This window comes from Agrobacterium leguminum (assembly GCF_005144435.2).
Lineage (GTDB): Bacteria > Pseudomonadota > Alphaproteobacteria > Rhizobiales > Rhizobiaceae > Agrobacterium > Agrobacterium leguminum.
Genome location: NZ_CP120216.1, coordinates 458,799 through 516,053, shown reverse-complemented (window position 1 = coordinate 516,053; position 57,255 = coordinate 458,799). Strand labels below are relative to the sequence as shown.

57 protein-coding genes and 2 pseudogenes (1 of these 59 cut by a window edge) are annotated in these 57,255 nt (G+C 57.9%); 36 read left to right on the top strand and 23 right to left on the bottom strand.

What is annotated here, in order from left to right; all coding sequences use genetic code 11:
• Positions 1-55: 55 nt before the first annotated feature.
• The 3 genes from CFBP4996_RS29100 to CFBP4996_RS29090 are packed head-to-tail and all read left to right on the top strand — an operon-like array spanning position 56 to position 2,185.
• Positions 56-853 (top strand): ATP-binding cassette domain-containing protein, encoded by a 798-nt coding sequence (locus CFBP4996_RS29100; RefSeq protein ID WP_080855371.1) that lies wholly within the window; start codon positions 56-58, stop codon positions 851-853.
• 13 nt (positions 854-866) lie between these two features.
• Positions 867-1,526: an ABC transporter permease gene (locus CFBP4996_RS29095; RefSeq protein ID WP_080855370.1), complete on the top strand. Its 660-nt coding sequence runs from the start codon at positions 867-869 to the stop codon at positions 1,524-1,526.
• Between the two features lie 11 nt (positions 1,527-1,537).
• The gene (locus tag CFBP4996_RS29090; RefSeq protein ID WP_233283486.1) at positions 1,538-2,185 is read left to right on the top strand and encodes an ABC transporter permease; all 648 of its coding nucleotides are present in this window, start codon (positions 1,538-1,540) and stop codon (positions 2,183-2,185) included.
• Positions 2,186-2,592: 407 nt separating this feature from the next.
• Here CFBP4996_RS29090 and CFBP4996_RS29085 read toward each other — a convergent pair whose 3' ends face one another.
• Positions 2,593-3,681 (bottom strand): LacI family DNA-binding transcriptional regulator, encoded by a 1,089-nt coding sequence (locus CFBP4996_RS29085; RefSeq protein WP_233283487.1) that lies wholly within the window; start codon positions 3,679-3,681, stop codon positions 2,593-2,595.
• A 200-nt stretch (positions 3,682-3,881) separates the two neighbouring features.
• Here CFBP4996_RS29085 and CFBP4996_RS29080 point away from each other — a divergent pair, with 200 nt between their 5' ends.
• The 26 genes from CFBP4996_RS29080 to CFBP4996_RS28955 all read left to right on the top strand — a co-directional run bounded on the left by CFBP4996_RS29080 (position 3,882) and on the right by CFBP4996_RS28955 (position 28,162).
• Positions 3,882-5,105: an ABC transporter substrate-binding protein gene (locus CFBP4996_RS29080; RefSeq protein WP_080855369.1), complete on the top strand. Its 1,224-nt coding sequence runs from the start codon at positions 3,882-3,884 to the stop codon at positions 5,103-5,105.
• 81 nt (positions 5,106-5,186) lie between these two features.
• Entirely contained in the window at positions 5,187-6,086 is a 900-nt protein-coding gene (locus CFBP4996_RS29075) for a carbohydrate ABC transporter permease (protein ID WP_080855368.1), read from the top strand.
• A complete protein-coding gene (locus tag CFBP4996_RS29070) occupies positions 6,083-6,967 on the top strand; it encodes a carbohydrate ABC transporter permease (RefSeq protein ID WP_080855367.1) in 885 nt (294 codons plus the stop codon). The genes CFBP4996_RS29075 and CFBP4996_RS29070 overlap by 4 nt, the downstream gene beginning before the upstream one ends.
• 16 nt (positions 6,968-6,983) lie before the next feature.
• Positions 6,984-8,081: an ABC transporter ATP-binding protein gene (locus CFBP4996_RS29065; protein WP_424243869.1), complete on the top strand. Its 1,098-nt coding sequence runs from the start codon at positions 6,984-6,986 to the stop codon at positions 8,079-8,081.
• Between the two features lie 44 nt (positions 8,082-8,125).
• Complete coding sequence (locus CFBP4996_RS29060; RefSeq protein WP_080855431.1) at positions 8,126-8,980, top strand: 3-keto-disaccharide hydrolase; 855 nt, start codon at positions 8,126-8,128, stop codon at positions 8,978-8,980.
• A 3-nt stretch (positions 8,981-8,983) separates the two neighbouring features.
• The gene (locus CFBP4996_RS29055; RefSeq protein WP_080855365.1) at positions 8,984-9,985 is read left to right on the top strand and encodes a Gfo/Idh/MocA family protein; all 1,002 of its coding nucleotides are present in this window, start codon (positions 8,984-8,986) and stop codon (positions 9,983-9,985) included.
• The gene (locus CFBP4996_RS29050; RefSeq protein ID WP_080855364.1) at positions 9,982-10,881 is read left to right on the top strand and encodes a TolB family protein; all 900 of its coding nucleotides are present in this window, start codon (positions 9,982-9,984) and stop codon (positions 10,879-10,881) included. Before CFBP4996_RS29055 ends, CFBP4996_RS29050 begins: the two co-directional genes overlap by 4 nt.
• A gap of 71 nt (positions 10,882-10,952) precedes the next feature.
• Complete coding sequence (locus CFBP4996_RS29045) at positions 10,953-11,420, top strand: heme-degrading domain-containing protein (RefSeq protein ID WP_080855363.1); 468 nt, start codon at positions 10,953-10,955, stop codon at positions 11,418-11,420.
• A gap of 87 nt (positions 11,421-11,507) precedes the next feature.
• Positions 11,508-12,488, top strand: a complete 981-nt coding sequence (locus CFBP4996_RS29040; RefSeq protein ID WP_080855362.1) for a Gfo/Idh/MocA family protein — start codon at positions 11,508-11,510, stop codon at positions 12,486-12,488.
• A 362-nt stretch (positions 12,489-12,850) separates the two neighbouring features.
• On the top strand, positions 12,851-13,789 hold the full coding sequence (locus CFBP4996_RS29035) for an alpha/beta fold hydrolase (protein WP_121490376.1): 939 nt from the start codon (positions 12,851-12,853) through the stop codon (positions 13,787-13,789).
• A 236-nt stretch (positions 13,790-14,025) separates the two neighbouring features.
• Positions 14,026-14,229 (top strand): hypothetical protein, encoded by a 204-nt coding sequence (locus CFBP4996_RS29030; protein WP_137396186.1) that lies wholly within the window; start codon positions 14,026-14,028, stop codon positions 14,227-14,229.
• Between the two features lie 412 nt (positions 14,230-14,641).
• Entirely contained in the window at positions 14,642-15,580 is a 939-nt protein-coding gene (locus CFBP4996_RS29025) for a LysR family transcriptional regulator (protein WP_080855360.1), read from the top strand.
• A 278-nt stretch (positions 15,581-15,858) separates the two neighbouring features.
• Entirely contained in the window at positions 15,859-16,335 is a 477-nt protein-coding gene (locus tag CFBP4996_RS29020) for a VOC family protein (RefSeq protein WP_121490375.1), read from the top strand.
• 571 nt (positions 16,336-16,906) lie between these two features.
• Positions 16,907-17,887: an amidohydrolase family protein gene (locus CFBP4996_RS29015; RefSeq protein WP_080855429.1), complete on the top strand. Its 981-nt coding sequence runs from the start codon at positions 16,907-16,909 to the stop codon at positions 17,885-17,887.
• Between the two features lie 136 nt (positions 17,888-18,023).
• Positions 18,024-18,824, top strand: coding sequence for a dioxygenase (locus tag CFBP4996_RS29010; RefSeq protein WP_080855357.1), 801 nt, complete (start codon positions 18,024-18,026; stop codon positions 18,822-18,824).
• Positions 18,825-18,830: 6 nt separating this feature from the next.
• On the top strand, positions 18,831-19,799 hold the full coding sequence (locus CFBP4996_RS29005) for a LysR family transcriptional regulator (RefSeq protein ID WP_080855356.1): 969 nt from the start codon (positions 18,831-18,833) through the stop codon (positions 19,797-19,799).
• 239 nt (positions 19,800-20,038) lie between these two features.
• Positions 20,039-20,848, top strand: a complete 810-nt coding sequence (locus tag CFBP4996_RS29000; protein WP_080855355.1) for an SDR family NAD(P)-dependent oxidoreductase — start codon at positions 20,039-20,041, stop codon at positions 20,846-20,848.
• A 133-nt stretch (positions 20,849-20,981) separates the two neighbouring features.
• Complete coding sequence (locus tag CFBP4996_RS28995) at positions 20,982-21,857, top strand: DMT family transporter (protein WP_080855354.1); 876 nt, start codon at positions 20,982-20,984, stop codon at positions 21,855-21,857.
• 236 nt (positions 21,858-22,093) lie between these two features.
• Positions 22,094-22,759 carry an EthD domain-containing protein gene (locus tag CFBP4996_RS28990; protein ID WP_137396188.1) on the top strand — a complete coding sequence of 222 codons (666 nt, stop codon included), beginning with the start codon at positions 22,094-22,096 and terminating at the stop codon, positions 22,757-22,759.
• A 50-nt stretch (positions 22,760-22,809) separates the two neighbouring features.
• Positions 22,810-23,475: an amino acid ABC transporter permease gene (locus tag CFBP4996_RS28985; protein WP_080855352.1), complete on the top strand. Its 666-nt coding sequence runs from the start codon at positions 22,810-22,812 to the stop codon at positions 23,473-23,475.
• Between the two features lie 10 nt (positions 23,476-23,485).
• Entirely contained in the window at positions 23,486-24,145 is a 660-nt protein-coding gene (locus tag CFBP4996_RS28980; protein WP_080855351.1) for an amino acid ABC transporter permease, read from the top strand.
• Between the two features lie 62 nt (positions 24,146-24,207).
• Positions 24,208-24,972, top strand: coding sequence for an amino acid ABC transporter ATP-binding protein (locus tag CFBP4996_RS28975; protein ID WP_080855350.1), 765 nt, complete (start codon positions 24,208-24,210; stop codon positions 24,970-24,972).
• A gap of 45 nt (positions 24,973-25,017) precedes the next feature.
• A complete protein-coding gene (locus CFBP4996_RS28970; protein ID WP_080855349.1) occupies positions 25,018-25,758 on the top strand; it encodes an SDR family NAD(P)-dependent oxidoreductase in 741 nt (246 codons plus the stop codon).
• A gap of 161 nt (positions 25,759-25,919) precedes the next feature.
• Positions 25,920-26,762: a transporter substrate-binding domain-containing protein gene (locus CFBP4996_RS28965; RefSeq protein ID WP_080855348.1), complete on the top strand. Its 843-nt coding sequence runs from the start codon at positions 25,920-25,922 to the stop codon at positions 26,760-26,762.
• A 104-nt stretch (positions 26,763-26,866) separates the two neighbouring features.
• Positions 26,867-27,625, top strand: a complete 759-nt coding sequence (locus tag CFBP4996_RS28960; RefSeq protein ID WP_080855347.1) for a sulfite exporter TauE/SafE family protein — start codon at positions 26,867-26,869, stop codon at positions 27,623-27,625.
• Between the two features lie 45 nt (positions 27,626-27,670).
• A complete protein-coding gene (locus CFBP4996_RS28955; RefSeq protein WP_080855346.1) occupies positions 27,671-28,162 on the top strand; it encodes a type II 3-dehydroquinate dehydratase in 492 nt (163 codons plus the stop codon).
• Between the two features lie 435 nt (positions 28,163-28,597).
• Here the strand turns inward: CFBP4996_RS28955 and CFBP4996_RS28950 are convergent, their stop codons facing one another.
• Positions 28,598-30,025, bottom strand: a complete 1,428-nt coding sequence (locus CFBP4996_RS28950; protein ID WP_080855345.1) for an amidase — start codon at positions 30,023-30,025, stop codon at positions 28,598-28,600.
• A 312-nt stretch (positions 30,026-30,337) separates the two neighbouring features.
• Between CFBP4996_RS28950 and CFBP4996_RS28945 the strand changes: the two genes are divergently transcribed.
• From CFBP4996_RS28945 to CFBP4996_RS28930, 4 genes are all read left to right on the top strand, one after another.
• Positions 30,338-31,951, top strand: coding sequence for an ABC transporter substrate-binding protein (locus tag CFBP4996_RS28945; RefSeq protein ID WP_080855344.1), 1,614 nt, complete (start codon positions 30,338-30,340; stop codon positions 31,949-31,951).
• 4 nt (positions 31,952-31,955) lie between these two features.
• Positions 31,956-32,897, top strand: a complete 942-nt coding sequence (locus tag CFBP4996_RS28940) for an ABC transporter permease (protein WP_080855343.1) — start codon at positions 31,956-31,958, stop codon at positions 32,895-32,897.
• A gap of 103 nt (positions 32,898-33,000) precedes the next feature.
• Positions 33,001-33,903 (top strand): ABC transporter permease, encoded by a 903-nt coding sequence (locus tag CFBP4996_RS28935; RefSeq protein WP_121490373.1) that lies wholly within the window; start codon positions 33,001-33,003, stop codon positions 33,901-33,903.
• 21 nt (positions 33,904-33,924) lie between these two features.
• Positions 33,925-35,568 carry a dipeptide ABC transporter ATP-binding protein gene (locus CFBP4996_RS28930; RefSeq protein ID WP_080855341.1) on the top strand — a complete coding sequence of 548 codons (1,644 nt, stop codon included), beginning with the start codon at positions 33,925-33,927 and terminating at the stop codon, positions 35,566-35,568.
• Positions 35,569-35,660: 92 nt separating this feature from the next.
• Here CFBP4996_RS28930 and CFBP4996_RS29610 read toward each other — a convergent pair.
• The 8 genes and pseudogenes from CFBP4996_RS29610 to CFBP4996_RS28895 all read right to left on the bottom strand — a co-directional run.
• A pseudogene (locus CFBP4996_RS29610) lies at positions 35,661-36,102 on the bottom strand (transposase); the annotation flags it as partial.
• A gap of 82 nt (positions 36,103-36,184) precedes the next feature.
• Positions 36,185-36,961: an SDR family oxidoreductase gene (locus tag CFBP4996_RS28925; RefSeq protein WP_080855340.1), complete on the bottom strand. Its 777-nt coding sequence runs from the start codon at positions 36,959-36,961 to the stop codon at positions 36,185-36,187.
• A gap of 32 nt (positions 36,962-36,993) precedes the next feature.
• Positions 36,994-37,953: an amidohydrolase family protein gene (locus tag CFBP4996_RS28920; RefSeq protein ID WP_080855339.1), complete on the bottom strand. Its 960-nt coding sequence runs from the start codon at positions 37,951-37,953 to the stop codon at positions 36,994-36,996.
• Positions 37,954-38,067: 114 nt separating this feature from the next.
• Complete coding sequence (locus tag CFBP4996_RS28915; RefSeq protein WP_080855338.1) at positions 38,068-38,865, bottom strand: SDR family NAD(P)-dependent oxidoreductase; 798 nt, start codon at positions 38,863-38,865, stop codon at positions 38,068-38,070.
• A 47-nt stretch (positions 38,866-38,912) separates the two neighbouring features.
• On the bottom strand, positions 38,913-39,818 hold the full coding sequence (locus CFBP4996_RS28910; RefSeq protein WP_080855337.1) for an intradiol ring-cleavage dioxygenase: 906 nt from the start codon (positions 39,816-39,818) through the stop codon (positions 38,913-38,915).
• Positions 39,819-39,831: 13 nt separating this feature from the next.
• Entirely contained in the window at positions 39,832-40,905 is a 1,074-nt protein-coding gene (locus CFBP4996_RS28905; protein WP_080855336.1) for a maleylacetate reductase, read from the bottom strand.
• A gap of 30 nt (positions 40,906-40,935) precedes the next feature.
• Entirely contained in the window at positions 40,936-41,223 is a 288-nt protein-coding gene (locus tag CFBP4996_RS28900; protein WP_080855335.1) for a YciI family protein, read from the bottom strand.
• A gap of 27 nt (positions 41,224-41,250) precedes the next feature.
• The gene (locus CFBP4996_RS28895) at positions 41,251-41,550 is read right to left on the bottom strand and encodes a Dabb family protein (RefSeq protein WP_080855334.1); all 300 of its coding nucleotides are present in this window, start codon (positions 41,548-41,550) and stop codon (positions 41,251-41,253) included.
• Positions 41,551-41,906: 356 nt separating this feature from the next.
• On the opposite strand from CFBP4996_RS28895, the gene CFBP4996_RS28890 reads away from it, so the two are divergent.
• Positions 41,907-42,670, top strand: a protein-coding gene (locus CFBP4996_RS28890) for an IS5 family transposase (RefSeq protein ID WP_121490372.1) whose coding sequence is annotated in 2 segments (ribosomal slippage) — positions 41,907-42,237 and positions 42,237-42,670 — 765 coding nt in all. Because the reading frame shifts where the segments join, the coding sequence is not laid out codon by codon here.
• Between the two features lie 161 nt (positions 42,671-42,831).
• On the opposite strand, the gene CFBP4996_RS28885 is transcribed toward CFBP4996_RS28890, so the two are convergent.
• The 9 genes and pseudogenes from CFBP4996_RS28885 to CFBP4996_RS28845 form a co-directional block, all read right to left on the bottom strand.
• Positions 42,832-43,005 (bottom strand): hypothetical protein, encoded by a 174-nt coding sequence (locus CFBP4996_RS28885; RefSeq protein WP_121490371.1) that lies wholly within the window; start codon positions 43,003-43,005, stop codon positions 42,832-42,834.
• A gap of 317 nt (positions 43,006-43,322) precedes the next feature.
• Positions 43,323-43,711, bottom strand: a pseudogene (locus tag CFBP4996_RS28880) (DoxX family protein).
• Positions 43,712-43,752: 41 nt separating this feature from the next.
• Positions 43,753-44,886: an NAD(P)-dependent alcohol dehydrogenase gene (locus tag CFBP4996_RS28875; protein ID WP_080855333.1), complete on the bottom strand. Its 1,134-nt coding sequence runs from the start codon at positions 44,884-44,886 to the stop codon at positions 43,753-43,755.
• Between the two features lie 62 nt (positions 44,887-44,948).
• On the bottom strand, positions 44,949-46,427 hold the full coding sequence (locus CFBP4996_RS28870; protein ID WP_080855332.1) for a benzaldehyde dehydrogenase: 1,479 nt from the start codon (positions 46,425-46,427) through the stop codon (positions 44,949-44,951).
• Positions 46,428-46,456: 29 nt separating this feature from the next.
• Positions 46,457-47,461 carry a branched-chain amino acid ABC transporter permease gene (locus tag CFBP4996_RS28865; protein ID WP_080855331.1) on the bottom strand — a complete coding sequence of 335 codons (1,005 nt, stop codon included), beginning with the start codon at positions 47,459-47,461 and terminating at the stop codon, positions 46,457-46,459.
• A complete protein-coding gene (locus CFBP4996_RS28860; RefSeq protein WP_080855330.1) occupies positions 47,461-48,324 on the bottom strand; it encodes a branched-chain amino acid ABC transporter permease in 864 nt (287 codons plus the stop codon). The genes CFBP4996_RS28865 and CFBP4996_RS28860 overlap by 1 nt, the downstream gene beginning before the upstream one ends.
• On the bottom strand, positions 48,311-49,039 hold the full coding sequence (locus CFBP4996_RS28855; protein ID WP_080855329.1) for an ABC transporter ATP-binding protein: 729 nt from the start codon (positions 49,037-49,039) through the stop codon (positions 48,311-48,313). The genes CFBP4996_RS28860 and CFBP4996_RS28855 overlap by 14 nt, the downstream gene beginning before the upstream one ends.
• Complete coding sequence (locus CFBP4996_RS28850; RefSeq protein ID WP_080855328.1) at positions 49,036-49,770, bottom strand: ABC transporter ATP-binding protein; 735 nt, start codon at positions 49,768-49,770, stop codon at positions 49,036-49,038. The genes CFBP4996_RS28855 and CFBP4996_RS28850 overlap by 4 nt, the downstream gene beginning before the upstream one ends.
• A gap of 21 nt (positions 49,771-49,791) precedes the next feature.
• The gene (locus CFBP4996_RS28845; protein WP_080855327.1) at positions 49,792-51,081 is read right to left on the bottom strand and encodes an ABC transporter substrate-binding protein; all 1,290 of its coding nucleotides are present in this window, start codon (positions 51,079-51,081) and stop codon (positions 49,792-49,794) included.
• Positions 51,082-51,279: 198 nt separating this feature from the next.
• Between CFBP4996_RS28845 and CFBP4996_RS28840 the strand changes: the two genes are divergently transcribed.
• Positions 51,280-52,323, top strand: a complete 1,044-nt coding sequence (locus tag CFBP4996_RS28840; protein ID WP_080855326.1) for a PDDEXK family nuclease — start codon at positions 51,280-51,282, stop codon at positions 52,321-52,323.
• 47 nt (positions 52,324-52,370) lie between these two features.
• Here the strand turns inward: CFBP4996_RS28840 and CFBP4996_RS28835 are convergent, their stop codons facing one another.
• The 4 genes from CFBP4996_RS28835 to CFBP4996_RS28815 form a co-directional block, all read right to left on the bottom strand.
• Positions 52,371-53,315: a helix-turn-helix domain-containing protein gene (locus CFBP4996_RS28835; protein ID WP_080855325.1), complete on the bottom strand. Its 945-nt coding sequence runs from the start codon at positions 53,313-53,315 to the stop codon at positions 52,371-52,373.
• Between the two features lie 134 nt (positions 53,316-53,449).
• Entirely contained in the window at positions 53,450-54,094 is a 645-nt protein-coding gene (gene maiA, locus CFBP4996_RS28830) for a maleylacetoacetate isomerase (protein WP_080855324.1), read from the bottom strand.
• Entirely contained in the window at positions 54,091-55,593 is a 1,503-nt protein-coding gene (locus CFBP4996_RS29520; RefSeq protein ID WP_080855323.1) for a fumarylacetoacetate hydrolase family protein, read from the bottom strand. Before CFBP4996_RS29520 ends, maiA begins: the two co-directional genes overlap by 4 nt.
• Positions 55,590-56,687, bottom strand: a complete 1,098-nt coding sequence (locus CFBP4996_RS28815) for a cupin domain-containing protein (protein WP_080855322.1) — start codon at positions 56,685-56,687, stop codon at positions 55,590-55,592. The genes CFBP4996_RS29520 and CFBP4996_RS28815 overlap by 4 nt, the downstream gene beginning before the upstream one ends.
• A gap of 144 nt (positions 56,688-56,831) precedes the next feature.
• On the opposite strand from CFBP4996_RS28815, the gene CFBP4996_RS28810 reads away from it, so the two are divergent.
• Positions 56,832-57,255, top strand: partial view of a MarR family winged helix-turn-helix transcriptional regulator gene (locus CFBP4996_RS28810; protein WP_080855321.1) — the 5' portion only. 56 nt of this gene lie beyond the right edge of the window; 424 of the gene's 480 nt are visible here — the first part of the coding sequence; its start codon is at positions 56,832-56,834; its stop codon lies beyond the right edge, outside the window.

Below are 57,255 nucleotides of genomic sequence, written 5' to 3'. Positions count from 1 at the left end.
GCATTCGGCGTGCCTTGTGCAGGCGGCAGGCCGTTTCCCGCGGAGATATGGAGTGATGCGTGAAGCGATGATGGAACAGGTTCCGGCATATGGCATTCGCGCCGAGCGCATCGAGAAGCGGATCGGCGGCAACGATGTTCTGCGGGGCGTCGACCTCACCGTCCGGCCCGGCGAGATCCTCTCGATCCTCGGCAGCAGCGGCTCTGGCAAGAGCACGCTTCTCCGGTGCCTCAATCTCCTGACGGTTCCCGATCGTGGCGACATCTGGGTGCATGGCGAGAAGCTGGCGATCCGGGCCGCATCGCGCCACGGCGGGCAGGCCGGCATCCTTGATCATCGGCAAGTCCGAAGGGTTCGGGCTTCCATGGGCATGGTGTTCCAGAACTTCAATCTCTGGCCCCACAAGACGGCACTTGAGAATGTCGTGGAAGGTCCGATCCTCGTAAAGGGAGTTCGGCGCAGTGCCGCTGCCGATCTCGGGCGTCACTACCTCGCCAAGGTCGGGCTCTCGGACAGGGCTACCGCCTATCCGCGTCATCTTTCCGGCGGCCAGCAGCAGCGCGTGGCGATCGCCCGTGCGCTTGCGATGGAGCCGCGGGTGCTGCTCTTCGACGAGCCGACCTCGGCGCTGGACCCGGAGCTGGTCGGGGAGGTGTTGCGCGTCATGGGGGCGCTTGCGGGGGAGGGGCGCACCATGGTGATCGTCACCCACGAAATGGCCTTCGCGCGCGAAATCTCGACACGGGCCGCCTTTATGCATCGCGGGTTGATCGAAGAGGAAAGCCCGCCATCGGAATTCTTCTTCTCTCCCGTCTCGAGCCGCCTTCGCGGCTTTCTCGCCTCACATCGATAGAAAGGCTGCGCGCATGAATGGTTTCGTGGTGCAGTTCGTCAACGGACTGAATACGACGGTACTGCTGGCGCTTGTCAGTGGCGCACTTGGCATGGCGCTCGGATTGCTTGCCGCCGCAGGGCGATTGTCGCGATGGAGGGCGGTAAGCCTCGCAGTCGGTTTTTACACGACGATTATTCGCGGGGTGCCCGAGCTCATCATCATCCTGTTGATCTATTTTGGCGGAACGGTCGCCATTAGCGCCTTCTTCGGTCGCTATGTCGAGGTCAACGCGTTTCTCGCCGGGGTCGTTTCTCTTACCGTCGTCTTCGGCGCCTACACGGCGGAAATTTTCCGGGGCGCGGTACTCAGCATACCCACGGGGCAGATCGAGGCCGCCCGCTCGCTCGGGCTGCATCCCTGGCAAACCTGGCTGCTGGTCATCCTTCCGCAAATGCTGCGCATCGCGCTCCCGGCACTTGCGAACCAGTGGATCTCCCTCGTCAAGGAAACGTCGCTGATCTCGATCGTTGGGCTGACGGATATCATGCGGGTTGCCGCCATCGGCGCGGGCTCATTACGGGCGCCGCTGACGTTCTACCTCGCCGCATCGGCGCTCTATCTCACATTGACCAGTCTCGCGCTGGTGATCTTCAATCTCCTCGAACGGCGTTTCGCCGTTCCTGGACGATGAGGCGCCACATCATGGATATCACGCTCCTCCTCGCCAGCACTCTCACGCTTGCCGGCGGCATTCCGCTGACGCTCCTCCTGACATTCGCATCGCTTCTCGCGGGCTTTGTCCTCGCCGTGCCCCTGGCCTTCATGCGCGCGTCGTCCCGAAAGTGGTTTTCTCTGCCTGTGTTCGCCTACACCTATGTGTTTCGCGGCACGCCGTTGCTTGTCCAGCTTTTCATTATCTATTACGGCCTCGGCCAGATCGGCGCCATTCGCTCAAGCGTCCTCTGGATCCTGCTGCGCAATCCCTTCTGGTGCTGCCTGCTGGCTCTTTCCCTGAACGGCGCCGCCTACACGACGGAGATTTTTCGCGGCGGAATCCAGGCCGTGGCCACAGGGATGATCGAGGCAGCACAGGCGGTGGGCATGTCCCCGTTGCAGATCAAGCGCCGGATCATCTTCCCGATTGCCTTCAGAAGCGTTCTTCCCTCCTATGCCAACGAGGTTATCAGCCTCGTGAAAGCGACGTCGCTCGCCAGCACTGTGACTTTGCTGGAGATAACCGGCCTTTCGCGAAAACTGGTCTCGGAAACCTTTGCACCCTACGAGATCTTCATTGCCGCCGGCGTACTCTATCTCGGCCTGACCTTCCTCCTGCGATCCTGCAGCCCATAGAAATCTATCGCGCTGCACCGATCTTCTTCGGGCTCGGCAATTTTCTCTTCCATCTCAATGAAGGCGAGGTGGTGTGGAGTGCGCCCGATGTATGGAAGAGTGTTGTGGCGACATGCCGCTTCGACGCCAGCGCTCGCCTTCAGTCCATCGATCTCCATCCCATTGTCATCGGTGGCGAAGGGTTAGACGCTAACAACTATCATGAGCGGATCGTTCCGGTTCCCGCCCCGGAAAGGCTCGCAACGGAGATAATCGAGGACTTGGCAACCCGGTCGCAGTCACATGGTGTGTCAACCACCCTCGCGGAACGCTGCGGAAAGATATGGGCTGTGGAAGGATAGGGTCGGGTTATACTGGCGGAACGTTGAAGCTCCGTATCCACGTAGAATAACATGATAGGCTGGAACTCAGTCTTCGCTATTGTCCCCGGCGACCCTTTCCTTTGAGACCCACGCTCGCATTCCGGGGCGGGAGGAGCTCTCTCGTAAGATCAACTCCCCCGGCAACAGAGTGATCGTGGGAGGCGGCAAAGGCGGGGCAGCTTCCATCAAAGCAACCAGACGCTCCACCGCAGCTTTTGCCAGTGTTGCACCATCGTTCCTGACGCTGGTCAAGGTCGTATGCGAGAACTCGCCGAATTCGATATTATCATAGCCCACTATCGAAAGTTCTTCGGGAACTGAGATCCCGTTCACATTAGCCCACCGCATCGCACCAAGAGCGAACATATCGGATGCGGCGAATATGGCTGTCAGTCCGAGCTTTCGCTCGGCCAGTGCGCTCATGGCGTCGAAGCCGGCTGCCATGCTGAAGCCGACCGGTTCGAAGATTTGTCGATCGTCCAGAGGCAGGCCATGGACGCGATGGGCATGCCTGAAGCCCTCCAGCTTTAAGGGCTTATCCTTGATTGGCCCCAAGCCACCGATCTTCGTATGGCCAAGGGCGATGAGGTGCGTTGTCGCGTTATAGGAGGCCTGGAACTCGTCAACACCAACCGCGTCGAGCCCCGTGTCGCGAGCGCCGACAAGCATCACGATCGGAAAGTTTCGCTCGCGCAGGCGGCGCAAATGGTCAAGGCTGGTATGATCGACCGGGTAGATCAGCAAGCCGTCGACCATATGCCGCCGGAACATTTCAATCGCTGCGGTTTCCTGTTCCGGCGTACTGCTCGTCGCGAACAGCACGCTGTAACCACGTTCCGACATCTCGCGTTGTAAGGCGGTAGCAACGGCTGTCGGCTGAGGATTGGTCAGATATTCGACCAGCATTCCGACCGTATTTGTGCGTTTCAGGACAAGTGATTTCGCCGAGTTGTTAGGGACATAGTCCAAAGCTTCGGCCGCTTTGACAATGATCTCGCGGGTTGTCTGTGAAATTCGCGTGCTGCCCCTCAACGCAAGCGACACCGTGTTTACCCCGTAACCGGTCTTCGCCGCAATGTCCGCCAAGGTCGGTTTTCGGTCCTCTTTCAACATCATCTCCCTGTTGCCGGCCACGTCATCGTCCATAGCGTAGAAAATTACGCTTGCGAAGACACTGTAGTATCGCTACTACATATTTATGGCGTAACCTTACTACGTTATCGCCTTGGAGGCGACCCTTGGAGGAGGGGACGGGCCAGGGTTCGCCGTGAAGGCGCTGGCCGCCGCAGATCCGGCGCGCCGGGAGGATTCGAAATCCGGGAGGAGGATTAGGGATGCTTCATATCAGGAAAGCCGCCGCTTACGGTCTGACCGTCTTGCTGCTTACGACAGCCGCGCGTGCGGAGGATTTGAGCGTCGAGGTTTATAGCAACTGGGTGTCAGGCGGAGAGTCGGCCGCACTCAACGCTATCGCGGCCGCCTTTGAGGCGAAAGGCGGCAAATGGATCGACAGTGCTGTCCCCGGCGATTCCCTCGCTCCGGCGATCACGCGAATCGTCGCCGGCAATCCCATGGGCGCGGCGAAGTTCAACACCGGCACCGATCTTGATGAGCTTTATAAGGCCGGGCTTCTGTCAGACGTCGATCAAGTGGCCGCGGATCAGAAGTGGCAGGCGCGACTTCCCGACTTTGTCTGGAATGCGATCACTCGCGACGGTCATGTCTATGCCGTGCCGATCAATGCGCAGTCGGAGGTTTGGCTATGGTACTCCAAGCCGGTTTTCCAGAAGTTGGATCTCCAGGAACCGAAGACCTACGACGAGCTTTTTGCGGAGTTGGACAAGATCAAGGCAGCCGGAATCATTCCCTTTGCCGTCGGCGGACAAGCCTGGCAACTGAATATCCTTTTCAACAAGATCCTGGTCGGCGTTGCACCCGAAGCGTATCTCGGGATGCAGACCGCGGATTTCGAGGCGGCGATCGAGTCCGACGGGTTCAAGAAAGCCGCCGAGATATTCGGCCGCCTGCGCGCCTATGACGATGAAGGCAGCCCAGGCCGCCAGTGGAATGTTGCCGCCAATATGGTTGCCACCGGTCAAGCGGCCATGATGGTGATGGGTGATTGGGTCAAGGGCGAGTTCTCGGCGGCGGGGAAGAAGCCAGGTGTCGATTACGGGTGTATGCTCGGCCCACAGAATGATGCGGTGATCCTGTCAGGCGACGCCTTCATCTTCCCGAAGCTCGACGCGCAGCGTCCGGGCCAGCTCCTGCTGGCGTCCGTGATGCTCGATCAAGCCACTCAGGTGGCGTTCAACAAGGCGAAGGGCTCGATGCCGAGCATTCTCGACGCCGATGTCAGTCAGATGGACGAATGCACCCGGAAAGCGATGGCCGTGCTTCAAAATCCGGCCAAGCGCGTTCCCGCCAATTCCTACATCCTCTCGGCCGATCGCCGGCAGGGGATGCAGAATGCGATCACCCAATATTGGAGTAACGAAGGAGCGACGCCGGAGAGCCTGGTGAATGCGATGCTTGAGACGTTCCACTCTACGAACTAGTGCGAGACCGGTTCGGGGCCGCATGCTTGGTCTCGGCCGGCCAATCTCTTTCACAGCTCATTGGATCTGATGGAGCACACCATGGCTCTTCCTGTTTCGCTACGGAAATTACCGGCCGTGATTGCCATGACGCCGACAATCTTCTTTGTCGTCGTCGTGCTTTGCTTCGGCCTCATGTGGACGATCTGGACGTCGTTTACCACGTCCAAACTCTTGCCCAGCAACGATTTTGCCGGCCTTGCCCAATACTCGCGTCTCTTCGCTTCGGATCTCTGGCAGGTTGCCATCGTCAATGTTGCCGTCTTCGGGATTCTCTTTATCGGGGGCTGCCTGCTGCTCGGCTACGTGCTTGCCGTACTGCTCGACCAGGGTATCCGTTTTGAAGACGGGTTCCGGACGATCTTTCTGATGTCAGCCTCGCTGAGCTTCGTGGTGACCGGGATCGTCTGGCAGTGGCTCTTCGACCCGACCCACGGGATACAGGCGGCTGTGCGGCAATGGGGGTTTTCAGGCTTCCGCTTCGACTGGCTGACCCGCGAGCAGACCGCAATCTATGCGCTTGTCGGCGCGGGGATCTGGCAGGCCACGGGTCTTGGCATGGTCATCATGTTGGCCGGGTTGCGCGGCGTGGATCAGGACATCTGGAACGCCACGCGCATCGACGGCGTATCCAAATGGCGTGTCTATGTCTACGTCATCCCCGCGATGATCCGCCCGATGATCGCAACCGCAGCCGTGCTCCTGTCGCTGACGGCGATCAAGATTTACGATCTTGTCGTCGTCATGACGGGCGGCGGGCCCGGTATCTCCACGGAAGTGCCTGCGAAATACGTGATGGACATGTTGTTTCAGCGCTCGAACCTCGGACAGGCGACGGCCGCTGCGACCATGATGCTTCTGGCGACCTCGCTTCTGGTCGGCCTGCCATGGCTGATCGTTCGTCTCCATCAGAAGCGCTCGGAAGAAGGACCTCATGCATGAACAGCGTCATTCCCGAAGGTCGAAAGCCTCGTCGCCTTTCGCCCGAGCGCCTTGCGATCTATTTCTTCCTCAGCGTCTCCGTCATCGTCTTTCTTCTGCCGGTCTATGTGATGATTGTCACATCGCTGAAGCCGATGGACGAGATCCGTACCGGCAACCTCTTTGCCTTACCGAGAGATCCCACTTTCGCGGCTTGGGCCAAGGCATGGTCGGGCGCCTGCACCGGAAGGGTCTGCGAGGGCATCCGGCCCGGCATGCTCAACTCCTTCAAGATCGCCATCCCCGGAACGCTCTTTCCGGTGATCCTCGGCGCGGTGAACGGTTATGCGCTATCGTTCTGGCGGTTTCGCGGAGCCAATCTGGTATTCACGCTGCTCCTGGTGAGCACCTTCGTCCCGATCCACGTCTTCATTTTCCCGCTGGTCCGCATGATGACGGCCGCCGGGCTCTTCGGAACGCTGCAAGGCATTATCCTTATCCATACAGGCTTCACGCTGCCGATCATGACACTTCTCTTCCGTAACTTCTACGCCGCAGTGCCGGAAGAAATGTTCAGTGCGGCGCGGGTCGATGGCGGTGGGTTCTGGTCGATCTTCACCTATGTGCTCCTGCCGATTTCCACGCCGATCGTCATCGTCGCCGTGATCCTGCAATTCACCGGCTCGTGGAACGATTACCTCTTCGGGTTGATTTTCGCCGGCCGCGAGAACCAGCCGATGACGGTGCTGCTGACCTCGATCGTCACCAGTCAGTATGGCGAGAAAGAATACAATGTGAACATGGCGGCCACGATGCTCTCGGCCGCTGTTCCCCTCATCGTTTATTTCGCCTCCGGCCGCTGGTTCGTCCGCGGCATCTCAGATGGCGCTTTGAAAGGATAAGCCCATGAAAAAGAGCATGGAAAAGGGCGAGGCCAAAGGGGTTTCGGTCCGAAAGGTGCGCGTCTCTTACGGCGCCTTGCACGTGATCCGCGAGCTGGATTTCGAGATAGCGCCAGGCGAATTCGTAGTTCTTCTCGGTGCGTCCGGCTGCGGCAAGTCAACGCTGCTCAGCGTCATTGCCGGATTGAGGGAAGTGAGCGGCGGGCAGATCTGGATCGGTGACGAAAACGTAACATGGCACGAACCCAAGGACCGCGACATCGGGATGGTCTTCCAGTCCTATGCGCTCTATCCGCAAATGACGGTGCGGGGAAATCTTTCGTTCGGCCTGCGCATGGCAGGCGCTGAAAAGTCTGTCATCGAGGAACGTGTCAGGGAGGCGGCCGAAATCCTTCAACTGACGAACCTTCTCGATCGCAAACCCCGGCAACTGTCCGGCGGGCAGCGGCAGAGGGTGGCGATCGGGCGGGCTCTGGTGCGCCAAGCCGGCGTTTTCCTCTTCGACGAACCCTTGTCCAACCTTGACGCCAAGCTGCGCACCGAACTGCGCGGCGAGTTGAAGCGGCTCCATAAACAGCTCGGCGCCACTATGATCTTCGTCACCCATGACCAGATCGAAGCCCTGACGCTGGCGGACCGAATTGCTGTGATGGAAGGCGGAGTGATCCGGCAGTTCGGTACCCCGAAAGACATCTATCGCCGGCCGGAAAACCGCTTTGTCGCGGGATTCATCGGATCGCCCGGTATGAACTTCTTCGAGGGTGAGATCGATGTGCACGGAGCCGAAGCGCGTTTCACCGGGCGCGGCTTCGAATTGCCCTTAATTGGCTATGATTTCTCCTCAACGCCAAGGCCTGGCAAAGCAACCCTTGGACTGCGCCCGGAACATGTCGGTACTCGGCCGAACGGGCAAGCTCTGTCTCAGATCACCAGCCCGATCCTGTCGGTCGAGCCGATGGGCGCTGAGACCCTCCTTTGGGGACGCCTCGGTGACGAGGCGCTCTCGATCAGGGTCGACTCGCTGCGGGGTTTCGATGAGGCTTCCCGCATCACTTTTGAAATTGATCCAGCTCTGGTTTCGCTCTTCGACGCACAAAGCGGGCAGCGGCTCTAAGCACCCGCGGTTCACTTCACCCTCCACCCGAAAGGATAATGCCGATGACTGATGCGGATGAGAATGGTTTCGTCCCAATTTTCGATGGCAGCACGCTGAACGGCTGGTTCGCGACGCCGCGTACCTATGGCCAGATGTGGCCGGGCGGCCCGACTGTGCAGGACGCTCATCCGGATGCCTTCCCGGCCGACTACAACGAGCAGGCTGCCCTGCATCCAGCAGTCTGGACGGTCGAGGATGGCGCGATTGTCGGCCGGCAGGACAGTCCCGGCAGCGGCTGGGGCGGCTATCTTGTCTCAGAGAAGACCTATGGCGACTTCGAACTGATCTTCGAGGCCAAGCCTGACTGGCCCGCCGACACCGGGATCATGCTGCGCAAGAAGCCTCACACCTTCCACGGCCTCCAGGTCCTGCTTGACCACCGGCAATCCGGCTCGATCGGTGGCTTTTATGGCAATGGTATCGGCGGCTTTCACGCCGTGCCCTTCGCGCTCGATGTGGTGCTCGACGACGTTGGAAAACCCATCGGCCTCTGCCAGGACGACCCGAAAACCTCAATCGAGCCCTTCACCCGGGCCAAGCGTGATTTGCTGACCGAGTCCTGCTCCGTCGAAGATTTTCTCTCGACCTGGAAATTCGGCGACTGGAACGCCTTTCGCGTTCGGATCGTGGGGGGCAAGCCGAGGGCCTCAGTGTGGATCAATGGATTGCTGATTGCCTCCATCGACCTCGCCACGATCAAGTTTCCGAACTACGACGCCGATGCGGTTGCCGATTTCCTTGGGCCCAAGGGACATATCGCTTTCGAGGTTCATGACAACGACAAGAGGCTGGGCGAGGGACGCTGGGGCCGCACCGCCGCTTGCCGCTGGCGCAATATCCGCATCAAGGAGCTTTGAGCAATGCCAGAGACCGCCGACATCGGCTGGGGCATCATCGGCCCAGGCTGGATTGCCCAACTGTTTGCCGAAGATCTCGCCCGCACCACCGGTGCGCGCTGCGTCGCGGTTGCTTCCCGCGATCTCGGAAGGGCCAAAGCTTTTGCCGAGCGCCACGGCATCGCGACGGCCTATGCTGATTACGCCGCGCTCGCAGCTGATCCACGGGTCGACATCGTCTATATCGCGACGCCGCACAGCCATCATCATGCCCATGCCCGGCTGATGCTGGAAGGGGGCAAGCCGGTGCTCGTCGAAAAACCCTTTGCGATGAACGCATTGCAGGCAGCCGATATCATCCAGCTCGCCCGGACGCGCGGCCTCTTCGTGATGGACGCCATGTGGACGCTCTGCAACCCGCTGTTTCGCAGGCTGGCAGGTGTCATCGCGGCAGGGGACATCGGGGTGCCGCGTGCCTTTGCGGCCTCGATCGGACCAATGGGCGCGACCAGGGGGCATCGCATCGAGGATCCGGATCTGGGTGGCAGCTTTACATTGGAATGCATGGTCTATCCGATGAACATCCTCGCCGGACTTGCTCCAAACCTCATGACGGGAGCGCAAGTCGCCGCATCTGCCCTGCTCACCGAGCGCGGCGTTGACAGCGGTTCGATGATACAGCTGAAGAACGATGATGGTTATGCCACGATGTCGGGGGGCTTCGTGCTGGGCGCGAAAGGCAGCGGTTCGTCAGGTTTCCAGCTGATCGGGGACGAGGGCTGGCTTGCGGTCACCGACAATCTCTTCAATCCAGGGCAGGCACTGATCAGCGCCCGGGGCCGCGAGTTGGAGGAGATCAGCGAGCCTTCCAACAGGGAACGCTACCGCTGGGAAATCGAGGAGGCCGGACGCTGCCTGCGGGCGGGTCGGGGTGAAAGTACTCTGGTGTCGCATGATTTGACGCTGGGAGTGATGCGCTTGTTGGATCAAGCAGTGATCCAGATCAGAGGAGGGCTCCTGCCGTGAAGATTCCACCCCGCGAACTGGCTGGAGGCCAGCGCTGCCAAGTTTGGATTCATGACACGATCACCGGCGAAAACCGCATGATCCTGGAGACGACGGACCTCCTGCTGGAGGCGCCGAACTGGACGCTTCAGGACGATGCGTTGATCCTGAACGGGAAAGGGCTGCTCTGGCGCCTGCCGCTTGACGAACCTCGCCTAAAGGTGATCGACCTGCAGGGGGTACCGCCGTTGAATAACGACCATGTGCTGGACCCGGACGGGGCGCATATCTTCGTTTCGACCTACGACAACTGGCAGCTATACCGTGCATCGCTTTCGGGTGGGAAGGCCGTTCAGATCTCCGGCAAGGAAGGCCCTGACGGACTCTTGCACTTCCTGCATGGCGTTTCGCCTGACGGGCGGCAACTTGCCTTTGTCGGCGTCCAGGCGCGGGCTACCGACGACAGCTTCACCTTCCTGTCGGCCGAGATCTGCACTGTCGGGTCGGATGGACGCGGATTTCGTCAGATCACCTCGGGCGGGGCACCCGCTGATGGGCCGGAATATAGCCCCGACGGTGCCTGGATCTATTGCAACACCGAAGCTTTTTCGGGTCATGCTCAGATCGCGCGCATGAGGCCTGATGGATCTGAGATCGAAAGGCTGACCCACGCACCGACTGTCGACTGGTTCCCGCACTTGTCGCCTGATTGTGAGCTTGCAGCCTATCTCGCCTATCCACCTGGAACCAAGGGACATCCGGCCGACCTCTGGGTCGAGCTGAAACTGGTGCGTGATGGCGATTGGTCCGCCGCCACCACGGTGGCGCGGATATTCGGGGGCCAAGGAACGATCAACGTCAACAGCTGGTCGCCCGACAGCCGCCGATTTGCTTTCGTGGCCTATCCGATGGATTGAACTCATGTCGGGCCGTGCATGTTGGCAGCATGGCCCGACCTTCTCGAACAACAAGCTGGAAGACACCCACGATGAACCACACGCTCGATACGCTTGCCGAAGAGCTGAACGACCTGCAGCTTTTGACGTTCGATTATGATTTCGCCTGGAAGCTTGGTTGCATCATGCAGGCGCAGGCGGCCGCCCGCTCGCTGCCGGCGGCAATCACCGTTGCTCACGGAACCGACGTGGTGTTCGCCCTGCTGATGCCTGGCGCGACTCCCGACAATACGGACTGGGCGGCCCGAAAACGCGCCGTCGCTCATCGATTTCATCGCAGCTCGCTCGCGATGCGATTGGAAGCCGAGCAAGGAGGATATGATTTCAATCGCCGTTTCCGGCTGCCGGAAACCGATTTCGTAGCCAGTGGCGGCGGGTTCCCGCTGATGCTCAAGGGCGGCACGCTGATCGGGACCGTGGGTGTCAGCGGACTTCCCGATGTCGAGGATCATCTGCTTGTGACCAATGCGCTGCGGGAGTTGCTAGGGCTGGATCATTGAGCGGCTTCGGTCGACGCGCGGAAATTCTCAATCTTTGATGCAAGAAGCAGCACGGAATTCAAACGACTCAAAAAGGAGTATCTGGTCATGATGGTAAAATGGGGAATTTTGGCGACGGGTTGGATTGCCGAGTTGTTTACCAAGGACCTGATACAGACCGGTCATGCGGTAGCAGCGGTCGGCTCCCGCGCGCAGGAAAGTGCCGATCGTTTCGCAAAGGCCTTTGGTATCGCAACCGCGCATGGGAGCTATGAAGGGCTGGTGTCCGATCCCAATGTCGATATCGTCTACATTGCCACACCGCATCCTCAGCATGTCTCCGCCGCGAAACTCGCGCTTAACGCCGGGAAGCACATTCTTGTCGAGAAGCCCTTCACTCTCAACGCCGAGCAGGCCTCTGAAATCGTGAACCTTGCTCGCGCCAAAGGTCTGGTTGTCCTGGAGGCGATGTGGACACGTTTCCTTCCGCACATGCGCCGTATCCGTGAGATCATCGCCACCGGCGCTATCGGCGAGGTCCGCTCCATCACCGCCGATCATCGCCAGAAGCTTCCCGACGATCCGACGCACCGGTTAAACGCGTTGGAACTGGGTGGTGGCGCTTTGCTGGACCTGGGCATCTATCCTATCTCCTTCGCTTGGGACATTCTGGGCAAGCCTGCCTCCATAAAGGCGGAAGCGACATTCCGCGACACTGGGGCAGATGCGCAGGTCGCGACGGTCTTTCGCTATCAATCGGGCGCGATTGCAACGACGTTGTCTTCCAGCGACAGCAGGGGGTCAAATCGGGCGAGCGTGGTTGGAACGAAAGGGCGGATCGAGATTGACCGCGTCTGGTATGCGCCAACCACCTTCCGCCTATACGACAATGACGACAACGTTCTTGAAACCTTCGACGGTTCGGTTGCAGCTCGCGGGATGCAGTTTCAGGCTGAAGAGGCTGAGCGCCTGATCACCAGCCAGGTGCTCGAAAGCGAGATCATGCCGCCTTCGCAGTCTGTCGAAATCATGGCCACGTTGGACGCCCTGCGCTTGCAGATTGGACTGCGATACCCTGGTGAGCGCTGAAAATAGCGCTGCTTTGCGTGAGACCGTGCGGATTTCGCGGTGGGAGTCACCGGAAATTGATCGGAGCGGCATCATCGGCCCTTTCTCCTCTTTGTGGTCACAGCATTCTTCGCCGCGTTAAGGGCGCGCTTTCTGAAGCCTGATAGTCTTGTGATCGGCGGCCAACGTTGAGGATAGGTCTCGAGCCTTTTGGAGTAAGGTCTCTGTGTTCCTGCCTCCTACGGCCATAGTCTTCGGATGGAACTGTATTCTGGAGGAACGGTTGTTTTGCTGAGAGGGCGCAGGGGGGACGCGCAGATTGAGTTGCTGATCGTAATGTTGAAGGAGGGGTACTGTTGCAACCCGCCAGAGGAGGACGCGGTATGGGTACTTCAAGTTTGAATAAGTGCAGGTTGATGGAATGGAGCAGCCTATTTTTGCTGGTGACTCGTGTGCTTGCCGTATTGGCTGTCGTTGGTATCGTGATGGATGCGAATATGGTCTATGCACAAAGGGACAAGCCTCTGAGACACTTCATGCAGGATGGGGCCGAGACTGCAGATGAACCCCGTTATGGAGACAACAAGGCGGCTGGTCACTACGCTGATGCCGGTGACGCCAAGATCTACTACGAAGTCTATGGGAAAGGCTCTCCGTTAGTCATCCTCCACGGAGGCGTCTTCGGCTCGATGTTCGAGATGCACGAGTTCATAAACAGGCTCGCGAAGGACTACGAGATTATCGCGATTTCGACTCGTGGTCATGGTAAGTCCGAAATCGGTTCGAAGCCCGTCACGTACGAGCAGCGCGCCAACGACGTCATGGCCGTGGTAAATCAAGTGACTTCAGATAAGTTTACCTTGCTGGGTTTCAGCGACGGCGCCTACACCGGATACAAGGTCGCCAGCATGTTCCCTGATCGCGTAGTCAAGCTCGTGGCGATCGGTGCGGGTGAGCAGGTTCCCGGCCTTCGCAAGGTGGTTCTGAACACGGATGAAGCCTTCAAGCTGGACCCGCCATATTGGGAGCAGCAACAAGCTCTGATGCCGGAACCGAAGCGCTTGGGCGAGTACTGGAAGAGCCTGGAGATTTTCTACAACACCATGGTCGCAAGCAAGGAACTGTTTGCCAGCATCAAGTGCCCGGTACTCGTAATGGCCGGGGAACGCGACATGAATGCTCCGCTGGCGACCATTATCGCGGCTTATCAGATGATTCCGAACAGCCAGCTCAGCATTATTCCCAATGCACCGCATCCGGTGTTCCTCGTGAACTTTCCGGCGGTCTGGGAGGCGATGGAACCATTCTTGCAGCGTTCTTGAATGGCTTCGTCTGAACGGAGAGCCATGGCACTGCGGTGCTGGTGAGCGTACGTGCTAGATTAGGCCGCTGTGAAATGCATAACGAAGAGGCGCTGGTTCGCACCAGCGCCTCTTATTGACGAGGGCTGCGGAGCCGTCGTTGACGTCGGACGCGTTGCCTGCCGTGACCGTAGCACTTATTCACCGTATTCAACTTCGCAAGCACCTCGATGCTCGTTGCGTGTGGATACTCGTCCTTGGCTATCCACGGGATCGAGCATTTGCTCCACGAGCAATGGTTCATTCTTCCTCCTTCGATGGACGTGTATGAATGCGAGATCTGTCGGTATTTGCATAAGGATCACCTGCTCGTCATGCCAACCGTTCCGGGTCTTGAAGCGGGCGATCACCTTGTCGCGCATCCGGACGACACTTTCGTGCGCGGCCTTCTGCATTCTTGAATAAACCTTCGTCGCCCCACCCGGTATCTGTCGACCGCCTGTCTGTGCTAGACTTGGCGTAAACGACCACCGCGTGGGTCAACAGCGCAGATGAATGCGCTTACCAAGTGTCAGACGCCTGCTCCCCGACTGCGATGAGCGATGCCTTGACCGACTCAGGTCAAGCTCCACTGAAATCGCTGCATGGGAACGCCGAACGGCCTTTGACAGCTCCGACGTTGCTCCCGTCATCATCTGTGTGAGGTCGAAGCTTTCTTCTCTCGCTGCAGGCCTGACTTCTCTAGGAAGGGAGTGCGTTTTCTCCACACAACGCTACGTCCAAAGCGATACAAAAACAAATGCAGCTTGCTATCCGCAATAATTCGCACATAAATATCTCCAAATTCTCGAAAACAGCAAAAATGAGATCACGGTGGATAAGTGGACCGAACTTGAAGTCTTCAATCACGTGGCGGAGTTCGGCAGCCTCAGTAAGGCAGCCGATGCCCTCGGAATGTCGGTGTCATCGACGAGCCGTCATCTCCTCGCTCTCGAAGAGAGGCTGAATGTCCGATTGGTTCAGAGAACCACCCGTCGGCTCAACCTCACCGTCGAAGGGGAACGATTCTTCGGTCAAAGTCGGGACTTCATCCTAGGCATGAAGGAGGCGGAGCAAAGCGTAAGCGACGTCGCCGTAAATCCAACCGGGCTCCTTCGCGTAAGCGCGTCGCTCTCGTTTTGCATACTCCATCTGAACCCGGCTATAAGCGCATTTTCGAAGATCTATCCAGATGTGAAGTTCGAGGTGCTCGCTTCTAACAGGTACTACGATATCATCGAAAGCGGGGTAGACGTTGCGATCCGGACGCGCCGTGTGGAGGCCGATTCATCAATTACAATCAGGCGCCTGGCCGAGACCCGCCGACTCCTTGCAGCATCGCCAGCCTATTTGGCTCGCCGGGGTGCCCCATTACACCCCGAAGAACTCTCGCAGCACGACATGCTACTCTATAATCTTGCTGATAATTGGAACACTCTGTCCTTCAATCGCGGAGAAGACAGTGCCGCAATTGAGGTCAAGGGACTGATCAGTGCGAATGACGGTCAAGTGCTTGTGAAGGCTGCGCTTGACGGAATGGGGATATTGGCCCAGCCCACCTATATTATCGATGAGTATCTTCGTTCCGGCCAATTGGTGAGGGTACTCGACGACTGGGACCTGCCGAGACTGACGATGAACATCGCCTTCCCGACCAGAGCGCATCTGCCGGCTCGGACGCGACTCTTCATTGAGTTTCTGGTGAAGCACTTCAAGGAACGAGACTACGAGTCCGAATGGACCCGGTCTGACGGCGATTATCCTGCGGCATGACTTCTATCGCTCCCCTTGTTGCCAATTTTAGGAAAGACTGAGGCTCGTCCTCGAAATCTTTGCGTAAGACGGGAAAGTGTTTCCCTGCCTTATGTCTTTTTCCGAAGGCTGGCGTCTCTTAAACCAGTGCTACGGAGCATTGGGCTTTGTCCCCGTGATAGATTTACGGGTTGACGTAGCCGATGAGCCGCAACCAGGGCGCTCGGACAAGCTCCGAAGCCGAATTGCCTGCCCGTTGGGATCCACAGGCTAAGCCTCTAATTGGGAGTGAAAAATCAATGTCTGCAGCGGAAGGAAATTCCCTCGTCAAGGGTTTCAACCACACGAGCTATACGATCAGCGACGACGACTTCGATCGCGTAATGGGCCTTTTTACTGACGGCCTCGGCTTCCCGTTGCTCGCGAAGGGGCCTCGCGATCCGAAGAACATGGAGACCGTCGTCGGCGTGCCAGGGGCAGATGTTATCATCGCCTATGTGCAGGCGCCCAACCATCGTCTCGAGATCATTAACTACCTGAGCCCGGACAATCGCAAGCGTACGGATCAGATCCGTCCGTGCGATACTGGCTTTACGCACCTGGCCTTCGACGTCACCGACATCGATAAAGCGCTGAGTATCGCAAACAAGTACGGCTTCAAGGAAGTTCATGAGCCGCTTCCCGTGAGCGCAGGTCCGAACGTCGGCAACTTCTGCGTCTACACCCGTGACAAGAACGGCATGACGATCGAGTACATCGGCCCGCGCGTTAGCTGATCGATCGTTGCAGGACCAATACGAGCCGGCCTGTGGAACTCGCAGGCCGGCTTTTGCATGGTCGCTAATCTGCCGCAGCAAGCGGTCCCGTCTGACACTCATGAACCGTGTTGGCAGCCTCGAACTCCTCGAGTTGCCATATGTGGAGACAAAAGGCTTTGTCATGCGTCGGCAGAACCCCTACCGCATCGAACGCCCACTTCCGCTCGATGAGCTTGGAGAAGATATCGTCCTTTCGACGCTCAGTTCCTCGACGTCAAGGTTCTTGAACATATGCATCTCCTCCCGGTGAGTGTCGGCGGCTTCGCCCGTGGATGGATGAATGCTCGTTCGTAATCGAAGTTGGTGTCAAGGAAGTTTCTACCGATGTCGGCCGATGCCCGCCAGTTGGCCGAAGTAGGGGTGGAGGCTGTCCTTCATGTTCATTCGATGTCGTGCATTTCGATGCTGCAGCATATGAGTTGGCCTTTATGAGCCCTGCCTGACAGGTTCTCGATGGGAGGAACTGGACTCCACGGCGTCACTGATGTCGGTAACCAGCTCCTCAAAATCAGTTTGAATGGAGGAACACATGCTCGGAAAAATCGGCCTCGAAGAACATTTTGCTATCGAGGAAACGGTCATGGATTCTGCGGGATTCGTGCCGGAGAACTATTGGGTCGAGTTGAAGGCCCGCCTTCTCGACATCCAGGAACGACGTGTCCGCGAGATGGACGAAAATGGGATGGAGATGATGATCCTCTCCCTCAACGCCCCGGCGGTGCAGGCGATCCCGGATCGCAAGCGTGCGCTCGAGATTGCGAAGCGCTCGAATGATTATCTAGCAGAGCAGGTGGCCCGCCGGCCGGACCGTTTCCAGGGACTTGCGGCTCTTCCCCTTCAGGACACCGACGACGCAAGCCGTGAGCTTGAGCGTTCCGTCAAGGAGCTTGGCTTCAAAGGGGCCCTTGTAAACGGCTTTTCTCAAAACGAGACGGCTGGTACGACCCTATATTACGACCTCCCGCAGTATCGTTCCTTTTGGAGCACGGTGCAGGACCTCGACGTTCCCTTCTATCTTCATCCTCGGAATCCGCTTCCCGAACACGCGCAGATCTATGAGGGTCACCCGTGGCTGCTTGGCCCGACGTGGGCGTTTGCACAGGAGACGGCGGTCCACGCCCTGCGTCTGATGGCATCCGGCGTCTTCGATGACTTCCCGCGCCTCAAGATCATCCTCGGGCACCTGGGCGAAGGTCTTCCTTATAGCATTTGGCGCTGCGACTACCGCAATGCCTGGGTGCAGACCCCGCCGCGCTATCCTGCAAAGCGTCGCCTCGGCGAGTACTTCCGTGAGAACTTCTACCTGACCACCTCGGGGAACTTCCGCACCCAGACCTTGATCGATGCGTTGCTCGAAATCGGCTCAGACCGCATCCTGTTCTCGACGGACTGGCCGTTCGAGAACGTGAACCACGCGGCTGAGTGGTTTGACGTGACTTCGATCGCCGAAGGTGACCGCGTCAAGATCGGTCGCGAGAATGCTATCAAGCTGTTTAAGCTCGATATCTAGAAAAGTGCCTTATGCGATAGCGTCTCGCATGAGGCACGCTCCGACGTCGTCTGTTGCGGCGTCGGAGCATCTGCATCACTGCTTGATCGTATAATTCAAATGAGCCCTATTTCCTCCCGAGAGCTTCTGATCAGAGATGCCTGAGTTCACAGAAGTCGATATCACCGAAGCCGTCTCCCGTGGGTTGAAGTTGACGCCGGATCCTCGGATGCGGTTGGTGCTGCTCAGCCTCGTACAGCATCTCCACAATTTCATCCGAGACGTAGAGCTGACGGCCGATGAGTGGGACGACGCGAGGAGCCTTCTGCTTTCCCTTGGAGCGTCAGATGCCGACGAAGTCGCAGGGCTGCTCGAAAGCCTGTTCGGTATTTCCGCGCTCATAAGATCCATGGATGGGGCCGAGGATGGTGCCCGAACCGCCCGTCCAAGTGTGCCCACCTTGCCGCTGGGAGCGAACCTTTCCATAGGACAGCCTGGTGAGCCGCTTCTATTCCGGGGAAGAGTTGAGACAGAGAACGGAGCGGCAGTTTCTGGAGCTACCGTCGATGTGATCACGAGCGAACCCGAATATGACCTTCGGGAGTATGCCGAGGTCGCCCGCGTGCGGCTTCGGACGAATCCTGAAGGCCGGTTCGATTTCTGGCGCGTCCCGCCACTAGCATTCTCCGTTGCTGACCAAGGAAATGGTGGACGGCTGCTATCAGCACTCGGGCTCGAATCCTTCGCTGTTTCTCGCGTTACCATAGAAGTAAATGCGCCTGGCTTTCAGCAGGTCGACGTCGTTGTGGATGGGTCGCCCTTGCTACCGGCAAGAGCAGGGAATAATGGTGGAGACAGCTCGAGGGAAAATCCAATGTCGGCAACACCTGATAGCAAGGATTGGCGGCTCGAGAGTGGCCTAGTGACAATCGTGCTTCGGTCTGATCATCGCGCGTGAAAGCGCGTGGTTATCGAAGATGGAAGGACCAACTGCGACCGGAAGCACATGTCTCTTCGCAAAGTCGACCTAAACCTGCTCGTCATCTTCGATGCACTCATTTCCGAAAGGAGCGTGCGAAAGGCCAGTCTTCGCATTGGCCTCAGCCAGTCGGCAACCAGCCACGCGCTTGGGCGCCTGCGGGCCATCCTTCAAGATGAACTGTTCGTTAGAACCATCACCGGGATGGAGCCGACGCCGCGCGCTCTGGAGTTGGCCGGCCCGTTGCGTCTTGCTCTGCAAGATATCGAGGCAACGCTCACGCCTGATCGTTTCGACCCGCTTACGGCCACCCAGGAATTCACGGTCGCTGTGGAGACGTACGAGACCCTCGGCGTCCTGACACCCCTAGTGGACAGAGTGAGGAAGGAAGCGCCGGGCATCGACATGATCATACGCTCCGGATCCGAGGACTCGATCTACAACGAGATCGACAGTGGCCGGGCAGACCTGGCCTTCGGCGCCTTTCGAGCTCTGCCGGAGCGCTACATGACGAGATCGCTTTTGAGCGATCGCTTCGTCTGTATCATGCGACCGGATCATCCGCTCGCAAGCGCCCCTCTCACGTTGGATGGCTTCATCTCGGCGGCGCACATCTTTATAAGTATGAGCGGCACGACCTCGGACGTCGTAGACGAGGCTCTAGCTGACCTTGGTCTGCATCGCCGCATCGCCTTCCGCGTGCCAAATGCGTTTTCCGCACTTCTCGCTCTGGCTCGCTCTGACATGATAGCTGTGATTTCGAAGGGAGCGGCGGACCTGTTCGAGACTGTAGGGGACTTTGTCGTATGCGAGCCGCCGCTCGATATCCCGCCCGTGGACTTCCGGCTGATATGGAGCCGACGGATGCACGAAAGCCTAGCCCATCAGTGGCTGAGGAGCCTCTTGGCGTCGATCGGCTCAGACGTAATGGCTCGGCAAAAGAACAATCCATAAACCATCGGTGCTTCGCCGATCGATTTCGTGCATGACCCTTGTGCAGGATTTCGATTACGCCGCGAGCCGCTTAAAATGTAACCTCAGTCATCTTCGCCGGAGTCAGAGGAGTGGCCCGGCCGAAGACGGAGGTTCGCACAAAGTAATCCTATAGCCTCCTGGTCTCGCCGGTCCCCCACGGGGATCTCACTCTATTTTCGTGGCCGATCTCCGGCCAGCTAATCAAACCAGGGAAGAACATGTCGAAGCGTTTGGAAGGAAGAGTTGCGGTCGTAGCAGGGGCGGGATCGATCGCCTCCGGCATGAGCAACGGACGAGCATCGTCGATCACCTATGCTCGCGAAGGTGCCAAGGTCGTCGCCGTCGATCTCAACGAGGCCTCTGCGGAAGAGACTCGCAAGATGATCATCGACGAAGGCGGAGAGTGCGTCGCTTTCGCGGCGGACATGAGCAACTCGTCGGACGTCCAGGTGATGGTGGATTTCGCAGTCAAGTCCTTCGGCACGATCGACTTGCTGCACAACAATATTGGCATCGTGAAGACGGGTGGCGCACTTGATACCTCCGAGGAAGACTGGGACCGCATCGTCAGCGTAAATCTGAAGTCGATGTTCCTCGGATGCAAGTACGTCATCCCGGTCATGGAGCAGCAGAAGCGCGGTGTGATCATCAATGTCGGATCGATGGCGGCGCTCCGCTGGACCGGTGCTCCGATGCTTGCATACGCGACAACAAAGGCTGCCGTACCCTCTTTCACCCGTACGATTGCTATGCAGTTCGCTGGATCGGGTATTCGCGCCAACTGCATCCATCCGGGCGTAATTGACACACCGTTGAACAACGCGACGGCGGCAAGCTATGGCGAGACGTTTAAGGTAGATATGGCAGCGCTCCGAGCACGGCGTGAGGCGACCATTCCTCTCGGAAAGTACGGCACGGCTTGGGATATTGCCAATGCGGCTCTGTTCTTGGCCTCTGACGAGTCCCAGTACATCACGGGTACCGAACTCGTGGTCGACGGCGGCTTCATCCAGCGTTCCGGCGGCTGACTGAATCAAGCGCCGCCGCGGCAAAGTTCCGTGGCGGCGCTGCCGTTGATGCTGACGTTCCAGCCCCATGGATTCCAATCGAGCGCCGGCGCGACCTGCAGCGGCGAGTTCTTCGCCATTTGTAGAGCAATTCATGATTCCCCGCTCATCAGGTTATCTCTTCGCTGTTCTCGCGTGCCTGATCTTCGCGGTACAGGACGGCATTTCGAAGCACCTCGTCGCAATCTATCCGCCGGCTTTCATCACGATGCTGCGGTTCTGGGCCTTCGCAGTGTTTGCGCTTCTGCTGGTCGCTCGAACCAGAGGAGGCCTTGCACGTGCGGCCGTGTCGACAAGGCCTTGGCTGCAAGCACTCCGCGGCGGACTCTTAGCGCTTCAGATTGTCATCGCGATACACTCCTTCGATATCGCAGGCCTCGCCTACACCCAGTCCGTGTTCGCCGCAGGTCCAATCCTGGTGACGGCTCTCTCGGTCCCGATACTCGGGGAAAAGGTCGGCTGGAGGCGCTGGCTCGCCGTAGGTGCCGGGCTGTGCGGCGTTTTGCTGATTATTGGGCCATTCGAGACGGATATCGGACTCCGTACGATGCCGCCCTTGGTGGCGACCGTCATGCTGTCGCTGTATGTTATAGCGACGCGCATGGCTAACCGGACCGATAACTCGGCTACCAGCTTTCTCTACACGGGTGTCGGTGGAGCGATCGTTATGTCATTTTGGGGGCCGTTTTACTGGGCTAGCTTTTCGGGCACGGACGCCATCTTGATGCTGGTGTTATGCTGCACGAGCACCTCCGGCCACTACTGTCTGATCCGCGCTTACGAGAAGCTGAATGCGGCAGAGGTCCAGCCGATCATGTACCTGCAGGTGGTCTCCGCCCTGCTCGTGGGGGCCACGTTCTTCGATGAGCAAATCACGCTGTCCATGATCGCAGGCGCCGCGATCGTGATTGCAGCTGGCCTTTTTACAGCGTTTCGCGAGCGTTCCAGTGCGGCATCCAGATCGCGATAAGGATTTTTTCCAATCCTACGCCACTTCGATATTTGCAGTATGCGCAAAAGTTATTCCCTTATGTGCGGTTGAAGCTCCATTTCGTGCATGTATTATTCGTATCGAAGCTGTTCTTCGGGGAGGAGCGGGCAGCTTCATTCTCGCGCTTGAAGCGGCGGGATCGAACGCGAGGAGTCCCCCCATCATGTAAGCGCATCGGCGGCAAGGAAATCCGCACGAAAGTTCAGAGGATCGAAATGGAAGACGTTGTACGGTTTGTGCTTCTCAGGCGGAGAAGTGATCTGACGCACGAACAGTTCTCTGAATATTGGAGCACGAAGCACGTCGAAGTGCTGCTCAGCGCTGGTCTACGCGAGTACAACTACAGCTATACGCAGAACCATTTTGAAGCGCTGCCGGGAAGGCAGACTTCGAACCTTCGTTTCGACGGCGGCCCTCAGATGCTGCAGAAAGACCCGACCGTTATCCAATCAGGCTTCCAGCAGGATCCTCGCTACATGTCGGTCGTCAGACCCGACGAGGAGCACTTTCTTGACGCTGCAAAGGGAGTAACGTTGTTTACCGACGTCGTGCCCCACAAAGAGGGGGCGAAGGAGTCGCGAAAGCTCATGATTTTCGCTCCGTTTGCAGATTGCGGCAGTATGGAGCAGGGGAAAGTTTCCTTGGCCAAGTGGCAGGATGCTTTCCTTCGAAAGCATGGTAGCTCGGCCGCATCTTGCACCCATTATCATACGATCGAGAGCCGAGGGCCGACACCGCACTTCGACGTTGTCGTCGAGTACTGGCTCGATACTGATGAGGCCGCCGCAAGTCTCTTCTCGCGTATAGAAAAGGAATGGCCGGTCGCTCTCAACCGCGGCAATGCTTTTTCCGTGATTTCGCACCCACGGAAGTTCTACTAAGTCGGCGTCCTGATAGGGAAACGGGACTCGCGAGGAGGAGTTGATGGAAAATGTACATACTTGATTTTGCGGTGGTGCTTGAACGCTGGCCCGAGCTGCTCGTGGGTTGCCTTGCAACCCTTGGACTGGCTTGCGCTGGCATGGCTCTCGCACTCGTCATCGGCCTTGGGGGCGTCGGGTTACGCCAGTCACACAACATGATCGCACACGCTGTCGTTTCGACATTTGTCGAGGTGATCCGCAACACGCCATTCCTCGTGCAGATCTTCTTCCTTTTCTTCGCGCTTCCGTACTTCGGGCTGGTGATGTCGCCCACGATGACGGCAGTCATCGCCCTCGGCATCAACGGCGGTGCCTATGCAATCGAGATCATCCGCGGGGGCGTTGAGTCGATCCCGCAGGGGCAGTCGGAGGCCGGCCTCGCGCTAGGCTTGAACCGCAGGCAAATTTTTCGCTTCATCATCCTGAAGCCGGCCGTCCGCGCGATCTATCCCGCTCTAACCAGCCAGTTCATTCTCCTCACGCTGACGTCCGCTGTCTGTTCGTCGATTTCTGCGTATGAACTCACATCCGTGGGTCAGGCGATCGACTCCGATACCTTTCGGTCGTTCGAAATCTATCTGACGATCACGATGCTTTACCTGCTCATCTCGTGGCTCCTGATGTCGCTGTTCGTCGTGATCAGCCGGCAGGCGTTCAGCTATCCAACCAAGTGAGGCGATCATCATGGAAGCTACAACATTCGGATATCAGGAATTCCTCTTCCTTCTTCAGGGTCTGAAATGGACGATACTTCTTACGGCGATCAGTTTCGTCGGAGGCGGGGTGATCGGTCTGTTGGTCGCTCTTGCTCGGACCTCCGAATCCAAGCCTCTGAGAGTTTTCACTTCAGGTTACATCGCAGTCTTCCAAGGCACGCCGCTGCTGATGCAATTGTTCGTCGTGTACTACGGCGTCGCGCTGCTTAACCTGAACATCCAGCCGTGGCTGGCAGTCACTCTCGCCTATACCGCTCATGCGAGCGCATTCCTTGGCGACATCTGGCGTGGGTCGATCTCGGCACTCCCGAAGGGCCAGACGGAAGCGGCCCAGGCTCTCGGAATCCACTATTTCTCGCGGATGAAGGATGTGATCCTTCCGCAGGCGTTCAAGATCTCGCTCCCCGCGACGATCGGGTTCTCCGTACAGCTTCTGAAGGGAACTTCGCTCGCTGCGATCGTTGGCTTCATCGAGCTCGCTCGCGCTGGACAAATTGTGTCCAACCAGACCTTCCAGCCCCTGCTGGTGTTCGGCGTGGTCGGGGCGATGTTCTTCGTAGTCTGCTGGCCTCTTTCGTTCGCAGGGCGGCGACTCGAACGGCGCCTCGCGGTCGGTACGGCGCGTTGATTGGAAAATGCCAGCGGTCCGATCGGTGCGACCGCGGCAAGATTTAGTTTGGAGGAACAGACGTGCAGAATGTAGCAAACCCTACTGCCGAGAAGCTCATCGAGATCTCGAATCTCAACAAATGGTATGGCAGCTTCCACGCGCTGAAGGACGTGAACCTTACGGTTGGTAAGGGCGAGAAGATCGTCATCTGTGGACCTTCCGGGTCGGGTAAGTCGACGCTCATCCGCTGCATCAACCACCTCGAGACTTTTCAGAAGGGCACTCTTTCAGTCGAAGGGATCGGCCTGGACGACAGCTCGAAGGCGGTGGACGCCGTCCGGCGGGAAGTCGGAATGGTTTTTCAGAGCTTCAACCTGTTTCCGCATATGACGGTCCTGCAGAACTGCACTCTTGCCCCGATGCGGGTGAGGGGCGTGAAAAAGGCGGAAGCCGAGGGTACAGCGAGGCGCTTTCTTGAGCGCGTCCGAATCCTTGAACAAGCAAACAAGTTTCCTGCGCAGCTCTCCGGTGGGCAGCAGCAGCGCGTGGCGATTGCGCGGGCTCTCTGCATGGAGCCGAAGATCATGCTTTTCGACGAGCCGACGAGCGCCCTCGACCCCGAAATGGTCAAGGAGGTGCTGGATACTATGATCGGCCTGGCGCGTGACGGCATGACGATGATCTGCGTCACGCACGAAATGGGCTTCGCAAGACAGGTTGCTGATCGCGTGGTCTTCATGGCGGAGGGGACCGTTCTTGAGCAGGGAACTCCGGACGACTTCTTTAGGAGCCCCGAGCACCCGCGCGCAAAGGCTTTCCTCGGCGAAATTCTGGCTCACCATTGAGCGCGAGCCCGCGAAGGGGCGTGCAGACTACCGTCGGAGAAGACCATGGATCTGGGAATAAAAGGGCGCTCCGTCATTGTAACTGGCGGTGCGCGAGGAATCGGTGCGGGCATCGCCAAGGCCTTCCTGGAGGAAGGGGCGGATGTGACGGTCTGGGACGTATCCTTTAGCGCGGGCGGGAGACCGGCCGTTGGAGGGGCCAATGCCATGCAGCGGGTCGTGGACATCACCGATTACAACGCGGTTGTTGCCGGCGTTCACGAAGTCGTCTCTCGGACTGGTGGTCTCGACATCCTCGTGAACAACGCGGGGATCAATGGCTGCGTCGCGCCCCTAGCGGAGTACGATATCGAGGAGTGGGACCGGGTCCTGCGCGTGGATCTCACCGGGGTGTTCTACTGCACGAAAGCGGCTATCCCCACGATGAAGGCGAACGGCTATGGCAGAATCATCAATATCGCTTCAATGGCCGGCAAGGACGGCAATCCCGGGATTGCTGCCTATGCCTCGGCGAAGGCTGGAGTGATCGCCCTGACGAAATCAGTGGCCCGAGAACTCGCGGGAGAGAACATTCTCGTCAACGCCGTGGCACCCGCGATCACGGAGACGGAGCTTTTCGCCGAAATGACCGCCGAGCACATAGCTGCAGGCAGAGCAAAGATTCCGATGAATCGGTTCGTCCACGTCGATGAGATCGCGGCGACGACACTATGGGTGGCGAGCGAGCGCTGCAGCTTTACCACCGGTTTTACGTTCGACGTCTCGGGCGGGCGCGCGACCTACTGACGTCGTGATTTTTGCCGAATGCGGGAGACTGTTTCCGACAATCGCATCTTTTTTCGGCAAATAAGAAGAATAGAATGCAATTGTCGAGGTGGGGGATTTACAGGCCCACAACGAAGAAGAAGGCAGTATCACTGCCATTGGGAACAATCTAGGAGGAGTAGATGGGTTACCTCAATTTCACCGACATGCGTTCAATGCTGACCGCCTGCATGATCGCTGGAACGGCGGTTATGTGCGGACTTGTCAGCGTAGCAAACGCCGACACGCTGGAAGACATCAAGAGGCGTGGCAAGATTATCGTCGCCACGCAGGCTGCCTCTCCGTTCTTCGCCGTCATGGATTCTGCCGGCAAGTTCAAGGGCAGCGACATCGATGTCGCCGAGGCCTATGCGAAGTCGCTTGGCGTGGAAATCGAATTCATTCCGACAACGAACGACAGCCGTATCGCGGCTCTGAAGACCGGCAAGGTGGACGTCATCTTCGGTGCGCTCACAATGACCAAGGAGCGCGCAAAGGCTGTCCAATACTCGAAGCCTTATGAGCCGAACTTCAACGTCGTAATCGGCCCCCCGGGCAAAGAAATGCCTGACCTTGCCTCGATCAAGTCGATCGGGTTTTCCAAGGGTTCCACGATGGACACGCTGATCTCTGCGCAGGCGCCCAAGAGCGTTACAATCCGTCGGTTCGACGACGAATCTTCGACGGCTCAGGCTTTCTTGTCCGGCCAGATCGAAGCAGCCGGCGGCAGCAGCCCGCTCATCGACGCGATGAACAAGGTGCGGCCCGGATCGGCCGAGCGCAAATTCGTCGTCGCGACGCTCTGGATCGGTGCCGGTATGCGCCACGGCGAAAAGGCACTGAACGAGTCCATCAACGCCTTTATCGACAAGGCATATGCCGACGGCACCCTCGCCGCGATCTACAAGAAGTGGTCGGGCGTTGACATGGGCGAGCTCGCGACGAGCGTGGAAGGCGTGCCCTTCACGGTCGAAGAGGCCAACTGATCCAATTACGAACATGGCGGCGGATAAGTCACTAAGGCGATCCGCCGCCTGTTACTTTCGTGCGATCCTACCCCGCCCGTACAGCAGCTTTCGGAGATGTGCCTGTGGCGCAGCCGTTCCATCTTCTCGTTCCGGTCTCGCTGATAGCCGCTTTCCTTGTCGGTCTTTCAAAAGGCGGACTTCCCAGCGTCGGCACGCTTGCCGTTCCCCTTCTAGCCCTTGTGATGCCTCCGCTGACAGGAGCCGCATTGCTCCTTCCGATCTTTGTGGTCAGCGACATGGTCGGGCTTTACCTCTATCGCAGGGAATACTCGCTTCCGAACTTGATGATACTGACGCCTGCCGCGCTCGGCGGCGTCGTGGTTGGGTGGATCTTCAGCGCTCAGCTTTCAAGCGCATTCCTTGGAATGGTAGTTGGAATCATCGGGATTCTGTTCTGCCTAAATGCCTGGTTCGGAGCGCGCTATCGACAGACAGTTCGCCAGGCCAGTAGCGGTGCGGGAGTCTTTTGGGGCGGCATGGCGGGGCTCACGAGTTTCGTATCTCATTCGGGCGGGCCCGCATTCCAGATGTATGTCCTACCGCAGCGGCTACCAAAGATGACTTTCGCCGGTACGTCGACCATCCTTTTTGCGGTCGTCAATGCCGCGAAGATTTTTCCTTATTGGGAGCTGGGAAGATTTCCACCGTTCGATCGATGGCTCTTCCTAATGCTTGCGCCAGCGGCACTGATCGGGACTGTTGTTGGGAAGAAGATGACGCAGGTCATGCCTGACAAGTTCTTCTTCAGGACGATCGAAGTCTCACTGTTGGTACTCTCTCTCAAACTCGTCTTCGACTACGTAGCCAGCCTGATCGCTTGATGGATCGTTATCTCTGATCGCCCCAAACCCGCTATGGAGCACAACATGACTGCAACGCCGGACAAGAAGCCGAATATTCTCCTTATCCAAGGGCCGAACCTTCACTATTTGGGCAAGCGCGAGCCCGACAAATACGGCCATCTGAGCGCCGCAGAGCTCGATGATATCGTCCGTTTGCACGCTGAAGAGACAGGCTACAACCTCTCCATCTTCTATACCAACCACGAAGGTGCGGCTATCGACCGGCTTTACAAAGCCGTGGAGGAAGAGAGCATGGACGGGCTGGTGATGAACCCTGCCGGCTGGTCCGACAGCGGATCGGCGCCGCTGCGCTATTGTATCATGGCGCTCGCCAAACCGTATGTCGAAGTGCACATCCGCAATCAATATCAACGAGCGATCGTTTCCACATTGGCCGACCTTGCATTCGGCGTTATTCAAGGGTTCGGAAACCCGGACTGCTATCTTCTCGGGCTGGATGCAATGAATCGTCATCTTGTCCGTGAAGCACAACAAGGCAGCATGTCCCGCAGCTAAGATCTCGTGATGGAAGGGAGTTGCCATGCCTGGCAATTCCAGCTCGATCAAGCCGCCCGATCGCCACCGTGGGCGAACTGGCAGATTACGAAGGAATCATCGTCAGCGCCGGAACCTGTTTCGGTACTGTTGCCTCGCACGCGAAATTTCTGAGACCAGACCGCGGCCTGTGGTCACCATCGGCGATGCACTAAAACGCGAAGCTTGACCTCATCCGGCTCGGGCTCCGCGCCGGCCCACTTTTTAGCCAACAACTATCATCATTTCAGGCTCAGGAGCAGGACCCAACGCAAGAGAACACTATGCCGCTGGTGAAATTTCATGTGTTGAAGGCCGGACGCGAGGCTGGACGAAGCCCACAGTAGCTCGCCCGGCATGCTCGATCAAAAATCGCGTTTGCCGGGTCGTAGAAGATTTTCAAGCTGACCCCATCGATTAGACCGTTGGCCAGGGCCGCTGTTCGGGACGAAGGCGTTCGAACAGCTGGGCCATCCTCAAAACGCCAAGATCGTCGAAGCGCTGCCCCATAATCTGAAGGCCAATGGGAGCTCCGTCACCTGCGTAACCGCAATTGATAGAGATACCCGGCTGTCCTGACATGTTTCCGGGAATCGTGTATGCGACATGATCGAATGCCCGCTGTGGATCATTCGTGGGTGATCCCCATTCGGCAGGAAACGATGATACCGGGGTTACAGGTGAGATGAGAAAATCATAATCCCGCATTGCGTCCAGCATCGCTTCGCGTGTCGCATCGACCTGAGAGAAACCTGTGAACACATCTTCGCCGGTGTACGATCCCGCAGGTTCGACCCATTCGCGAATCCACGGCTCTACCTTATCCTGAATTTCCGGGCTGAGTTTCGAAATCGTGAGCCATGAACGGGTTCGCAGGAACCGATCCAGTCCGTAGAGCATCGTGCTCGTGAGAAACGGCTTGATAATATCGACAGTAAAGCCGACCGATCGGAAAATCTCGGCGGAAGCTTCGACTGCGGCTACGATCTCGGGATCGGTCTCCATCCCCGCACCGGCCTCGAGCAGCATCGCAATCCGGACATTGCGTTGCTTCATATCGAGATCAAGCCAATCCAGTTTTTCGTAGGGCAAGCTTGTGGTATCGCGTCGATCGGGCTTCGAAATGACCGACATCAACAACGCCGAGTCAGCTACCGTCCGTGTCATCGGGCCCACAGCGCGGCCGATGTAAGGAGGATCAACCGGGACACGGCCAAAGCTCGGTTTGAAACCGACAATGCCGCACCAACTTGCTGGCAATCGGATGGACCCACCGATATCTGTCCCAATATGCAACGGGCCATATCCGATGGCGGCCGCGGACCCCGCGCCAGCACTCGAGCCGCCAGGATTTGTAGCAAGGTTCCACGGGTTTCGGGCGAGCTCGTGAAAAGTCGAAAGACCGGAGGACATCATTCCATAATCCGGCATCGTGGTCTTGCCTACAATGACTGCACCGGCTTCACGACTACGCGCAGCAGACGGTCCGTCTTCCGTTGCTGGTACAAGCTTAGTTGCTGCAGTGCCAAGCGGGATGGCCACGCCGCGGGTCGCAATATTATCCTTGATGGTGATCGGAACGCCATCGAGTACGCCAGACGGGATGCCTTTATTCCACCGTTGTTCCGATTGACGCGCCGCGTCAAGGGCTGCCTCAGGGTCAAGCGCCCACATCGCGTGGACTTTCGGTTCGCTCGCTTCCATTCGCGCAAGGACGTCTTCGACCACCTGCACCGGCGATAAGGTTTTGGCCTTGTATGCCTCGATTAGTTGCACGGCTGTCATATCAGCTGCGCTGTTTGGTCGACGCACAGTCTTCTGGCCGGCTTTTGCGTTGATAGTCATCAGTTCACCCTCGTTTTGGCTTGCTGAACCTGAGCGAGGGGAGAAAAGATGTCAATTTTTTTTTCAACTTTTCGCTAGACAGGTTTAGCTAGTTGATGTTTGATAGCGTCAACCAAAAAGCGGGAACTGGAGCAAAACGCTCCACACACTGAACAATCGGAATCTCGAGCGAAAACGTACCACAGGCGAAATCCGTCTACCGTCCGCGTGTGCTTGCAAAGCGTTGGACGTTTGGCGCGTACCCCATGCATTCGTAAACCAAACTCGCTCGTGAAGTGGCAATTCAGGCTCAAAACAAGGGGATATTCCTTCATGCGTGAAATCAAAGCGAAGTCATTCAGGATCGGACGTCGCGGGTTTCTTGCGACCGCTGCACTGGCGGTATCGTTAGGATCCTCAGTGCTCAGCGCGCCGGCGGCCGCTGAATCGACCATTACGTCGGTTAGGAACGCGCCTCTTCGCGCGCTCGACCCGGTCATAAGCACGGCCTATATTCTGCGCGATTACGGCTACATGGTCTACGATACCTTGCTGGCTTTAGACGCAAATTCCAACATTATGCCTCAAATGGCGAGCTGGAGTGTCTCCAATGATGGTAAGATCTATACGCTGACCTTGCGCGACGGCCTGAAATGGCATGACGGAACCGCTGTCACTGCAGATGACTGCATCGCCAGCATCAAACGTTGGTCACAAGCCGATAAGCTTGGCCAGATCATGGCAAGCCTCGTCACCGACATGAAGGCGGTTGACGAGAAGTCCTTCACTATCACCCTTTCGGTTCCGTCGAAGATCGTGTTGATGGCTTTGAGCAAACCGAGCGGTGTTCCACCGTTCATGTTTCCAAAGAAGGTCGCCGAAACGCCGGTCGGGACACCGATCACGTCGACTATCGGTTCAGGCCCTTTCAAATTCGTTGCTGGCGAATACAAGCCGGGTGTCCAGGCGGTATTCGTCAAGAACACGGATTACGTGCCTCGTTCAGAACCGGCAAGTGGGCTTGCCGGCGGCAAGGTCGTCAAAGTTGACAAGGTGAGATGGGTCTCGATGCCGGACCCGATGACGGCGGTCAATGCGTTGCTGAGCGGTGAAATCGACAGTATCGAGCAAACGCCACACGATCTCCTGCCTTTGCTTGAGGGAAATCCAGATTTCGAGATCAATGTATTCCAGAAGCAAGCTACCCAGAATCTGGTGCGGTTGAACTTTACGCAACCGCCTTTCGATAATCCGAAGATCCGTAAAGCGGCGGCCCTCGCGCTTGGCCAGCAGGAACTGCTCGATGTGCAAGTGGGTCCCGGCTCACCATACGGCAAAACCTGCGGCGCTGTGTTTGGTTGCGGCAGCATCTACGAAAGTGATTACGGCGCCGCCGACATCATTTCACCGCATCCAGAAGAAGCCAAGAAGCTCCTGGCGGAAGCCGGCTACGACGGCAAGCCGGTCACACTCCTCCACACAACCGACATCGCAACTCTGAACGCAATGGGTCCAGTGCTGGCACAGCAATTGCGCAACGGCGGCTTCAAGGTCGATATGGTTTCGATGGACTGGGCGAGCGTCGTAGCAAGGCGTGCGTCGAAGGCAGCCCCCAAGGACGGAGGGTGGAACATCTTTTCGACGGGCAATGTATTGCCCGATGTCGGTAGTCCGCTAGGCTTCATCGGTGTCGCGGCTGGTGGCCCGGCGGCTTGGTTTGGATGGCCCGACGTTCCCGAGATCGAGGCTGCGCGGGCGAAGCTCGCCCGCACAGACGATCTCGAAGAAGCGAAGAAAATCGGCAAAGACATCCACAAGCTCGTGATCGACAACACAGTCATGATCCCAATGGGTGAAATCTTCTACGTCGAGTCAAGAAGCACGAAGTTGAAGGGAGAAATCTCTGCAGAAGCGCCTGTCTTCTGGAATGTTGAGAAGGTGAAGTGACGGAATGGTAAGATTTGTGTTCAGGCGGCTACTGGCTGCGATCCCCGTTGTCCTGATGGTCGCGATCATCGTCTTTCTGATGCTTCGCCTGTCTCCTGGCGACCCTGCCGTCATGATCGCTGGTGGAAACGCAAGCGAGGAACAGCTTGAAGCGCTGCGCCAAGCGATGGGCATGAACAAACCCATTCTCGAACAACTTATCGTCTGGTTGGGGCGAATAGTCGTTGGTGATTTTGGAAACTCGCTGATATCCGGCCTGCCCGTTTCGGACATGATCCTGGATCGAGCGGGACCGACTATCGCGCTTAGTTTCACGACGATTGTTGTCGCGGTCGTCATTGCAATTCCCGTCGGCATCATTGCCGCCTGGCAGCAAGGAAGGACGATTGACCGCGTGATCATGGCGATCTCGGTACTCGGATTTTCCGTACCGGTCTTTATCGTGGGATATACCCTGATCCTGATTTTTGCTCGCTTGCTTAATCTGGTGCCCGTGCAGGGATATCAACCGCTTTCGGACGGCTTGTCCGAATTTGCGCTTCGCATGATCTTGCCCACGGCTGCTTTGAGCTTCCCATACATCGCACTTATTGCCCGTATAGTTCGCACGAACGTCATCGACGTCATGGGAGAAGACTTTATCCGTACAGCTCGGGCCAAAGGTCTATCGGAGAGCGGCGTCATGGTCGGGCACGCGCTTGGGAATGCCGCGGTACCGATCATCACCATCATTGGAGTGTCGATCGCCATGCTGATCGGCGGCGTTGTCGTTACCGAATCTGTCTTCAATATTCCGGGACTTGGTCGGCTGGTACTCGAGGCAGTGTTGGCCAGGGATTATACGGTGATCCAAGGCCTCATTCTGGTTTTCTCGGTAACGTATGTTCTCATCAATCTGATCGTTGATCTTCTGTATGGCCTTGTAGATCCGCGAATTCGGTACTGAGCGCTTCGCCGGATGATCCGTCAAAAGTACCGAGTGAACTGTGAGAAGTTGCTCGAGATTCGGTACTTTTCTTTCCTGTGACATGAAAGGTCCGCTTTCTCCCATGGCTGTACGATCTGGACTGGAAAACAAGATGCCTCCAGGGCAAACAACTGCTGGTGCTGAAGCTGAAGGTCTCCCGAAGTCGAAGCCATTTTACCTCGCTGCCCCTGTAAAGATCTGGGGAGGGATCTTGGCGTTCGCTGTTATGCTGGCAATTTTCGCTCCCGTCGTAACCACACATGACCCTGTAACGTTCAACACTGCATTTCGACTGAAGCCGATCTCACCGGAGTTTTGGCTCGGCACAGATAGTTTTGGGCGGGATGTGTTCTCGCGATTGATTTACGGCGCTCGCATCTCGTTAAGCGTTGGTGTCGGCACGGTGGTAATTAGTGCTGTCCTTGGCATCGTCTTCGGCGTGATTGCCGGTTATTTCCGTTGGGCTGACATGATCATCATGCGGCTCATGGATGGTCTGATGGCTATTCCGGGTATTCTCCTTGCGATCGCGCTGGTCGCGATCTCAGGTGCTACCTTGACAACCGTTCTCGTCGCCATCGCGGTCCCTGAAATTCCGCGTGTCGTACGGATGGTCCGCAGTGTCATCATCGGCGTGCGCAACGAGCCATATGTGGAAGCAGCAATGTGCGTGGGAACATCTGTGCCGTTTATGGTGTGGCGCCATATGCTACCGAACACGTTGGCTCCCCTTCTGGTTCAGTCCACGTACATCTTCGCATCTGCAATTATGACAGAAGCCGTTCTGAGTTTCCTTGGTGCGGGGATCCCGCCCGAAACGCCCTCCTGGGGCAACATGATGGCAGACGGCCGTCTTTACTTCCTTCTCAAGCCAGAACTCGTGTTGATTCCGGGCGTGATGGTTTCTCTCACGGTATTGAGCGTCAACATCCTCGGTGACGTCTTCCGGGATAATCTCGATCCGCGCATGGCAAAGCGTCTGTAACGCCTCAAAGGAGAACATCATATGACAGACCACAATGCCGAGCCTAATGTCGTTCTTTCTGTACAAGGATTGTGCATTGCGACTGCTGCGTCACATGGCAAATCGATCGTTCGCAATATTAGCTTCGATGTTTGCGAAGGAGAAACAGTGTGCATCGTCGGAGAGTCCGGCTCAGGCAAGTCCGTGACTTCCCTTGCTTGTATGGGTCTTCTGCCGAAAGGCGCGCTTGTACCAACTGCAGGAAGAATTTTGTTGGACGGTGAGGACGTTCTGAAGGCGACGCCGGCGAGAATAAGACAACTCCGAGCGACCCGTGTTGCCATGGTCTTTCAAGAACCTATGACGGCCCTCAACCCGGTCCAACGGGTCGGAAAGCAGATTGAGGAAGTGCTTCGGCTCCACACCAGGCTTCCCGCAGTTGAACGCAAGGAGAAGGTCCTGGCGATGCTGACGAGGGTAAGATTACCAGACGTAGAGCGGATATATACCTCTTTTCCGCATCAGCTATCTGGTGGACAGCGGCAACGCATCGTCATAGCGATGGCCTTGATTTTGCGCCCCCGTTTGTTATTTGCGGACGAGCCGACGACGGCACTCGATGTCACGACACAGCGCGAAATCCTTGCGCTCATCCATGAGCTACAGACGGAAGAGAAAACTGCTGTCGTTTTTGTCACGCACGATTTCGGGGTGGTGTCGGAGATCGCGGACCGCATCGTGGTCATGAACCGTGGTGACATCGTTGAAGTCGGTTCACGCGATATGATCCTCGCCAGTCCGACCCAGCCGTACACCAGATCATTGATCTCGTCCGTGCCCAGCCTTATTCCACGTCGAGCCCCGATTGATTCCAATCCCACCGTTCTAGAGGTGATTGGACTGTCCAAGCGATATGAAGAGCGTAGGCTATTTTCGAAGCCGCGCGTTGTGAACGCCGCCTCGAGCGTCGATTTCGTTGTAAGGCAAGGTGAGATCACTGGCATCATCGGCGAGTCTGGGTCCGGAAAATCAACCGTCGCCCGGTGTGTCATCCGTCTGACGGAACCGTCGGAAGGAGCTGTTTTCCTGTCAGGCAAGGATATTGTCGCAGAGCGTGACATGCACCCGCTCCGGCGCAAGATGCAGTATATCTTCCAAGACCCTTATAGGTCGCTGAACCCGCGCCGGACGATCAGGCAGTCGATGATTGAAGGCTTGATCAATTATGGAATGCCAACGGAAACGGCCGAAAAAAAGGCGTCCGAAATGCTCAATGTGGTTGGTCTTCCGAGCGAGACTATGCAGCGGTACCCACACCAGTTCTCCGGTGGCCAACGCCAGCGTATCGCGATTGCGCGCGCGTTGGTGATGGAGCCGGACTTGCTGATCGCCGATGAGGCGGTATCAGCTCTTGATGTATCCGTGCAAGCGCAGGTTCTAAAGCTCATCGAGGACGTCCGGGACCGCACCGGCGTCGCCGTGTTGTTCATCACTCACGACTTGCGAGTAGCCGCGCAGCTCTGCAATACGATCGTGGTGATGCAGCGCGGAGAAGTCGTGGAGGCTGGTAGCGCCCTTGACGTCCTGACTGCACCGCAACATCCGTATACACGCACGCTTCTTGCAGCTGCGCCAGCGCCGGGGTGGGACTTCCAGAACTTTGCTCCGAAGTCGGCAGCACTTTGAGTTTTTACCGGCGCAAAGCCGAGGTTGCCGACAAGCCATTTTGATAACATTAGCAGTCGTGATCTAGTCTGGTCTGCGTGCTATCGGCGACATGCGGGCTGAGGATCGCCGACAAGGACGCGTCCATCCATGTCCACCATCGCCTGCCGTTTGCGGCCTTTGATCTTCTTCCTGGCCTCATAACCATGGGGACCGCCGCTTTTCAGTAGTCTCGACGCTCTGGCTGTCGAGAGCGACGGCACACTCGGTGAAACTCGATTGATCCTTGTATACAACCCGCTATCGCACCATCGGCAGAAGTGACCCTGTGATCTTGGGACCCAGGTTTCCGGGATATGCCGCCATGGGATTGCCCGCGCAGAACATAGAAGATCGCATTGTCGATTTCGTGATTTCGTGTGTGGGCTGACCGCTTGCATCCCCTTCGGGCTTGGACCGGAAATAGGGGTGATAGCACCGCCCACCAGCATCCGTCAGATCGGCGTATCGGGGCTGATTGTAACTATGAGGTAGTCCGGTGGTCGCGTTCCGCATGGTGCTTCCATTCAGGCAACTTCAGACAGCTGCTTGGAATCATCGTCGGCCCGATCGCTGCACTCCAATTATCGGGCGGGTTCTAAACAATGACCGTCGTCTGAGCTCCGTCCATGCCAATGTTGACGCCCGTCACGTAACTCGCAGCGGGCGAAGCAAGGAAAGTCACGACATTGGCAACTTCCTCTGGGCTGGCCAGCCGGCCCAGAGGAATTTTCTCGACGGCCTTGGCGAGGGCTTCATCTTCGGTGACGCCAGATAGCTTCGCCTCGGCTTTCAGTCCCTCGGCGACACGTCCGGTCTGGGTCAGGCCTGGGTTGACCCCCAGCACCCTCACACCTTTCGACGCGTAAGCATTCGCCAAGCCAGCTGTCACCAACATCAGCGCTGCATTCGCGGCACCACCAGGAATATGGACGGGCGATGCGGTCTTGCCGCCTGCACCTATAATATTAATGATAACGCCGCCACGATGTTCCGCCATCAACTTGATGACTGGATCGATGACATTGATGTAGGTGAAGTACTTCGCATCCATGGCGGCGCGCCAAGCTGCCGGCGTGAGATCGGCCGGAGGAGTCCGCTTCGCCGCGCCGGCGCTGTTCACGAGAATGTCGATCGAGCCAAGTTGAGCTTTTGCCTTTTGCACCACGTCTGCTGCCTCCTCCGCGGAAGTGAGATCCGCTACGAATGCGGTGGCCTCGGGAAGCAGGCGTCTCGCTTCGTCTATGCTCGACTGGGATCGCGAGCAGATTGCCACTCGCACCCCTTCCTCCAGAAGCTGCCGCGCACACGCCAATCCAATTCCCTTGGAACCGCCCGTGATGAGTGCAGTCTTGCCAACTAGGTCCAATTTCATATTGGTCTCCAACAGGGTGTCTCGGCGACAAATTAAAGGCGTAGAAGCCGCTCTGCATTGCGGTGTGCAATGCGAGCTCGGTGCGTCTCATCGATGTTGGCCTTCCGCAGAAACGAGGTGGCGGCCTGAAGATCCTCGAACGGGTAGTCGGCGCCGAAGAGTATGTGCTCCGAACCCATCGCCTCAAGCGCGCACCTCAGGGGAGTTTCGTCGCACACGCCGCTCGTCGTGATGTACAGGTTGTGCCGTATGTAGTCAGACGGCTTTTCGCGCTTCAGTTCGACGCCGTAGTGGTTATGCCAGCCCCAACGGGAGTCGAGGCGCCAAAGGATGTAAGGAAGGCCCTCTCCCATGTGCCCCACCATGAGCTTGGCGTCAGGGAAATCGTCAAAGACACCCCCGAAAACCATCCTGAGAACGTGCGAGGCCGTGTCGTTGCCCCAGCTCCACATTGGCCCAGCCAGGACGGGATATCCCTCGAGGACGTCAGGCGTATCAACGCTGCTAGCTGGATGAAGGTAGAGCGGCACATCGAGTTCGGCCACCTTTTCCCACAATACGCGAAAATCTGGATGGTCGAGATATCGGCCCTGCGAATGTCCGTTGACGAGACCACCCTTCAAGCCAAGCTGTTTGACAGCCCTTTCGAGCTCCTTCGCGGCCGCTTTCGGATCTTGAAGTGGAAGAGCTGCGAAGCCTGAAAAACGGTCAGGACGTATCGCGATCGTCTCTTTAAGGAGATCGTTTACAGCCTGAGCCCGACTGACCGCCGCAGAGGGATCCTTCTCAGCCTGAATACCAGGTGAATTCAAGGAGAGCACTTGGACATCCAGTCCGGCCGCATCCATCGCAGGGATGCGCTCTTCCGTAATATCAAGAAGGAGGCGCATGCACTCTGCCCAGACGCCCGGCTGCGCAATCGAGGCCGTTGCCGCCGAGTTCGCTGCCAACTCCTCCGTCGTGAAATGTTCTTCAAGGGCGATAGTGCGCATGCTTCTTCCTTACGTCAATTTGCCCTGCGTCGATGGCTTGCATCCGCGGGCAAGGCGATTTGGCATTTCGTGGGTGAGGACGGCCGTCCGAACCGGTTGGCCATCCAACTGGCGTCAGAGGCTGCGAATGCTGCCGCCATCGACGCCCCAGACCGCGGAGGTCACGAAGCTCGCGAGATCCGATGCGAGGAAAACGATGACGTTGGCGACCTCTTCAGGTGTGCCGAGACGCCCGAGGGGAAGCTGACGAAGCTTCATCTCGTGCTCGACGGCCTTCTGTGGCTCCATGTTATAGTGCTTGCCCATCGTTTCGGCGAAGCCGCCCGGTTTAGTCCAGAATGGCGTCCAGATCGGGCCGGGCGCTACGGCGTTGACACGCACATTGGCACCCTCGGCGCGGGCTAGGCCCTTGGTGAGTGCAAGTACCGCCGCCTTCGAGGCCGAGTAGTCGATCGGAACCGGCTCCGGCTGTCTTGCGAGGTCGGAACCATTGTTGATGATGACGCCCTTCCGCTCACGCAAAACGGGGAGAAGCTGCCGGGTGGCGCGGACGTAGCTCATAAAGTTGAGTTGGAACGTCTGGTCCCATTCCTCATCGGTCAACTGTTCGAACGTGCGGATCGCTCCGGAACCGACGTTGTTCACAAGCACGTCTACCACGCCGTCATTCTGATCGAGCAGGCTCTTCAAGCCCGCCGATACGCCCGAGCCGGTAGAAAGATCTGCAATAGCGACCGTGGCCTTGCCACCGACCTTCTCGACCTCCGCAACGACTTCACGCAGCGCCTGCTCGTTGATGTCGACCAGACCGACATGCGCGCCTTCCTTGGCGAACCCGAGAGCGGTCGCGCGACCGATACCGTTTGCTGCGCCTGTGATGAATACGATCTTCCCTGAGAGTCCTGATTCCATTGTTACCTCCTCGAAATCCTAGCCCCAACCCTTTGCGGTACGCGGGCTTATGAAACCTGCTTCTTGTTGGCGAGCACGAAGTCCCAGTCAACCGACCAGTAGGGCGCCTGGAAGCCCAGGCGTCCGGCCTCTGCCTGATCGGTACGTTTGTCGAACGCGGCAATTAGTGAATCCTTCACACCGAAGACCGCGTCCTGGTCGAGATATTCGCAGTCCGGCGTGAAGATGTGCGTGATGACCGGGTCGTACCCCTCAGCACTTACGATAAAGTGGATGTGCGCAGCGCGGTTCGGATGTCGCCCGAGATCTCCAAGAAGCTGCCCCACCGGGCCATCGTCCGGGATTGGGTAATAGCGCGGCTTGCTGGACCTGAACCAGTACTCGCCTTTTTCATCGGTCGTGAAAACGCCTCGGAGGTTCCAATCCGGCTGGACCCCCTTCTGTTGAACGTCGTAGAAGCCGTCGTCGTTGGTCTGCCAGACGTCGACCAGGGCACCGGCGATTGGCGCTCCATTGGTGTCGAGCACATGGCCTCGAACGACCATCGGCTCTCCCTTGCCGTCTAGGCAGATATTCTGGCCAGGCGGATAACGGGGCGCTTCCGGTACGTAGAACGGGCCGAGGATCGTGTTCTCCGTCGCGCCGCTAGGACGACGGTGGTTGATCGAGTCGACCAGCATGGAGACGCCTAGCACGTCAGACAGCAGGATGAACTCCTGCCGCCAGTCGGTGCATTTGTGTCCGACCGCAGTAAGAAACTTGATGGCGGCAAGCCATTCCTCGTGGGTTGGCTCAATTTCCTTGACCGCAGCGTGCAGGTGCTTCACCACAGCGGTCATAACTTCGCGCAACCGGGGATTGATATCGCCTCCCATGCGAGCGTTGACAACGTCGACCGACGTCTCCTCTGCGAAGTACGGGTATTTCTTGCGCGGCTTAAATTGGTCCGACATGGTTCCTCCCTTGTCAGCTTGCAGTTTCTACGACTGGCGGATCGCCCGCAAAGGCTCGGGTGATGAGGCCATGAATGGAAGACTTCTCAAGCGGGCGCGGGTTCCAGTATGGGTTAGCAAAAGCACGATCGACTGCCACCTCGATATCGGCCTCCTTCATGCCGATGTCCGAGAGAGCGGTGGCCGCGCCAACGCTCTTTGCGAGATCGAATAGCGCCCTTGACGGATCGTCCGTGCAGAGCGTCGACTTGAGCTTCGCTATGACGTCAGGGATCGCCGGTGCATTGTAGGCGAGCGCGTGCGGAAGAATGATCGTGTGCGTCTCTGCATGCGGAAGATCGAAAGAACCGCCGATGGTGTGGCACAGCTTGTGATGCAAAGCCATGCCGACGGAACCTAGGCAAACGCCACATAGCCAGGCCCCGTAGAGGGCGCCGGAACGAGCATCGCGGTCCGATGGGTCTTTGGCGATCAACGGCAGCGCCTTGTGAAGAGCGGAGATACCCTCGAGAGCCATCATGGACACGATCGGATTGTGTTCCTTCGCGTAGAGGGCCTCGACGGCGTGGGCGATCGCGTTGATGCCGCTCGTACCCGAAAGTCCCGCGGGCAGGGACATGGTCAAGTCGACGTCGTAGATGACGACTTCGGGAAGGATCTTAGGACTGCTCTGGGTGACTTTGACGCCGTCCTTGGTCTCACCAAGAATCGGCGTCATCTCGGAACCCGCGTAGGTCGTGGGAATGACGATCTGCGGGAGATCAGTCCTCAGAGCCAGGGCCTTGGATAGTCCGGTCGTCGATCCGCCTCCAAGCGCGATCAGCCCGTCGATCTGCGAAGACTTGAGGACCTCAAGCGCCTGCTCGGTCACTGTAACGGGCGTATGCATCACAGCGCCTGAGAAAATCCCGCCAACCTTTTCACCAATAACGGCCGCCAGCTTCTTGGCGTCGCCCTCCTGCGGGGGCGTCGACAGCACGAGGACCTTCTTCAGGCCAAGTCTGTCGATCTCTTCGGCAACTCGCGCAATAGTGCCGGATCCAAAAATCACCCGAGAGGGCTGACCGTTATAGGTAAAGGCGTCCATGTTTTCAGCTTTCCTGCGATATGTTGCCGATCAAGCGCGATTGTCGACACGCTTGAGGAAAGGATGAATCCGCACCTCGGCCCAAACGTTGGCCCTGCGGAACGGATCGTTTGCGTTGAACGCGATGACCTCATCCTTGCTGTTGGCCTCGAAGATGAACATTGAGCCGATCATTGTCTCGCCATCGTCGGCAACCAGAGGGCCAGAGACAACGGTCTTTACCGCGCCCGTAGCGAGGTGCGCCTTGTGGGCTTCGTAGTTTTCGAGGCGGCGGCTGAGGCCGTCAGAATGATCGATGCAGTGAACAACGTAGTGCATTTGATTCCTCCGTTTGCAATCTTGCGCTTAGATGGCGTAGTCGACTTGATAACGTGCTGTCCTGACATCCTTGAGTTCTTCTCTTACCCGCAGGTGCGCGGGATGTTCGGCATAGGCAGCCAGCGAATCCTTGTCCTGAAATTCTGAATACAGGACGACGTCGCAAGCATAGGAAACGCGACTGAAGTCGATGCCCACCTCAAGGGTTATCAGCCCCGGAATTTTCCCGATGAGCCCCTCGAACCGCGACTTCAAGTCGAGCGCAGTAGCCTCTCGCTGCTCCTCGCTCTCGCAGCGAACGTTCCACATCACGATGTGTTTGATCATAATGTACCTTTACCGATCTAATCTCGTTCGAGAGTTGAAATGAGGCTGGCAAACGCCCTTCCGCGTGCCTCAAATCCATCATAACGTTATCAAAATTGGGAGAAAGGTTCTTTCATGGGAAGATATTTCCCACCGGCCGGGAAAATGGAAGGAGGCAAAGCTTTTACTCTACCTCCGCGACATGTCGGAGCAGTCGTCCTACGTCGGCGGCTTGGAATTTTCTTCGATCTTCTTGCGGTGAGAGTTAAGGAATGGGAGAGTGAAAGGGACCGCCCTAGGCTGTGGTGACAAATTAGCGATTTGGGATTCCGTTTGAGGAGCAAATCAGATTCAACGCTGACTTTTGGAGGTCAGCGATGGAAGGTGAAGTTCTCAGGGATGATCAGTGGGAGCGGTTGAAGCCGTTCGTGCCTGGCGGCCGCAAGGGCAGGCGGGGTCCCCGCAGCGACGGACGGCGGTTCTTCGATGCGATCTTGTGGCTGGCCCGCTCCGGTGCACGTTGGCGCGACCTGCCCGAAGATCGCTTCGGCCCGTATCAAACGGTCAAACGGCGTTACTACCGCTGGATCGATCAAGGCGTATTCGATCGGATATTCGAAGCGGTGGCTGCCGATCCGGATATGGAATGGCTGTCCATCGATGCGACGGTGATCCGAGCACAGGCGCAAGCGGCTGGTGGACGCCGTAAAAGGGGGGACCGCAAGCCCAGGCTCTCGGCCGCTCTCGCGGTGGATTTGGCAGCAAAATCCATGCCGTAGTGGATGCCCTCGGGCTGCCGGTTCGTTTCCATCTCGGCCCAGGACAGCAGAACGACATGGCTCCGGCTTGCGACCTCGTCCGGGGACTGCCGGCCAGACAGGTGCTGGCGGACCGCGCCTATGATGCCGACCGTCTGCATGACATCATCCTTGATCAGGGCGGTGAACCAGTCATTCCGCCGCGACGCCATCGCAAGCACCAGCATGCCTACGATCGTATCGCCTACAAGCAGCGCTGGGGCATCGAGAGTTTCTTCGCCAAGCTCAAACAATGGCGGCGCCTCGCCACACGCTATGACAAGCTCGCAGCCAATTTCCTCGGCTTCATCAAGCTGGCAAGCATCATGCTCTGGCTCAAATAGTTAATTTGTCGCTACGGCCTAGTGCCTTGACCGGTTTTCCGACAATCGCAGCGGTCCCGCGTTCTACAGCGCGACGATTTGAGGATATGCCTTCAAAGGAAAGGCCGCCCGTCCTCCCTCAACGGCTATCAGGACGACGATCTCCGACATCGATGGCAAAATCATATCCGCTGAATCCAGCGGGGAGGCGTGACGGCGGCGCTATCACAGACGCCGAAGAGCATCGCTTTCCGATCAAACTCCCTTCTCCGCAAAAGGGAGAACATTGCCAGCCCGCCCGCCTGCGCAACCGCTGGCGTCAACGCGTTTCCAATCTGACCCGCCACCGACGGAATTCCGCCGACAAACTGCCAGTCGTCAGGGAAGCCTTGTAGTCCGCATTCGGTTCATCAGTTTCAGAATAGAGCCAACGTTCGGCTGCTTCCTCGTTTGTTGGCGCGGATTTTGCGATGGGCGCTTAGGCCCCGTTACACAACCATCGAAGTTTTTCCAGAAGACGTCGCCCATGTGTATCGACATCTTGGGGAACCTCGGGGGCATCTGGACGGAGCCTTCGATATCCTTCGTCACTCCGACGACAAGAATTTTCGATGGGTTCCATGCGACTCCGTGGTCACGGAAGTTGATACGTTCGATACAGCAAATCTCGCCGTCACGCCTTGCGAAGCTTGGCATCGACGCTTGGCGACCCGCCCCCCGAGAACACGAAGTAAAGGAAGACGAAGGAATATACTGCAGCGGCGTATCCTCCGTTTTCCGTCGGGAAGAAGCTTAGAGGCAGGTGCGCGGTGACATAGGCGGCCGCCATCTCCCCCTCAGGACGAAGGCCATGATCCGCGTTTGGAACCCGATCAGAAACAGAAAGCCGAGCACCAGCTCGATCAGGCCGGCGAACCAGATGAGCGAACCGGTGGGAGGCGTGAATTGTCCTGGATGGAAATGGAGGATTTTTGCTGTTCCGAACGAGAAAATGACCAGGCCAAGTGCAATGCGAAGAGCCGCCAATCCATAGGGGCGATAGGATTCGAGTCGTTCGATCATTCATTTCTCCTTTTTGAAATGAAATATCTTGACGTTAGCCCTCAGAGGTCGGTCATTACGAGCACAGGCTTGACCGTGCTTCCGTCCTTCATGTCTCTGACGGCATCGTTGATCTCAGCGAGCGGATAGTGACGCTGCAAGCGCTCGATCGGAAATCTTCCCTCCTGATAAAATCGAAGAAGCTCGGGAATGAAGCGCTTCGGCACGCTGTCACCCTGAAGGATACCACGGATCGTACGCCCAAAGAGGATATGGGTCATCTCGAATGAGGCTTCCGTACCAAGCTTTGCACCACCGATGAGACCACAGATCCCGCGCGGTTGGAGTATGTCGACTGCCGCGCGGAATACCTTCGGATGAGCGGTGGTCTCGATCGAGAATTCAGCGCCACCAGGAACTATCTCCTTTACCTGCTCGACGATGTCTCCTTCGCTGGAGTTGAGGGTATGGGTGGCGCCGAGCTCGGTTGCGAGACGAAGCCTCTCATTGTTGATATCGATGGCGATGATGGTGCCGCATTCAGCGATACGAGCAGCCATTATGGCTGCCATGCCCACGGTGCCTGCGCCGGTGATGGCGATCGATGAACCAGGCCTCGGCTTCAAAGTATTGAGCACGGCACCCGCTCCGGTCTGGAGACCGCAGCCAAGAGGCGCCACGACATGGAGAGGAAGGCTTCGGTCTACCACCACCGCATTGTCTTCGGTGCAGATCGCGTGGGTGGCGAACGACGACTGAGAAAAGAACGCGCCGCTGATTGGTTCCGGCGGAGCGTTGTCTACTGGAAGGCATATTGGCGATGGGACATCCCAATCCTTGCCGGAGTACCGACGTCCGGAGAAATTCATCTCCATGTGATGCCAGCAGTAGGATATTTGGCCGTCCGCGCAGCTTGGGCAGCGGCCACAGGATGCGAACGACATCAGGACATGGTCGCCAGGCTTGATGTTGCGCACATCTGGCCCCACGGCCTCGACCACGCCCGCGCCCTCGTGTCCCAGGACCGCAGGGAGAGGCATGGGATAGAACTGGTCTCGAATGATGAGATCTGTGTGGCAGATCCCGCTTGCCACCACCTTGATCAGTATTTCGTTCTTGACGGGCGGCGACAACAGCGCCTGCTCGACGATGAATGGGCCGCCCTTTTCGTGGACGACGGCTGCCGTGATTTCCATTGGTAAGATCCCGTGTAGATGGCTCGCCGGGCGCGCCACGAATGAAGCGCCCGACCTTGCGGTCAGAAGGGGTATTGCGGGACCGTCTCATTCACGGTGACCCACTGCCACTGGCTATATTCGTCCATCACCGAAGGTCCTCCTGATCGTGCGCCGTTCCCGGAAGCGCCCATGCCTCCTATCGGTCCGAAGACTTCGTGGATGACGGTTTGATCGTTGATGTGGACGATGCCGGTCTTCAGTTGCGAGGAAATCCGCATCGCTCGCGCCTGATCCTCGGTGAAGATCGACGATGCAAGTCCGTAGGCGGTGTCATTGGCGAGGGCGATCGCCTCCTCCTCGGTTTCGAATGTGACGATCGGCGCGATCGGGCCGAAGATCTCTTCCTTGTAGATAGGCATGTCGGTGGTAACCCCCTCAAGAACCGTCGGCTTGAACAGCAGGCCATCGCGATTTCCGCCGGCGGCAACTGTAGCCCCGGCCATGACGCTCTGGTCGAGCAGGTCCTGCACACGCGCGGCCTGACGCTCGTTGATGATCGGACCGAGATGGACCATCTCAACATTGGGGTTGCCAACATGGAGGTTGGCAGCACGTGCGGCAAGCTTTTGAGCGTATTCCTTGGCGACAGACTTGTGCACGAGGTGACGCCCGATCGTGAAGCAGATCTGGCCTTGATGGAAGAACGAGCCAAATGCGGTGGCGGAGGTGACGGCGTCCAGATCGGCGTCGTCGAACACGATCGTCGCGTTATTACCGCCGAGTTCCAGGGCAACCTTCTTAAGCGTCTTACCCGCATTTTCTGCCACCTTTCGGCCAGCGGGCGTTGAACCAGTGAACGAGATCATGTTGACGTCGAGATTCAGAGTCAGTGCCTCGCCCGCGGCCGCCCCACCTGGAACCACGGTCAGAACGCCGCTAGGCAGGCCGGCCAGATCGAACAGCTTGGCAAGCGCGTAGCCTCCACACACGGGGCTCTGAATGTCGGGCTTGAGCACCACAGCATTGCCCATGGCAAGCGCAGGGAGCACCACGCGCGCAGCGAGGATGAACGGCGAGTTCCATGGAGTGATCACACCGACTACGCCGAGAGGCACGCGCCTCGCATAACTCGCACGCTTCAGTGACGAGGAGAGGATGTGACCGACTGGCTGACCAGTGAGGGCGGCGATTTCGATCGCCTCGCGCGCCGACGTCATTATCTCGAAGGGGGCCTTCGGCGGGATCGAACCGGTCTCCCTTACGATCCACTTTCCGATTTCCTCGACGTGCTCCTCGCAAAGAGCAGCAAACCGCCGCAGAACGTCGCCCCGCTCTGTCGGAGCGAGGGCTGCCCACGCCGGCTGCGCTGCCTTGGCAACCTGCGCCGCACGATTGATGTCTTCGGCGTTTCCAGCGACGCCCTTGAAGAGCACCTCCCCGGTCGCCTTGTCCGTTACTTGCTCGATCTCGCCGGACGGCGACTCGAATTTGCCCAGGTAAATCTTTCCGGCCATGTCGTCGGTGATCAGATTTGGGCGGGCTTCAGCGCTGTTGACCATTGTTTCCTCCAGTTAAGCTAGTTTGCGTCTCAATTGATTGAACTGTTCCGTCGATAGCGGAGGGGCTCAAAGCCGGTCCAGCGGACGACCAATCCCCAGAGGCCAGACGGTGCGAAAAGCATGACGGCGATTGCAGCCATGCCAAGCACCACCAGGTAGATCGGGCCGAAGCTCGAGAAGGCTGCGCGAAGTGCGAAGAAAACGATGGTGCCAACAAACGGACCTTCGAGGCGTCCGCTGCCGCCGATGACCACGATGAACAACACATAGGCCGTCCAATCCAGAACGCTGAATGCGGCGTCCGGGGTGAACCTCAGCTTCATCAGAAAGATCAGCGCGCCCAAGACGCCAGTCATGAATGCGACCGCAATGTAGACCGTCCTCTTAATCCTCATTGCATCAACGCCCAGCGCTTCAGCGGCGCGTTCGGAGTCACGGATGGCGACCAGCGCAATCCCGAAGCGTGATCGTAGCAGCAATGTGACTGCGAGAATTGTCACGATCGCCATGAACAACGCCATGGTTAGGAACGCGAATTCTCGAACATCGCGGCTTACGCCGATCGCACGAACAACGCTCGCCGGCAGGCTTGCACCGGAGCCCCCGCCGAGTTGCGGCGTCACGGCCACAGAAAGACGACAAATCTCCGCGATTACCCATGTGCCAATGGCGAAATAAGCTCCCTTAAGGCGAAATATGAAGACGGATGCGACGGCGCTGGCGACAAGGCTGGCGATCCCTCCCAATAGAATTGCAGGGAGGGTCGGCACGCCGAGCACGGCCGCGGCGAAGTAGAGGCCGTAGCCACCAAGCCCAACGAAGGCCTGCTGTCCTACCGACACGAGGCCTGCATAGCCGGCAAGCAAGTTCCACAGTTGCGCAAGCGTCAGATAGATCAGCATGTCGGTTGCGAGGCGGAGGTCGATCAGACCTGTGGCCACGGTAAGTGCCAAGGTTGCTGCGATCGCAAGGATCGGTCCGCCGTAGGAGGACGCAGGCGTCTGCGTGCCCGCCGTAGTTGCTGCAACGTTCATCAATGGCTCACCTTCGGAAATAGGCCGCTAGGTTTAACAATTAGGACGAGAAGAAAGACAGCGTGGCCGACCAGCATCTGGAGACCTGGATCGATCCAGGCTCCAACGGCCTGCGCGAGGCCAAGGAGGACGCCTCCTGCTAGCGATCCCCAGAAGCTGCCAAGCCCGCCGATGATTACAACTTCGAAAGCTGTCAGCAAACGTGCCGGTCCCAGCGTAGGATCGAAGTTGGTCTTGACCGCCATCAGCACGCCGGCGACGCCTATGACTGCGAAGGCAAGGGCAGCCGCGAGACCGTAGATGTGCCGGTAGTCCACTCCCATGAGGCGGGCAGTCTGCGAGTCATCGGATGTGGCGCGAAGCACGTAGCCAAGCCGGGTGCGGTAGAAGAGGTATTGAAGGCCCCAGATCACGGCGGCTGCGGCGCATAGGACGATAATCGGATAGATGCCGATTGAGGTGCTGCCAAGTTTCAGGCTCGCTGTCTCGACCGCGCCCGCCTGCAGCTTTCTGGTGTCGCCGGAGAACACCTGGAGCAGCCCGTTTTGCATCACGATCGAGAGGCCGAACGTCACCAGAAGCGGCGCCATCGGATCGCTCCCCACGACTCGGTTGAGCACGCCCTTTTGCAGCACATAGCCGATCACGGCCATTATCGGGACAACGATCGTCGCAGATACGAACGGGTGCACGGGCAAGGCCCAGGTCACGACGAGAGCGATAAAGCCGGCCATTACGATGAAATCGCCGTGAGCCAAGTTGACGATCCGCATGACGCCGAAGATCAGTCCGAGCCCTGCCGCGAACAAGGCGTAGAGGCCGCCGAGCATTACCGCTTGGACGAGAATATCAATGATCGGCATGCTCTGCTCCCGCCATTCCGAAGTACGCGTCGGTGATTTCCTGCCTCGACAGACTTTGCGGATCGCCTTCCAGAACCACGCGGCCCGACCGCAGGCAATAGAGCCTGTCCGCCGCTTTGGCCGCCTGGCTGATATCCTGCTCGACGATCACCATCGACAGGCCTTCCGAGCGCAGGCTCGCCAGCTTGGCATATAGGTCACGAACCACGACGGGCGCCAATCCCAGACTGATCTCGTCGCAAAGGAGAATCTCAGGGTTAGTCATCAACGCGCGGCCGATCGCCACCATCTGCTGCTGTCCGCCGGAGAGGGCCGATCCCAGGTTTCGTCGCCGCTCCGCGATGTTCGGGAAGGTGTCGTAAACGCGCTGGAGGTTCCATGGCCCCCTGCGGGAAGCCTCGGCGCCCATGAGGAGGTTCTCCTCCACCGTAAGGGAAGGAAACAGGCGACGACCTTCGGGCACAAGGGTGATTCCCTTCCGCACGATCGACTCTGCTCCGAGCGCAATGACATCTTCATCTCGAAATCGGATGGCTCCCGATCCGGGAAGTAGCAGACCGGCCATGGCCTTCAAAAGGGTGGACTTGCCAGCCCCATTCGCGCCAACGAGGGCGATGCACTCCCCTTCGCGAACTGTCAATTCAAGGTCAAAAATGGCTTGAAATTCGCCATAGAAGACATTCAGGTGAGACAAGCTGAGGAGAGAGGCGCTCAACGCAGATCCTCCTCTCCCGGTTCCATGCCGAGATAGATCTCACGGACCTGCGGAGACCGCATAACCATATGCGGCTCGCCGTCTGCCACCACTCTTCCACGGTCCAGAACGATCAGGCGCTGAACGACGCTGAGAAGTGCGTGAACGATATGTTCGATCCAGATCACTGTAGTGCCCGCGGCATGGATCGACCGGATAAGCGAGACCAGATCCAAGCACTCCGCTTCCGTGAGCCCGCCAGCTATCTCGTCCAGCAGAATGACCCGCGGCCTCGTTGAGAGGGCGCGCGCAAGTTCGAGCCGTTTACGATCGAGCAGCGACAGCGAGCCCGCCACCGCATTTGCGCGGTGATCCAGGCCCGTCTGCTTGAGCACGCGGCCTGCACGCTGCTCGGGCGAGAGGTCGAAGTGTCCTGCCGAGAACATCGCTCCCACAAGAACGTTTTCGAACACGGTCAGCCCGGTGAAGGGGAGTGGCACCTGATAGGTCCGCGCAATCCCCAGATGGCTCCGCCTCCGACTGCCTAGACCGGTGACGTCCTGGTCGGCAAACATGATTGACCCGGATGACGGCGATAGGTCTCCGCTGATCAGATTGAAAAGCGAGGTCTTGCCTGCGCCATTCGGGCCGATGATGCCGACCGCCTCCTTGGCGCCGACACTAAACGAAACGTTCTCAGCGACCGAAATCGCACCGAACTTCTTCGATATGGAATCGAGTTTGAGCACCACTTGCCAATGTCCTTGGTACGATCAGCTCAGCGGCTGGGTCTCGCCGCTGGCAGGAATGTTCGGAGACGTGGCATTGGACGTGATGACGAGGTCATATTTGTTGCCGCTGCCCTCCTTCAGTCGCCATTGACCGCCTACGAGCGGGGTCTTTGCGACGTTCTTGATACCGGACGCCGCAAAGTCGACCTTGCCGACGATAGTATCCAGCGAGGTCTTGCCAATCGCCTCAGCTAGAGCCTGCGGGCTGTCAACGTCGGCGGTCCGCTTCAGGGCGTCGCTCGCGACCTCGAAGAGAGCGTGGATAAAGCCGATCGGCTGCGTCCATTGACGCTTCGTTGCCGAGGTGTAGGCTTCGGCGAGCTGACCAGCCTTCGCGCAGGTGATCGACGAAGCGAACGGATGGTTCGGCGACCACCAGATCTCGCAGGACAGGTTGTGGCCGGCGTCGCCGAGCGCCTCCACGGCAGCCGGGAACAGGATCGCCTTGGCAACGGTCGCGGCCTTCGGACGGAAGCCCTGTTGGCGTGCCTGGGTCCAGAAAGTCGTAAAGTCCGGCGGGATCGGTGCTCCGGTGATCATCTGGCAGTCCGCTTTCTTGAATGCGGAAATGACAGCGGTGAAGTCATCGCTAAGGTTCTGATAGTAACCGGACGGGGTGACATTGTAGCCCCGCTTGGAGAGGAGGCCCGGCGCGCCCTTCTCGGTGTCACCCCAAGCCCGGCCGTCCTCGTCGTTAGGGAAGATGCCGCCAACCTGCTTGTTGGTATCGATCGTGTCCCACATATTGGCGAAGACAGCCATGATGTCTTCGAAGCCCCAGAAGAAATGGAAGGTGGAAGCGAATCCTTTATCAGGGGTGCTTCCGCGGCCGAAGATCCACGGCTGCCAGGGAGCGATCGACGAGATGCACGGCACGCCGTTCAGTTCGCACTGATCGGAAACCGGGTTGACGGTTTCCGGCGCCGAGGCCACGACCACGATGTCAACTTTGTCGTTCGAGATGAGTTCATTGGTAACTTCGGACGCCCGGTTCGCGTTCGACTGTGTATCCTTGACGACGATCTCGAGCGGATAGGTCTTACCGCCAACCGTTAGGCCGTTCTTGAACGCCTCGCGGATTCCGCCGACGATGAAGCCGTCCGCCTCTCCGAAAAGCGTAAGTGGTCCGGACTGCGGCGTCACATATCCGATCTTCAGAGTGCGCGATTGAGCGATGGCGGGTACAAACAATCCTCCGCCAGCCGCAACCAGTCCGGCGCCAACGCCCGTTTGGAGCAGTTGGCGTCGCGAAATTTCAAAAGATTTGCCCATGCTTTCCTCCCGTTAAGTCGGGCGGATAATAAGGAACACGCCAACTGGGTGCATTTCTGAACGGGATCATTCACTGTGCTGATAGGGCATGAAAGAGGTGTGAACGCCCCAAGAAGGCACAAGCGCAAAGCGGCGATTAATCTTCCTTAAGTTGTAGTTTGTAGAAGTCGCATCTTAACACCCCACTGGACGATCACAATGACGACACTACCGCAGATATTCGATGCACTTTGTGGGCTTTTGCTCGAAGAAATGGGATACGCTGTTTCCACCAACGCCAAAAGCCATACTGGCTTCGATAGAGAAGCAGTCAAAGGCTCCGACCGGTTGGTCGCTGAGGTGCGCTGGACACACCGCCCAATGGTCTACAAGCGGCTGCTCAATCAGTGGGTGCCGACAACAAGCGCCTTGCATTTGGCTGAAGACGCCACGCGGATCTTGATGGTGTCTGGCACCGTTGAAAAGGACGACATAATTTGGGCAGCAAAAGAGTTTGGCGTTAAACTGTGGGGCCGAAAGGAACTGGTTAAACAAGCTCCGCGGAATTTCAAACCCGTGCTCAAGCAATACTTCAACCTCGTCGACAAGGAGGTAGGCTCCACTGAGCAGGATAGTATTGCGCGACGCGAGCTTCTTGAGGTTGTCGGCAGCAAAATCGAGGAGTATCGGTATGGAAAAAAACTTGGTGGCCAACTTTACCAAGTGAAGCGCGGCAAGGAAGCTGCAGGAGACTACGAACAACTATGTTTGAAGATCACTAACTATCTCTTCCGAGACGTTTTGGTCGATCCTCAATATCATCCCTACCTGGATGATGATCTTAGCGTCCTGGATATCATATTCCGAATAAGTCCCAATGGCCGCAACGAAGTCTGGAAGAACATCGCGCGAGATTTTCGTACGCGTGTAATCGTGTTCGAGTGCAAGAACTATTCGGGAAGCATGGAGCCGCTACAAGTTTACACCACCGAGCGGTATCTGAGCCTCAAGGCTTTGCGATCGGTATGCTTCATGCTCACCCGATTGCCCCCTAAGCCAAATGCTGTCCTGGCAGCGCAGGCGGCGATGAGGGAATCCGGAAAACTCCTTATCATTCTACACGATGACGACCTGCGCCAGATGTTGGATACTCGCGACCGCCAGTTGGAGGCGGAGCCAGGGTCTCCAGCATGGGTGGAGAGCGATCCCACCGAGTATCTGGACAGGAAGATCTACGAGTTTCTTGCGACAATGCCTCGTTAGACCGGGGCCAATTCGATCTGGTGTGAGCTGTCCGGGAGTGGGTTGACCTAATGATGTCTTAACTCACTCGGCATCATCCCAAAATGCTGACGGAAGCGCTTGGCGAAATGCGACGTGTTCTTAAAACCCCATCGGAAGGCAATCTCGGAGACGCTAAGTGATCTCTGAAGGGGGCTTGATAGATCTCTAGCCGCCTGTTCAAGCCGCTCCAGGATCACAAACTCCATTGGTCCAAGTCCTTCTTTCTCGAACAGCTTGTTGAGAGCTCGACGAGAGATGCGGAGTTCCGCTGCGATGGTGTCCGGAGTGAGGTCGCAATCTTTTAAACGCGCCTGAATGATGGATCTAGCGCGTGCAAATGTAATATCCGTGCCGCGTCCATGATGCGGGGTTTCCAGCGTGTGGCCCTTTCCCGCCCCGGCCGCAAAGAGATCAACCACGTTGTGAACGGCAATCTCCAGATCGTCATCCGACATCCGGGCGATACTCATAGCGCTGGCATCGAGAGCGGCGGATGCTATCCGCCCGAGCGGATCCTTCGGCGTAAGTTGAAAGCATCCACGCTTGCCAAGAGCCCGCCAGTTCCGATCTACGAGATTTCTCGGAATCCGCACCGCGATGTGTTTGAAGGACTGCTCGAAGCTCAGTCGATGAGGAACGCTGGCGTCGTAGAAGAAGAAGTCGCCCGGCCTGATCTCGAACTCCTGATCGTCGATCGCCACGTTCATCCATCCCACCTGCTGCAGAAACAGCATATAGAAGTCATCGCCCGTCTTGCGGATGCTTGCCCTATCGCGAATTGCCTGGTGGCGAGACCCCTGCAGGGACGCCAGCCCGCATTCGCCAGCGCTGACGACCGAAAAGGCACCGTCAAAGTCGCTCGATCCACCGGCCGAGCAGTTGACAAAGACCAGCTTTTCACTGACCGCTTCGCGCCAGCTGTCAAGCTTTTCCCTTACTGGCGTTCTCCTTGTTTCGAATTCCGTAAACATAAGATCCTCCCTACGTCCCAGAGATGGTGTCGACGTCGGCTCCCTCCAACGCCGTATCTTCACCAGCGCAGGACGACGATCGGTCGGCTCGCGCTGGCTGCTTTTTAGTCTCGACCCTTTCACAAACCCGAAGCTTATTCGCTATCGGGCTGCTTAGACGGATGCGCGTCCGAGAACGCAGTCAACTTTGAGCATGCGTCGTAAACCGCACGGAGCCGTGTCAGCGCCGTCGTTTCAACGCCAAAGCGTTCCGCCGAAAACATCTGGGGTATAAGGCAGATGTCAGCCAGACTTGGCGTGTCGCCAAAGCAGAACGCTCCCTGCTTCGGTTCTTGTTGCAATAAGGCCTCGCAGGCGGCCAGACCGTCACCGATCCAGCGAACGCACCACTTGTCGAGTCCTGCCTGATCCAATCGCAGTTCCGTTTTAAGGTAGTCCAGAATTCGCAAATTTTGCAATGGATGGATATCGCAGGCAATTGCCTGCGCGAACGCGCGCACCTTGGCGCGTTCCACCTTGTTCTGGGGAAGCAACGCAGGCGTTGGATAGGTTTCGTCCAGCCATTCGATGATCGCCAGCGACTGGGTCAGGACGGTACCTTCGACCTCCAATGCTGGCACGAGCCCCTGAGGGTTAAGCGCCTTGTAGGCCGGCGCTTTCTGCTGTCCTCCGTCGCGACGAAGATGGACGGAAGTGAAATCCGGAGCCACTCCCTTGAGGTTGAAAGCGATGCGACACCGGTAGGCAGACGAACTACGAAAATATCCATGGAAGATCATTCGCGCTCTCCAACCGTAAGTTCGATGGGCGCTAGCCCGGTGATCTCTCCTCGGATCACGTCACCGGGAACGACAGGTCCGACGCCTGCCGGCGTCCCGGTATAGATTAGGTCGCCGGGTACGAGATGATAAAAGCCGGACAGATGGGTTACGATCTCGACCGGCGACCAGACAAGATCAGACAGATGGGCGTCCTGCTTCACCTCGGCGCCAACCGAAAGCCAGATACGCTGCGGGCCAGTTTCGATCGACGCGGCGCGGGTGATCGGCGCAATGACTGCCGACTTTTCGAAGTTCTTTCCGAGATCCCACGGGCGTTGCTTTGCCCTTGCATCTAGCTGGATGTCGCGCCGCGTCATGTCCAGACCAGCGGCATATCCAAAGATCGCATGCGACGCCTGTTCGGGCGTCGCGCGGAAAACGGGCGAGCCGATGGCGATGACCAGTTCCATCTCGTAATGGTAGTTCGAGGTACCAGCAGGGTAGGGCACCGTCGAGCCGGTTGGCACGATCGCCTGAGCGTCCTTGAGAAAGTAGAAAGGAGCCTCGCGATCTACTTCTACGCCCATCTCCTTTGCATGGTCGGCATAGTTCCGGCCGACGCAGAAGATACGATGGATTGGATACTCGCCGGCTTCACCGTTTACTGGAACAGTAGGGTATTCCGGGGAGGAAAACAGTCGTTGTTTCAACGCTGCGGACGTAGACATCTCTTCTCCTTTTCGAAGCGCACCCGCGAGGCTTTGGCGGGCATATAATGTATGGAACGATCTGACGAGCCCGAGACGTTCGGTCTCCCGGCCGGTGATCATGCGAGTGAGATCTTTCGTTGTGATCTCGATGCTGGACTCGGGAATGCCAGTGCCGAAAGCCAAAGTGATGTTCCGGTCCTTCAGCCGGGCGATGAAAGGCGGTGTTTGGGTCCATGCGGCAGCGGCTTTCGAAATCAGAAGATCCACAAACTCCGGTGGTAACTCCCGGAAGAAGCCACCGATGTCTAACGCGCTGAGCCAGATCATTTTCGCACGATCCCAGGCCATCTCCCGCACGAGCATGGCTCCGCTGTCGGGGAGCGTGACAGTTTCATCCCATTGGTTTGCGTCCAGATCTCGCCATTCCACATTCAAGTGGACCTCGGAATGCTTGAACAGGTGTCGGATCGCTGCGGCAGGCAGGGTTTGCGCCTGGCGCACAAGTTCCGGCAGCTCAGCGAAGGGATCTTTCTCTGGATGAAGGTTGTTCGTCCGAGCCCACTCGACGACCTGGGCCGACGCACGAGCATCGTAACCGACATAGCAGACGGTTTCTCGAATTCGCCGTGCCTCTGGGGTGTTCGCTGTGAGTTGCTCGTCCGAGATTCCATTTAGCTTGCGAGCAAAGTAGGCGGTGCCTAGTCTAGCCAGCGCAAGCTCCTTGGACGGAGCGGCAGGATCGTCATATCGCGCACCGGGACCCAGTCGCTCCCGCAGTGCCGCGCGCGCTTGGCCAAGCGAAGTCATCGATCCCTCGCGTCCACTTCCGTGCGAGCGAAGTTCAGCCTCTCGATGATCGGCGCATCCGAAAAGCGGAACAGATCGAACTGCGTTTCCGCCTGGAGCGTCCACTGGATCCACGAAGGAACGACGAACAGATCACCCTTTTCGAGTTTGTGGCTTTCACCGCTCAGCACCACCGCGCCACGACCCTCAAACACCTGGAAGACGCTTGAACCGACTTCGCGTCTCGCAGGAGTTTCGGTCCCTGCGCGCAATCGATGGAATTCCGCGCGTATGGTAGGCATGACGTCTCCACCCGTCGTCGGGTTAACGTACCTGACTGCGGCGTGTCCTTGCTCCACAGTGGCCGGCTGTCCTTCTTCCTCGAGAAGAAGCTGCTCTGTCAGTGCGCGATCGGTAAATTCCCATCGGTAGGCCCCAATCGGTGAGGAGACCGTGTTCTGCAAACCTGAAAGGGGGCGCAGACCAGGGTGGCACCAGAGACGCTCGCCGCGGGAGAACACTGGGGTGGCATAATCGGTCACGCGTTCTGAGCCGAATTCGAAGAATCCGACATCGTTCTGGAACGAGAAGGGAATGTCGAGGCCATCGATCCACGCCATGGGTTGATCGGTATCATTGTGGTGACCGTGGAAGTTCCAACCGGGCGTCAGGAGGAAGTCTCCGCGGCTCATTCGGACGGGATCACCGTTAACGACGGTCCAGACGCCTTCCCCTTCAACCACGAAGCGGAAGGCATTCTGAGAATGCCGATGCTCGGGCGCGGTCTCCTTGGGGCCGAGATATTGAATCGCCGCCCAAAGCGTCGGGCTGATATAGGCACGACCGTCGAGGCCGGGATTTGCGAGGCCGATCGCCCGTCTTTCGCCGCCGCGGCCCACCGGCACCAGATCGCCGGAGCGCTGCGCCAACGGATACAGAGTGGACCACTTCCAGATGTGAGGCTGGGCACGTGGCTTGGGGTGGAAAGGCATCAGCTCATTCGTCTGAGTCCAGAGAGGCATCAAGTGGTTTGCTGCGAATGCGGCGTAAAGTTCCTCCAACTGCTGCTCTTCTTCAGCCGTGTACGCGCTCGCTTTCGATTCGGCGGGCTGCATGATTTTCTCCCTTCTTGCCCACAAAGGAGGCATCTCCAAAATATAATAGTACGTATACTTACCATTTACGGGTTGTCAAATGGAAACCTATCGGTCTAGTCCTCGGGAGAAGGGCACCGTTGGACGTAGGAAAGCATCATTCGCATGAAGGAATTCGAGTTTGGCGTCGACTTATACGAAACGCCGGGGCACCTAATCCGGCGGCTACAGCAGGCTGCCGTATCTATCTTCATGGCCGAGACTGCAGCCGTGGGTCTCGATCTGACGCCGCCACAGTTCGGGGCGCTCACCATGGCTAAGCACCATCCGGGCATCGATCAAGTCACGCTGGCCGGGCTGATTGCATATGACAAAGTCACGATCGGCGACGTTGTTTCGAGGCTAGTGTCGAAAGGACTACTGCGGCGAAGCATTAGTAAGACAGACCGACGGTCGAAGGCGCTTTACCTGACGGAAGAAGGGGAAGAGTACCTCGCCCGGCTGGTTCCGAGGGTTCAAAGGGTACAGGAGCAGATTCTAGCTCCCTTGAATGAACTGGAACAACAGGCGTTCTTACTTCTTCTGCGGA

Coding starts and splice junctions, on each gene's coding strand:
- CFBP4996_RS29100 (WP_080855371.1), top strand. CDS start 56: ATGCGTGAAGCGATGATGGAACAGGTTCCGGCATATGGCATTCGCGCC.
- CFBP4996_RS29095 (WP_080855370.1), top strand. CDS start 867: ATGAATGGTTTCGTGGTGCAGTTCGTCAACGGACTGAATACGACGGTA.
- CFBP4996_RS29090 (WP_233283486.1), top strand. CDS start 1,538: ATGGATATCACGCTCCTCCTCGCCAGCACTCTCACGCTTGCCGGCGGC.
- CFBP4996_RS29080 (WP_080855369.1), top strand. CDS start 3,882: ATGCTTCATATCAGGAAAGCCGCCGCTTACGGTCTGACCGTCTTGCTG.
- CFBP4996_RS29075 (WP_080855368.1), top strand. CDS start 5,187: ATGGCTCTTCCTGTTTCGCTACGGAAATTACCGGCCGTGATTGCCATG.
- CFBP4996_RS29070 (WP_080855367.1), top strand. CDS start 6,083: ATGAACAGCGTCATTCCCGAAGGTCGAAAGCCTCGTCGCCTTTCGCCC.
- CFBP4996_RS29065 (WP_424243869.1), top strand. CDS start 6,984: ATGGAAAAGGGCGAGGCCAAAGGGGTTTCGGTCCGAAAGGTGCGCGTC.
- CFBP4996_RS29060 (WP_080855431.1), top strand. CDS start 8,126: ATGACTGATGCGGATGAGAATGGTTTCGTCCCAATTTTCGATGGCAGC.
- CFBP4996_RS29055 (WP_080855365.1), top strand. CDS start 8,984: ATGCCAGAGACCGCCGACATCGGCTGGGGCATCATCGGCCCAGGCTGG.
- CFBP4996_RS29045 (WP_080855363.1), top strand. CDS start 10,953: ATGAACCACACGCTCGATACGCTTGCCGAAGAGCTGAACGACCTGCAG.
- CFBP4996_RS29040 (WP_080855362.1), top strand. CDS start 11,508: ATGATGGTAAAATGGGGAATTTTGGCGACGGGTTGGATTGCCGAGTTG.
- CFBP4996_RS29035 (WP_121490376.1), top strand. CDS start 12,851: ATGGGTACTTCAAGTTTGAATAAGTGCAGGTTGATGGAATGGAGCAGC.
- CFBP4996_RS29020 (WP_121490375.1), top strand. CDS start 15,859: ATGTCTGCAGCGGAAGGAAATTCCCTCGTCAAGGGTTTCAACCACACG.
- CFBP4996_RS29015 (WP_080855429.1), top strand. CDS start 16,907: ATGCTCGGAAAAATCGGCCTCGAAGAACATTTTGCTATCGAGGAAACG.
- CFBP4996_RS29010 (WP_080855357.1), top strand. CDS start 18,024: ATGCCTGAGTTCACAGAAGTCGATATCACCGAAGCCGTCTCCCGTGGG.
- CFBP4996_RS29000 (WP_080855355.1), top strand. CDS start 20,039: ATGTCGAAGCGTTTGGAAGGAAGAGTTGCGGTCGTAGCAGGGGCGGGA.
- CFBP4996_RS28995 (WP_080855354.1), top strand. CDS start 20,982: ATGATTCCCCGCTCATCAGGTTATCTCTTCGCTGTTCTCGCGTGCCTG.
- CFBP4996_RS28990 (WP_137396188.1), top strand. CDS start 22,094: ATGGAAGACGTTGTACGGTTTGTGCTTCTCAGGCGGAGAAGTGATCTG.
- CFBP4996_RS28985 (WP_080855352.1), top strand. CDS start 22,810: ATGTACATACTTGATTTTGCGGTGGTGCTTGAACGCTGGCCCGAGCTG.
- CFBP4996_RS28980 (WP_080855351.1), top strand. CDS start 23,486: ATGGAAGCTACAACATTCGGATATCAGGAATTCCTCTTCCTTCTTCAG.
- CFBP4996_RS28970 (WP_080855349.1), top strand. CDS start 25,018: ATGGATCTGGGAATAAAAGGGCGCTCCGTCATTGTAACTGGCGGTGCG.
- CFBP4996_RS28965 (WP_080855348.1), top strand. CDS start 25,920: ATGGGTTACCTCAATTTCACCGACATGCGTTCAATGCTGACCGCCTGC.
- CFBP4996_RS28955 (WP_080855346.1), top strand. CDS start 27,671: ATGACTGCAACGCCGGACAAGAAGCCGAATATTCTCCTTATCCAAGGG.
- CFBP4996_RS28950 (WP_080855345.1), bottom strand. CDS start 30,025: ATGACTATCAACGCAAAAGCCGGCCAGAAGACTGTGCGTCGACCAAAC.
- CFBP4996_RS28945 (WP_080855344.1), top strand. CDS start 30,338: ATGCGTGAAATCAAAGCGAAGTCATTCAGGATCGGACGTCGCGGGTTT.
- CFBP4996_RS28940 (WP_080855343.1), top strand. CDS start 31,956: ATGGTAAGATTTGTGTTCAGGCGGCTACTGGCTGCGATCCCCGTTGTC.
- CFBP4996_RS28935 (WP_121490373.1), top strand. CDS start 33,001: ATGGCTGTACGATCTGGACTGGAAAACAAGATGCCTCCAGGGCAAACA.
- CFBP4996_RS28930 (WP_080855341.1), top strand. CDS start 33,925: ATGACAGACCACAATGCCGAGCCTAATGTCGTTCTTTCTGTACAAGGA.
- CFBP4996_RS28925 (WP_080855340.1), bottom strand. CDS start 36,961: ATGAAATTGGACCTAGTTGGCAAGACTGCACTCATCACGGGCGGTTCC.
- CFBP4996_RS28920 (WP_080855339.1), bottom strand. CDS start 37,953: ATGCGCACTATCGCCCTTGAAGAACATTTCACGACGGAGGAGTTGGCA.
- CFBP4996_RS28915 (WP_080855338.1), bottom strand. CDS start 38,865: ATGGAATCAGGACTCTCAGGGAAGATCGTATTCATCACAGGCGCAGCA.
- CFBP4996_RS28910 (WP_080855337.1), bottom strand. CDS start 39,818: ATGTCGGACCAATTTAAGCCGCGCAAGAAATACCCGTACTTCGCAGAG.
- CFBP4996_RS28905 (WP_080855336.1), bottom strand. CDS start 40,905: ATGGACGCCTTTACCTATAACGGTCAGCCCTCTCGGGTGATTTTTGGA.
- CFBP4996_RS28900 (WP_080855335.1), bottom strand. CDS start 41,223: ATGCACTACGTTGTTCACTGCATCGATCATTCTGACGGCCTCAGCCGC.
- CFBP4996_RS28895 (WP_080855334.1), bottom strand. CDS start 41,550: ATGATCAAACACATCGTGATGTGGAACGTTCGCTGCGAGAGCGAGGAG.
- CFBP4996_RS28875 (WP_080855333.1), bottom strand. CDS start 44,886: ATGGAAATCACGGCAGCCGTCGTCCACGAAAAGGGCGGCCCATTCATC.
- CFBP4996_RS28870 (WP_080855332.1), bottom strand. CDS start 46,427: ATGGTCAACAGCGCTGAAGCCCGCCCAAATCTGATCACCGACGACATG.
- CFBP4996_RS28865 (WP_080855331.1), bottom strand. CDS start 47,461: ATGAACGTTGCAGCAACTACGGCGGGCACGCAGACGCCTGCGTCCTCC.
- CFBP4996_RS28860 (WP_080855330.1), bottom strand. CDS start 48,324: ATGCCGATCATTGATATTCTCGTCCAAGCGGTAATGCTCGGCGGCCTC.
- CFBP4996_RS28845 (WP_080855327.1), bottom strand. CDS start 51,081: ATGGGCAAATCTTTTGAAATTTCGCGACGCCAACTGCTCCAAACGGGC.
- CFBP4996_RS28840 (WP_080855326.1), top strand. CDS start 51,280: ATGACGACACTACCGCAGATATTCGATGCACTTTGTGGGCTTTTGCTC.
- CFBP4996_RS28835 (WP_080855325.1), bottom strand. CDS start 53,315: ATGTTTACGGAATTCGAAACAAGGAGAACGCCAGTAAGGGAAAAGCTT.
- maiA (WP_080855324.1), bottom strand. CDS start 54,094: ATGATCTTCCATGGATATTTTCGTAGTTCGTCTGCCTACCGGTGTCGC.
- CFBP4996_RS29520 (WP_080855323.1), bottom strand. CDS start 55,593: ATGACTTCGCTTGGCCAAGCGCGCGCGGCACTGCGGGAGCGACTGGGT.
- CFBP4996_RS28815 (WP_080855322.1), bottom strand. CDS start 56,687: ATGCAGCCCGCCGAATCGAAAGCGAGCGCGTACACGGCTGAAGAAGAG.